This is a genomic window from Cecembia rubra, from assembly GCF_003014575.1.
Taxonomy (GTDB): Bacteria; Bacteroidota; Bacteroidia; order Cytophagales; family Cyclobacteriaceae; genus Cecembia_A; species Cecembia_A rubra.
Window position 1 is genome coordinate 223,137 of record NZ_PYGF01000006.1, and the last position, 54,081, is coordinate 277,217.

Below are 54,081 nucleotides of genomic sequence, written 5' to 3' on the forward strand. Positions count from 1 at the left end.
TAGAATTAGGAATGAGTGGTAGTCTTGAAGGGTTGAGGATGTCGTTTCTGAATTGGAAAAGAATTTTCTAACCACGCCTGCCTGCTGCAGGAAGGAGTTTAATTAATTAACTATTTTTGATGTTTTCTGGCACCTTGAAGGTTAGGATGAATTCCAAATCCATTGTATAGTGGATCGGGATTGCAAATCCCGATCAGCACTGTTGCAAATCCCGATCAGCACTGATCAGCACCGTAATAAATTTACCATCAGGCTCTCAAATGCCGCAATTAGGGTTAAATTTATAATTATTTTCCTAGCTATAAATTGAGTGTTTTCATAAAGACAAATTCATAAATTTACTATGAATCAAGTCTTGTTTATTATATCTTGGCTACTTAAATAGGACTGCTAATTACATGAATTTCACTATTAAATTTTAATCGAAAAAAAGCAACATATTACACTTATTAGCTTCATTTTGAACTCAACACTTATAAACTTTCAATGCCTATCAAATTCTCTAGACTTTTAATTTCCTCCATTGTTTTATTGCTCTTGTATACCACAGGCTGTGTACCCAATAAGCGCATTATTTATTTGCAGGAAAAGAATACTTCAGAGGGTCCGGTTAAATATGCATCAGAATTGATGCCTTACGGCCATGAAGATTACAGACTGCAATACAATGATATAGTGGACATCAGTATCCGTACTTCCAGTAAGGAACTCAATGAACTTTTTGCCCAATTCAATATGGGAGCCATACAAGGCAACATGATGATGCAGGGAGCCATGGCCGGCGGGGATGCTTTCTTTATGACAGGATTTACACTGGATGAGAGAGGTATAGTAGAGATTCCTTTGCTTGGAGAACTCACTTTAGCTGGTCTTAGTACCCAAGAAGCCAAAAAAATGATCGAAGAACGCATGACGGATTTTGTGAACAAGGAAGATCTTTATGTCCGGGTCAGGCTGGGAGGTATCAGATACTCTGCACTTGGTGAATTCAGAAGACCGGGTAAGCACAATATCCTTCAGAACAGGGTCACCATCCTTGAGGCAATTGCCAATGCAGGGGACCTCACTGAAGTAGCCAAAAGAGATGATCTGGTATTGGTCCGCCAATACCCCGAAGGAACTCGCATGTTCAGGATTGACCTCAATAATAAAAACCTATTGACTTCAGAATATTTCTTTATCCAACCCAATGACATGCTTTATGCAGAACCGATGAAAATTAGAGAGCTGGGAACAGGAGTCACTTTTGTACAGACTTTTACCCTTGGGGTTACTACGCTCTCTGCGGTACTTTTGGTTTTAAATGCCATCAACAGATAATATGAATCCACAACAGATTTATCCACAAAATCAATTAGAGGAAGAGGAGGACGGACTATATCAGCTCAAAAGTATCCTCCGAAGGCTTTGGAGAATTTGGTACTGGGTTTTATTTTCATTAATGGTATTTGTTTTTGGAGCCTTTTTTCTCAACAGGTACTCTCCAAGGGTTTACAGATCGAGCGCCCAGTTTTTTGTCAAACAGGAAGGATCTGGATTCAACCTTTTTGATGTCAGGTCTTTTGGCAATAATTCCGAACTGGATATTACCAATCAAATGATTATCATGCGGTCCAGGCCAGTAGCAGCCCTTGCATTGGAAAAACTCCATTTTGAGGTAGAATATCATGTAGAGGGAATTTTCAGAAAAACAGAGCTTTACCCCAATGCTCCCATTACCGCCGAGGTAGATTGGAAGCATCCCCAATTGGTCGGCGGTGATATACTGATCCAATGGAGCGATAAAAAATATTATTCAATCTCTTTCCCTGAGGAAAATTACGGCTTGACCCATGCAAATAACGTAGCTGCCCAAGCCATTAAAAAGCCAGTTCTTGAAGCTAATAACTTTGCTTTTGGGGAATGGGTGCAGACTCCTTTTATACGCATAAAAGTTTCCCTCACATCAGGTGAAAACCAAGGGAGAATCCTTCTCAAATTGAGGAACAGGGAAAGTCTAATCGACCAATATGCTAGTTCTTTGGAACTGAAACCTGTAGAGCGCTCATCTTCTATTCTTGAACTTTCTATCAACTCTAACCTGACCCAAAAGGGAATCGACTACCTCAATGCACTCATGGAAGCCTATTTGGAAAATGAACTCAACCAAAAGAACAGAACGGCTTCCAATACGGTCAATTTTATAGACAAGCAATTGAGTGGCCTGGCCGATACCTTAAATTTTATAGAGAACAGATTGGAAGCTTTCCGTTCAGCTAACCGTATATATAATATCAGCTCAGAAGGAAGTACTGTTTTTGACAGGTTGGCAGAATTGGATAGAGAGCTAGCGCAGGAAAAATTGAAACGGGAATATTACCGCAACCTGCAGAATTACCTGGTCAAAGAACATTACAGTGAAATCATCGTTCCTTCCGGTCTAGGGATAGAAGATCCTATTCTAAACAACCTGATCGCTAACCTTTTGGAGCTACAAAACCAAAAGGCTTCCCTTATGACCACTCAGAAGGAAGCTTCCCCGGCTGTGAGAGAAGTAAACCGCAAACTGGAAGATCTGAACAATTCCATCCGTGAACTCCTGGTCAACGTAGATGAAAATTCAGCCTTCCTGATCCGTGATCTGGAAAACAGGATTGGACAGATTGACCTGGAATTCAGCAAGCTTCCATCAAAAGAACAAAACCTGTTGAGAATACAAAGGGAATTCAGTTTTTCTGAAAACATTTACAGTTTTCTGGCACAAAAAAGAGCAGAGGCCGCCATCACCAAAGCTTCCAATACGCCTTCCAATAAAATTATTGAATATGCGAGGGGTACAGGCATGATATCTCCTCAGGTCAAAAAAAATTATGTGATTGCGTTGGTATTGGGATTGGGAATTCCATTACTTATTGTTCTGGCCAATCTTTACCTGAGTGACAAAGTCAAAGATGTCAAGGAACTTGAAAGGAAATTGAAAATACCCATTTTGGCTTCAATCGCTTTCAAAAAACTTTACTCTGACCTGATAGTGTTTAATGAAAAGAACTCTGGAATTACTGAGTCCTTCCGTTCAATGCGTGCCAATCTGAATTTTGTCCTTCCCAAGGACAAATCGGCAGTGATATTGATCACTTCCAATGCCTCTGGGGAAGGAAAAACATTTTGTTCAATCAATCTGGCCTCTGTTTATTCTCTATCCGGGAAAAAGACCATATTGATAGGTTCTGATCTAAGGATACCTAAAATCGCCAAAGATTTTAAACTGAAAAATGAGAAGGGGCTTTCCAATTATCTTAGTGGACAGGAAACAAATGTAGAAGCCTTGATTCAGGCCACAGGTTTTGATAATCTGGATATCCTTCTTTCAGGTCCTATTCCACCAAATCCTTCTGAATTGATCGGTAATGGAATGATGGAATCCTTGATTCACGGACTCAAGCAACAATACGATGTTATCATCCTGGATACCCCACCCATCGGCATGGTGTCCGAGACCTTGGAAATGTTTCCTTTGGCCGATGCGATTTTCTTTGTGGTGCGGTATGATTATACCCTAAAGGCAGGTATAGAACACATCAACCAACTCAAAACCTCCCAAAAACTCCAAAATGCATACATTATTTTCAATGCCGTGGATGAGAAGGAAATGTATTACAATTATGGCTATGGATACGGTTATGGGAATGGTGGCTATTATGGGGAAGGCGAGAAGGCTGGGATGCTGAGAAAATTAAGGAAGTTTTTCAAAGCCTGATGTCGAAGGTAGGAGAAGGTCGGCCCTGGCTTTAGATCCTTCATCCTTCACCTCCGCTGGCAAGGCCTTTCAAAGGCAGTTTACAGGAAGCGTCATCCTGAGCAAAGCGAAGGTTCTCCTAAAGCATAGGAAATCAATTTCTGCCTGTGGCAGATCAGGATGATGAATAAAACCTTGAGTACAAAATGATTTTATTAATGCCGAAATTTTTCTTTTAGTATTTCATTAAGCACATTTAATTATCAAAAAAGTGCTGTTGTGTTTGTGATAGTATTTAATTTTCAGGCAATTAAATATTAATGTGATAAAAGTCACAAACAATCTATCTGCCTTTTATCCTTCTGAATCATTAAAATCGCGGTTGAATTCTGTTAAGTCATTAAAAAATAATGTGACTGAAAGGGCGAAGCTTTGGGTGTGGAAGAGGCGAGAGGTTTGGTAAGAACCAAGTTAAGGTCTTTAAGGATTTCACTAAGCAAAAGCCCTAGAAAAGTTCAAGAGGCTAAATTTAAAAATCGCTTTAATGTAACTGAAAAACTGCGGTCTTTTGGTGGGAATAAAAAAAGTCTTTTGCAAAGAACTTAAAAAGCACTTTGAACTTAAAATCCCAATCTCAGATTATTTTATATCCTCAAAGTTTTTGAAGAATAATTTATAGAACCTAGATAAACACATCATCAGCAGATTCACTTTGGTTTGGTCTGGACCAAATCCGTGACCATTCCGAGGCACTGGACAAAATCAAAATGCTATCTTATCCTTTATGAAAACCCTTATCATCGCAGAAATCGCTCAAGCCCATGAAGGTTCTCTAGGAATCGCATACTCATACATCGATGCTTTAGCAGCATGTGGGGTAGATGCGGTGAAGTTTCAAACGCATGTCGCAGAAGCGGAAAGCAGTCTTGCTGAACCTTTCCGGGTAAAATTCAGCTATGTGGACCAAACACGTATGGATTACTGGAAGCGGATGGAGTTTACCTTGGAGCAGTGGAAAGGGCTGAAATCACATTGCGATGAAGTAGGAGTGGAGTTTATGTCTTCGCCTTTTTCCTGTGCAGCGGTGGATATACTGGAAGAAGTAGGAGTAAAGCGATATAAAATCGGTTCGGGAGAAGTCAGTAATTTTCTGTTGCTGGAAAAAATAGCCCGAACAGGGAAACCCATCATCCTTTCCTCCGGTATGAGTGATTACAGGGAACTGGTGGAAACGATAGATTTTTTGAGACCCTTTGGGAATGAACTTTCCATCTTGCAATGTACTACGGCTTATCCTACTGCTCCCGAACAATGGGGCTTGCAAGAATTAGCAGTACTGAAAGAAAAGTTTGGGTTACCGGTAGGTTACTCAGACCATTCAGCGGATATAACAGCTTGCATTGCTGCTTCTGCTCTTGGCGCGGAGATTCTGGAATTTCATGCAGTATTTGATAGGCGAATGTTTGGGCCGGATGCCAAGGCTTCCTTGGAAATCAATGAAATCAAGCAATTGGTGGCTTCGGTAAGGAGGCTCGAACAATCCTTTGCTGCTGATGCTTCAAAATTGGATGTTTCAAAATACAGTGAGTTGAAAACCATGTTTGGGAAGTCCTTGGCTGTCAATAAAGCTTTGAAAGCTGGTCATGTCCTTCGCCGAGAAGATCTTGAAAGCAAAAAACCAAGCGATCAAGGGATTCCCGCGAAGTTTTTTCAACAAGTAATTGGTAAAGTTTTGAATAAAAATTTAAATCAATGGGATTTTTTAAGAGAAGAGGATTTAAAATAAAATGCTAACCACTAAGGTCACAAAGAACACCAAGAATCTTAATGATTTGTTTTAGATTTTTCTTAAAAATTGTCTTTGTGAACTTCGTGTGCTTTGTGGTAAAATCATGAATAAGAAAAGAAAAATAGCCGTCGTCATCACCGCCCGTCCAAGCTATAGTAGGGTCAAGACCGCTTTGCAGGCCATTCAGGAACATCCTGACTTGGAACTGCAACTTGTCGTAGCTTCTTCTGCTCTCTTAGAAAGGTATGGCTCGGCTGTCAACTACATTGAAAAAGACGGCTTTCAGATAGCAGCCAAGGTCTTTAACGTCCTTGAGGGAGAAAACCTTGCCGCAGCTGCCAAGACAACAGGGATCGGTATCTTAGAACTGTCAACGGTCTTTGATAACCTCAAACCCGATATGGTTGTCACCATCGCCGACCGCTTTGAGACTATGGCCACAGCGATTTCCGCTACTTACATGAATATCCCCTTGGTCCATATCCAAGGTGGAGAAATCACAGGCAATATTGATGAAAAAGTCAGACACAGCATCACCAAGCTCGCAGACTATCACTTTGTGGCTTCCCAAGATGCCTATGAGCGCGTCATTAAATTAGGAGAAGATCCAGTCACTGTTTTCAATACGGGATGTCCTTCCATAGACCTCGCGGATAAAGTAAAACAAAACCCAGTCTTAGATTTCGACCCTTATAAAAAGTACGGAGGCGTTGGCGCCTGCCCAGACCTTTCCAAGGGTTATGTAGTAGTGATGCAACACCCGGTTACCAACGAATACCAAGATTCCCGTAAGCATATCAACGAAACGTTATACGCCATCAAAGATATTGGTTTCCCCGTTCTATGGTTTTGGCCCAATGTGGATGCAGGTGCAGATGGAACTTCTGCCGGAATTCGTGCTTTTCGTGAGAAGTATCAAACTTCGCATATACACTTTTTCAAAAATATGGAAGGGGAAGATTTCTTAAAACTCCTTTATAACAGCAAATGCCTCGTTGGAAATTCAAGTGTGGGGATTAGGGAATGTGCATATTTGGGAGTTCCGGTAGTGAATATTGGCAGCCGTCAAAATAAGCGGGCAAGAGGAGAGAATGTTATGGATGTAGGCTATGAAGGAGAAGCCATTGCCGCAGCGGTACAGCATTTTTTCCATAAAGGAAGGCCTGAACCTTCCCATGTATATGGTGGAGGAGATGCGGGGATTCAAATCGCTAGATTATTGGCTCAACTGCCATTGAGGTTCCATAAGACATTAAATTACTAATTATGGTTTATAATAAAATTTTTAAAAAATTTTCTTTTCTGGAAGGTTCGCAACACATCGCCTCAGAAAATGCTTTAAAAGGAATAGAAAAATTAATTAAGAAAAATAAAATCAAGTCGGTTTTTGAGTTTGGAATTGGCATAGGAACTATTCCTTATTTGGTCAAAACTATTGATAGGAATATATCCTATGTAGGTACCGAGGATAATGATTTTTGTATAAAAGCTTTTAATGAAAATCTTGGTTTACTTAAAGATGAAAATTTTCATCATCTTCTAAATTTTAAAGACATTGGACAAAAGTTTGATTTGGTTATTGTGGATGGAACATTTAAAGACGAAAGATTTTTAAAATCTATAGTTCATTCAAATTCAATAATATTCATAGAAGGTGATAGGAAAGATCAGCGAACCTTACTAAATAAGATTTTTCCAGAGGCTTTGGTGAGTCATGTAATTTCATTAAAAAGGAATTATACATGGTCTCCATTTAAAGAAGGTTACCAAGGTGGGTACACCATTTACAGGTTAAATAACAAGAAATCATCGAATATTATTTATTATTTTCGAGAAAAGGTATCAACTTCTCTAAAATATAGGTTAAGAAGATTAATTAATTGAAAATCCTAGGCTTAATCACTGCCCGCGGGGGCTCTAAAGGTATTCCCGGCAAGAATATCAAGGTATTAGGCAATCAGCCCTTGATTGCTTATGTAATTCAAGATGGGCTTCAAGCTAAATTGGTTGATAAAGTAATCGTCAGTGCCGATGCTGAAGAAATTGCGGAAGTGGCAAAGCAGTATGGAGCAGAAATTCCATTTATCCGACCTGCTGAATTGGCACTCGATACAACTCCTACCATAGATGTAGTGATTCACGCTATTCAATTTTTAGAAGAAAAAGGAGAGTTTTTTGACGCGGTTTGTTTGCTGCAACCAACGAGTCCATTTAAACCCAAAGGCTTTATAGATGCCTGCATTCAAAAATTTATAGAGACCCATGCGGATTCTTTGGTATCCGTCTTAGAGGTTCCTCACGAATACAATCCCCATTGGACTTTTGAAATGGATACTACCGGGCATCTTTCCATCGCTACAGGTGAAGCTACCTTAATACCCCGAAGGCAGGAATTACCAAAGGCTTACCATCGGGATGGATCGGTGTATATTTCGAAAGTATCTCTCATCAAAGAAAGAAATGTATTGGTAGGAGGTAATACGGTGGGAATGATTTCTGATTCTAGATACTATGCCAATCTCGATACCTTGGAGGATTGGGCTGAGGCAGAACAAACCTATAAACAACTCTATCCATGTGCGGAATAGCCGGTATCGTAGGGAAGCATCTGGACAATAAGATGCTTGTCCAACGCATGTTGGATAAGCAAACGCACAGAGGTCCTGATGCACAAGGAATTTGGTCAGAGGAAGGGATTTGTTTGGGGCACAACCGCTTATCTATTTTGGACCTTTCGGAGGCTGCTAATCAGCCCATGATCAGCACCTGCGGTCGGTATGTGTTGGTATTTAACGGAGAGATTTACAATTACCTCGAAATCAAGCGAGGACTGGATTATAAGTTCCGGACCAATTCCGATTCCGAAGTAATACTTGCCATGTATATTCAGTATGGCACGAAGATGCTGGATTACCTGAATGGGATGTTTGCCTTTGCGATTTGGGATAGGGAGGAACAGCTACTGTTTACAGCTAGGGATAGATTCGGTGTCAAGCCATTCTTTTATGCCCTTCATCAAGGCCAATTCCTGTTTGGCAGTGAAATCAAAAGCCTTTTGGCAGCAGGTGTAGATCCATCTGCCAATGAAGTGGTATGGGCGGATTACTTGGTGCACGGTTCGTATGGATATCCTAACGAAACATTTTACAAACATGTACAGCAAGTCCCCGCTGGGCATCATTTGCAAATAAATTCTGGAAATCTACAACCACGTATCTCAGTCTATCATGACTTTGTATCGCATGTTAAGCAGCAAAAGGTTTATGAAGAAGCGAAAAAGCTCCAAACAGATTATTTGGAGCTGCTTTTAGATTCCATAGCGCTACGCTTCCGCTCGGATGTACCGGTAGGCTTTAATGTAAGCGGGGGCTTGGATTCTTCTACTTTATTATCCCTGATTTCTCAGGTCAAAAAAGGACAGACAGAAAATATTGAAGCCTTTACCTTCTATACGGGTGATGAGCGCTACGATGAACTTCCCTGGGTTCAGGATTTGATTGCTAAAACAAAAAGCCCCTTGAATCCTGTTCTTTTAGAGGTAGAAGAAATTCCTGACTTGATTGAAAAAGTCTCTTATTATCAGGATGAACCCTATGGTGGTTTTCCTACCTTGGCCTATTCCAAAATTTTTAAGGCGGCAAGAGCCAAGGGAATTCTAGTCCTACTCGATGGACAAGGGATGGACGAGGCCTGGGCAGGGTATGATTATTACCAAACAAATTCTCAAGCGGTAGTGCAAGGGATAAATACTTCTCCTACACGGGCGGAAGTGTTGAATCCCGATTTTGCTGCTTTGGCTAGGCAAATAGAATATCCACAACCTTTCGACAATGCTCTTCAAAACAAACAGTATCGTGATATTTTTTACACCAAAATCCCAAGGGCCTTGCGCTTCAATGACCGCATCAGTATGATGCACAGTACGGAGCTTCGGGAGCCATTTCTGGATTATCGCTTGGTGGAAATGGGCTTTGCCCAAAAGCCCGAGATGAAAATCAAAGGGGAGCAAGGAAAATGGGTGCTTCGTCAACTGGTGCAACAAAGTCTGGGAGATATTGCTTTAGCGCCTAAGCGACCCCTTCAAACCCCACAGCGGGAGTGGATAGGTGGTCCACTTGCAGATTTTGTGGAGGATCGCATACAAGCCCTTCAATCGAATCCTAGGTTTGATAAAAATAGGCTCGACCAAGGATGGAATAGTTATAAGAAAGGACAAAGCGATAATAGTTTTTTTGTTTGGCAGTGGGTGAATTTGAATTTAATCCTTAAATAAGTTTTGTCAAAAGTCATATCTGCAGGAAAAGCCGTAATGATCGGCAGTTTTGTTTCCAAAGGGATTTCCATTGTTAGTTCTGTTATTTTGGCACGACTTCTTTTTGAGGAAGATTATGGTGCTTTAGTTCTATCTGCAATCTTTGCTGGCCTGATCACACAAATAGGAGGAATGGGCTATGAGCTTTTTTATTTACAGCATAAAGGAAATGAAGAAGAAAGACGAAAAGTTTTAGAACAGGTATTTAATCTCCGATTGCTGACAAATTTTTTGATGTTTGTAGTTCAGACAGTAATTGGGTTTTATTTTTTCATTTTCACCGAAAATAGAACCACTGGTGGAATCCTGATGATGATGGCAGTTTCCTTAATGCTGGAGGGCTTTAATGCTCCTCAAGAAACGCTCTTGAAGGATAATATGGAATTCAAAAAAATCACTATTGGAAATATTTTTAAAGAATTGTTTGCAACCATTGGAAAGGTGGTTTCTGCCTTTTTGGGTTTTGGAGGATATTCTTTTGGTGTGGGGCCAGTATTAGGCAGTTTGGTGAGGATGTTCTATTTAAGATCTGTTCAGCCTTATAGACATGCCTATTTTTTATGGGATAAAGGCAAAATCAAAGAAATTTTCAATTTTGGCAAACATGTTCTCTTTGGATCTGTAGGCATATATCTTGTACAACAAGTCGATAGGATTTTTTTAACACTTTTTTTCCCACAAAATATTGTGGGAAGGTATGGATTTGCTTGGGGAAATGCTGCAATGCCTTTTAATTATTTTGTTATGCCCCAACAACAATTAATCATGACTTATGTAACTAGATACAATGCAGGCCAAATTGAACTTTTTTATAATTTAAAAATTTTGAAAAGATTGATAAGTTTTTTGAATTTTCCCATTTTAACTATTGCGATTTTATTTACTGAAGAAATTGTAATTTTTTTATTCACTGATAAATGGTTAAATACTGTTGATTTAATAAGAGTTATATTACTGTATTACTCAATTTTATCTTTAATTTTTCCATTTACATCAATTTTAACAGGGCTTGGACGTCCAGATATAGTATCTAAATTAACCTTGATGAAAGGTTTGACGCTAATTATATCCTTATTATTTATTGGAATTTACTTTCCAGATCAAATTTTAATTTACATCTTAACTTATAGTACAATTTCAATTTTGTTTGACCTAATTAAAATCTTTGTAGGTATTTCTTTAACAGGAATAAAATTTAATGAAACATTAAAATCCTTTAAAATTGATTTTATCTTAATAGCAATATTAATTATTTCTTGTATCCTAAGAATTGAATACACTGATGTTGGCACGGGATTCTCTTTTTTAATCTTAATATTATCATTCTATATTTTTTTGTTTTTGAAAGTAAACAAAAAAGAAACAATAGAAGCGGTACTAGTACTAAAAAATAAGTTCTTTGGATAAAAACTTGGATTCTTAATCCTTTAAATGGATTTAATTATTGTTGCATAACTTTGTATAGTTGCCTTTTTAATTTAACCCTTACCGAAAAATTGACAAAAATCCTTTTTTTAGTTCCTGAATCAAAACTTATAAACATTTATAATATAATTTCTAAAAAGTGAAAAAGCTTTTGATACTTCTTCCAGATGGAGTGGGACTTAGAAATTTTGCTTATACAAATTTTGTGGATGAAGCAAAAAAATCAGGTTTGGAAGTTGTTTTTTGGAACAATACCAAGTTTGATTTAAATAGTCTCGGGTTACGAAGTATTCCTGTTCCAAGAAATAAATTCCATATTTTGAGTGACTTGGTGAAGCGTGCTAAAATTGATTTATTTTTAGAACATTTTGCAGAAATAAAAAAAGATGAGGTTTATTTGAGCTATAAGTTTAAAAACAAGAATAAACCTTTGAAGTCCTTGATTAAGAATTATTCATCCTTTCTTTTTAAATTTATATTCAGAATTATTGGTCCATTAAGTGCTCAAAAATTTTTGAATTTTTTAGAATCAAATACCGATTTTTATAAAGCTTGCAAAAATCAGTTGATTAAAGAAAAACCAGATTTTATCTTTTCAACTAATCAAAGGGCACTATCATCCTTAGCTCCTATTTTAGCAGCAAAATCTCTGGGAATTCCTACAAGTGCATTTATTTTTTCATGGGATAATTTGCCAAAAGCTACAATGGTCGTCGACACTGATTATTATTTTGTTTGGAGTGAATACATGGAGAATGAACTGATTGATTATTATTCAATAGGTGAAGAAAAAATTAAAGTTACTGGTACCACACAATTTGAACCTTATTATGATTCGAAGAATATTATCCCTAAAGATGAATTTTATAGTCAATTTGGGTTAAATAGTGATACTAAATATATATGTTTCTCTGGCGATGATATTACTACAAGTCCCTTTGATCCAAATTATTTAAGAGATTTAGCTGAATTAATACAAGATTATAATCAATCAAAAGGAAGCAATGAAAAAGTTGGGATCCTTTTTCGCAGGTGCCCCGTAGATAAATCCAATCGATACGATTTGGTTTTAGAACAGTTCAAAGAAATAATCAAACCCATAGACCCAGAATGGAGAGTAGTTGGCGAAGCGTGGAATGAGGTGATGGCAATGCCTAATGATATCAAGTTACTCGTTAGCTCAGTATATTATTCAGAATGTGTGGTTAATGTCGGTTCTTCAATGGTATTTGATTTTGCGAATTTCGATAAACCATGCTTTTACATTAATTACGAAGTTGATGAGAATAAAGACTTGAATTGGTCAATAAATCAAATTTATAATTATATCCATTTCAGAAGTATGCCAGATAAGCAAGCTGTAGGTTGGATTAATTCTAAGGCCGATTTCTTTAAAGCCATCCATGAAACACGCAATTCTCAAAAGTCTATGAATGTCAGTATAACAAAAAAATGGTTTGAAATAATAGTGCAACATCCTGTGGAAAGTTCTTCTAAAAGAATAGCAAAGGCGATTAAATCAATTCTTGAAGAGCAAAATTGAATGCACATATCCTTCTTAACTCCAGAATATCCAAGTCCCAAAACCGGAAGCTCCGGAGGATTAGGCACCAGTATTTTTAACTTGGCCCAATCTTTAACTGCAAAGGGAGTAAACGTGACGATTTTTGTTTATGGGCAAGATAATGATGAGTATTATCATGATTCAGGTATTCATTTTTACAGGATAAAGAATGTAAGGTTTAAAGGTTTAAGCTGGTGGTTGACTAGAAAGAAAATCGAAAAGCTAATCAACCAAGCTATACAAGACCACAAGATTGATATTCTCGAGGTGGCGGATTGGACGGGTATCAGTGCTTGGATGAAAATCAATTGTCCTGTTGTCATGAGGTTACATGGAAGCGATACTTATTTTTGTCATTTGGATAAAAGACCAGTCAAATGGTGGAATAATATCCAGGAAAGAACAGCATTCAAGCAAGCTCGTGCAATTATTGCAGTGAGTGATTTTGTTGGTTCTTTAACCAATCAATTGTTTCATTCCAATCGAAAGTATGAGGTTATTCCTAACAGTGTAGATACCGAGAAATTTATTTCTAAAACTACGCAAGAGGATCCTAATATGATCTTGTATTTTGGTACACTGATCAGGAAAAAAGGTGTATTGGATATCCCTCATTATTTTAATAAAGTACTTGAAAAACATCCAGAAGCTAAATTATTGTTGGTAGGTGGTGATTCTGCAGATATTCAAACAGGTGGGTTTTCTACTTGGGAACTGATGCTGCCTCAATTTTCAGCGCAAGCAAAGCAGCGTGTGGAATATCTTGGTAAGAAACCTTACTCGGAAATTCAGGGATATATTGAAAAAGCAGCTGTTTGTATTTTTCCAAGTTATGCTGAGGCGCTGCCTGTTTCTTGGTTAGAGGCTATGGCAATGGGCAAAGCAATTGTTGCATCAAATATTGGTTGGGCTACCGAAATGCTTACGCATGAGCAGGATGCGTTATTATGCCATCCTTCGCAGCATCAAACATTCGCAACAAATATTGTTCTGCTATTACAAAATGTTGAACTCATGAAAATACTGGGATCAAATGCAAGTAAACGAGTGGAGAACGCTTTTGATAATCGATTAATAGCTAAACAAAATATTAAGTACTATAGAAGTGTTATGAATGAATATACATAAATAAAATCGTTTTTATAGATTGTATTTATGTTATCAAAACAAAAACTTTAATATCATGATAATTAAATGAATTGGAAAAAATCATCCAAAAAAATTCTATCCGCATTTGTACCAAAGGGCCGAATGAAAGAACAAATAAAACTGTGGTTCTATAATTTATTTAATGATTCAAAGTATAAATTTTCCATTAGCAATTCAAACATTTATCAGACCAATGTCCATAGTATAACTATTCAAACTGCGGAAGCATTATATAATATTGCCCCAGACTTCGATTATTATCAGCATTATTATAAGGTAAAGGAAGGTGATTACATTATTGATGCAGGCGCCAACTTTGGCCATTTAACAATATATTTTTCAAAGAAAGTTGGGAAAAGTGGACGTGTATATTCTTTCGAACCTGATTCTATGAATCGAAATTATATTAAGCAAAATCTTGCACTGAATAAAGACTGCCCTAAAAATATCAATATGTTAGACCATTTAATATGGAATAACAATGAAATGGTCGACTTTTGTGAATCAGGAACAGTTGCATCATCAGCTTTGTATATTGAGGATTCAAATAAAATTGTAAAGAAAGAAGCAATCACGCTTGATAAATGGGCGGAAAATAACCATCTGTTAAAACTTGATTTTATTAAAATGGATATTGAAGGAGCTGAAATTCAAGCCATACAAGGTGCTAAACAGATGCTAAGCAAGTTAAAACCTAACTTAGCGATTGCATCTTATCATATTGTAAATGGAATACCAACATACTTGTGGTTAGAAAATTATTTTGAATCTATTAATTATCCATATAAGACAGTAAAATTCAGGCATAATGAAATTATTACATTTGCAGGGCCTACCGTAAAATGAAAATTTCTCTTATCATTTGTACCTACATGCGTCCGCAGGCAGTTGTAAAACTGCTGAAGTCAGTTGATAATCAGACATATATTCCCAATGAGATTTTAATCATTGACGGTTCAACGGATGATGCTACTGAGATGGCAATTAAAGAAGAAGATTTTCGATTCAATGTTAGTTATTTTTTGGTTGATAGCAGTCATCGTGGACTTACCAGGCAAAGAAATTTTGGAGTAAGCAAAGTAAGTTCAGATGCTGATTTCATAGCTTTTTTGGACGATGATCTTGTCTTAGAACCCAATTACTTTGAAGAAGTTGAAAAAACATTCATCCAGTACCCAAATGCTGTTGGTGTAGGTGGGATAGATTTAAAAGATAATTCCTATAAACCTTTAGATGCAGCCAAATCATACCCAAGGTTTGAATATTATATCTTGGATGGCTGGGTGAAAAAGGAACCACTCCGGTATAAAGCCAGAAAATTTTTTGGTTTGATGCCTGAGCTCCAGCCGGATTTAATTCCTGATTATTCCCATGGGAGAAGCGGTTTTCCTCTGAATGGGAAAGTCTATGAGGTGGAGCATTTTATGGGGGGCATTGCTACGTATAAAAAAAATATTTTCGATAAAATATCATTTTCCTCTTACTTTGAGGGGTATGGTCTATATGAGGACTTTGATTTTTGCGTGAGAGCATTGTCCTATGGAAAACTTTATGTGAATACCAATGCGCAGGTTTGGCATTACCATGAACCCGGTGGAAGACCGAATAAGTACAAATACGGAAAAATGGTCGTGCGCAATGGATGGTATGTCTGGAAACAGCGCTTTCCTCAAAATTCCTTGAAAGCAAGGTTTAAATGGCATGCTACTGATTTTTTATTGGCGCAGATACGCTTATTGAACGTCATTACCGGACCTGACCGAAAAGGTGCTTTTCAGGAATATCTAGGCCGCACCATTGGATGGTTTTCTTTGTGGTTTGACCCTCCAAAAATTCAGAAATGAAGTTTTTGATTATTTCCCACGTTCTCCACAAATCTCATCAAAACCAAATTTGGGGATATGGTCCCTATATCCGGGAAATGAATCTGTGGGAAAAGCATATCGATTCATTAATCGTGGTAGCGCCAAAGGAAGTTGCAGTTCCTTCAGCAATTGATCTTGCGTATCAATCCAAACAGATAAAATTTGTCGAGGTACCTCAATTTAATCTGGTAGGTCCTAAAAATCTTTTTAAGGCATTATTAAAAACCCCCGGGATTCTATGGAAGATTTTTTCAGCCATGCGCCATGCAGATCATATCCACCTTCGTTGTCCAGGTAATATGGGTTTGTTGGGGGCGATGGTTCAGGTTTTTTTTTCCAAAAAGAAAAAAACGGCCAAGTATGCAGGCAACTGGGACTGGAACAGTCGACAGCCTTGGTCATACCGTCTCCAGCAGCGGATTTTGCGCAATACTTTTTTGACCAAAAACATGCAGGTTTTGGTCTATGGGGAATGGCCTGATCGAACCGAAAATATCAAACCCTTTTTTACAGCCTCTTATTCGGAAAAAGATAAAGTTGAGGTTTTAAAGCCAGAGATCCGTAAACAAATAAACCTGATTTTTGTAGGGAGTTTGACCGCTAATAAGCGGCCTCTATTGGCTTTGGAGGTTTTGAAGGGAATGCTTGAAAAAGGCTTAAATGCAAGTCTGGTGTTTTGCGGTGAAGGTGTTGAAAAAGAAAAGCTGGTAGCCTATTCAACCCAATATCAATTAGATGAAAGCGTACAATTTCTTGGGAATGTGGATGGGGAACGAGTTAAAAGAGAATTTCAAAAAGCCCATTTTTTGGTCTTTGGATCTCGGTCGGAAGGTTGGCCCAAAGTTGTGCCCGAAGCCATGTGGTGGGGCTGTGTTCCTGTTACCACGGCAGTAAGCTGTGTGTCTCAGATGTTAGGATATGAGACTAGAGGTCTTTTATGTGAACCTGATGCCCAAGACATGGTAGAAAGGATTCAGGAATTAGTCAATTCTCCAGAAAAACAAGCAGCCATGATCAAAGAGGGTATGGAATGGGCAAGAGAGTTTACTACAGAACGTTTTGAAACAGAAATTAAACAACTCATACGTCCTTGAGAATTATCCAATACATAGATACCCTTAATACCGGTGGTTCCGAGCGTATGGCAGTAAATATATCGTATGCGCTCAAAGCTGATGGCCAAGAAGTGATGATGATCGTCAGCAGGTCCTTAGGTGGTCTTCAGAATAAATTGTCAGGAGAAGTTGAGTTGGTGCTGTTGGAGAAAAAAGTATTTTATGATTGGCCTGCTTTTTTGAAACTTCTTCAAACCATCAAGCGGTTTCAACCGGATGTACTGCACGCCCATTCTTCGTCCATCATCTGGGGAATTTTAGCAAAAATGATCAGCAAGCATTCTTTTCAATTGGTTTTTCATGACCATTATGGCATGAGTGAACAATTAACAGATAAAGACAGAGCTCTCTTACGGCTTTTGTCCGGGAAAATTGATAAAGTGATTGCCGTCAATGAAAGATTGAAAAATTGGAATATTCAAAATTTAAATGTTTCTGAAGACCAAATTGCTTACATTCCAAATTTCCCATACTTAAGTATGCAGGGCGAAAGAACCGAAAAAGGATATATTCAGATAGTGTGTTTGGCAAATTTAAGACCACAAAAAGACCATAAAACATTAATCCAAGCATTTTCTATTCTGGTCAAATGTAATTCAGAAAAGGAATTCCGCTTGGTTTTGGCCGGAAATGCTTTGGAAGATGCTTATCAGAAAGAAATTGAACAGGAGATAGCGCATAAGGGATTGACTGGCAGGATAACCATCACAGGAGCAGTAAATGATGTGGAATCTCTTCTTTTGGAATCCGATTTAGGAGTTTTGAGTTCTATATCTGAAGGTCTTCCCGTAAGTTTGTTGGAGTATGGCTTAGCAGGTTTACCTGTTGTAGTGACCAATGTGGGGCAATGCGCCGATGTGGTAGGTCATGGAAAGTTTGGAAAAGTTATTCCTCCCCAGAATGCTGAAGCTATGGCAGAGGCTTTTGGCTACTTGATTCAGCATCCCCAAGATGCAAAAGGAATGGGATTGGCCTTTCAAAAACATGTGGAAGAGAAGTATGGAGCGAAGAAATTTCTTCAATCTTATTATGAACTGATTGCTTCCTGATGGTCAAGTCACTGCTTTATCATAAAAAGCCCTTTTTCTGGTTCCTTTTCCATATTGGATTGGGGGTGGTTTCTGCTTTTTCCCCTTTCCCATTGATTGCATTTTTTTATGCTTTTCTTTTACTTTCATCTCCTTTGCTCTTTAAAAAACAACCAGTGGATGCCCCCTTATCCTACCTGATTGTTTATTTGTCTTCCTTTGAACTGATTGCCCGAATGGCCCAAACTTCTCCTTTTATACCTTATGAATTGGGCAAGTATTTGTTGATGGCGTTATTGATTTTGGGGATACTGAAAGGCAGTAATAAGGGAATAATTGGTTTAGTGCTGCTGCTTTTACTTGTACCAGCATTATTTTATGATTTGTCTGGACAAGTTAGAGAAGTAGATATAAGGTTCAATCTTTTTGGAGCCTTTAATGTGGGATTAGCCATTTGGTATTTTTCCAAACAAAAGTTTACGCCTCAAGGATTCCATCAAATCATCATCTTGTTGACATTACCTTTGGTCAGCGCCTTGGCTTTTACGGTATTTAAAACACCTGATTTGGATAGCATAGAATTTACCTTAGGGGCGAATTTTGATACCACAGGGGGCTTTGGTTCCAATCAGGTTGCTACTGCTTTTGGTTTGGGAATGTTGTTGAGTTTTTATCTTTGGTTGAATCAAGTATCCATTGCGGGAAAGCGGTGGATAGACCTCTTTCTGGTCATGCTATTTACTTTTCAAGGCTTATTGAGTTTTTCCAGAGGAGGCATGATAGGAGGGGCCATAGGAATTGCTGTCATACTGTTTTTTATGACAAAAGTTTCCAAAAAATCTTTGGCCCATATACAATTTAGAAAGGCTCAAAAATACTTTTTGCCTGCATTACTTTTTCTAGGTCTCAGCGTAGTGATTGCCAACACTGTAACTGGAGGGAATTTATTGTTAAGATATCAAGGAGAAACTGCTGGTACGCTGAGTGGAAATAAGGAAAAAACTCTGAATACTTTAACAACGAACCGTTTTGATATTTTTTTAAGTGATTTGGAGTTAATCGAAGATTTTGGCTTTTTAGGAGTTGGCGCTGGTGCATCCAGGTACTTAAGAAAAGAACATAATGGAGTCGTCGCGCATGTGGAGATAAGCCGTCTGATTGCAGAACATGGAATTTTTGGTATTTTCTTTATTGTTGTTGTGATTGTATTGTTTTTCAAGGTTTATAAAAGCCCTAATGACAATCTATATAAAAGTATTTTATTAGCTTTTTTGGTAGTGGGCTGGTACACTACCTTTCATGCTGCCACCCGAACTTATATTACTCCACTTCTGATGGGTTTAAGCACGATTTATATTGTTTATGGTCAAGGTACTGTATCTAGGAAATAAATTTTTTGCTTACAAGAAAGTGAAAAGTGTACTAGAGACGCTAGAGCCTTTGTTAGGGGAGTTTTGTGAAGTCAAAACAGCCTCTTCTCAAAAAAATCAAGGGCTTAGGTTTGCAGATATGGTTTTCCATTTTTTTAGATATGGTTTGAGCTCGGATAAGATCATTATCGATGTGTATTCCACTTTGGCTTTCCAATACGCATTTATTTTAGGAATCCTGGCTCATATTTTTGGAAAACCTTATGTCCTGTCTTTACATGGTGGAAACTTACCCAATCGGTATCAGGTAAGCTCAAAAAAAGTTAAATGGCTTTTTAATAGAGCCTGTCATATCATCGCCCCCTCCCATTACTTGGCTGATTTTTTTAACCAACAAGGCTTTCAGGTTCAGGTAATCCCAAATATTATTCCACTCTCAGAATATCCCTATTACCAAAGGAAAAGTATCCGTCCAAGGATTTTGGCTATAAGGGGCTTTGGAAATCCGTATAATCCCCTGATGACTTTAAAAGCGGTCCATTTATTGAAAGATCAGGTTCAAGACCTGAAAGTATTGATGCTCGGCAATCCGGAGGAGCCTCATTATCCGGAAGTCATGAACTTTATTTATGGTCATGGCTTAGAAGGCATCGTAGAAGTAAGGCCCAAAATGCCCAAAAATGAATGGATCGCTTTAAGTAAGGATTATGATATCATGGTATCCAATCCTCTGATTGACAATACGCCTATCAGCCTAATTGAAGGGATGGCCTTAGGGATGTGTGTGGTCAGTACCAAGGTGGGAGGAGTGCCTTATTTGGTATCTGAAAAAGAATGTGCTTTGGTAGATTCAGATGATGCAACAGGATTAAGCCAAGCGATTTTGAGCATCCTTCAGGATGCTGGGTATGCACAGCAATTAAGTAGAAATAGTAGGGAAAAGGCTGAGGAGTTTGATTGGGAAAACATAAAGCCTCTTTGGATGAAAATATTGACTGAAAGTTAAGCAATGAACCTGTTTTTTAAAATTTTGGAATGGCAAGGTTACCCTATGGTAAAGGCTATAAATGACCTACTTTCTGTCCAATCCTTGGAAGCACCCTCATTTGACGAATGGGTAAAAGGACAAAGAGAAAAGCAATTTGATTTTTTTAAGAAAAATAATGCTTTCTATCAATCTTTCCTTTCAAGAAATGGAGGAGATAAAGCCTTCTTTAAAGCTCCAATTCTTTCCAAACGCGAGGTTCAGAGACCTTTAATGGAATTGATTTCGACACCTTTTATTGGTAAAAAATTATTTGTCAATAATACCTCAGGTTCTTCTGGTACTCCATTTTTCTTTGCCAAGGACAAATATGCCCATGCCATGACCTGGGCCTTGATCAGGGACCGCTATCGTTGGCATGGAATAGAATATGGAAAATCCCTTCAAGCCCGATTCTATGGGATTCCTTTAAAAGGAAAAAAATATTATATAGAGAAGATAAAAGACTTGATCGCCACTCGGGTCCGCTTCCCTGTGTTTGACTTGTCCGAAGAAAAGCTTTGGGAATTTATTGAACGCTTTAAAAAGCTGCCATTTGAATACCTCAATGGATACACCAGTTCCCTGGTCTATTTTGCGGAATTCTGCATCGAAAATAAGATTGTCTTAAAAGACATATGCCCTACCTTGAAAGTCTGCTTTCCTACCTCTGAAATGTGTTCTCCGCAGGATAGGAAAATTATGGAAAAAGGTTTTGGAGTGAGGGTAGCTGTTGAATATGGGGCTGCTGAAATGGATGTTATCGCTTATGAAGACCAAGACGGTGATTGGATTGTTTCAAATGAAAATGTATTTCTGGAAATCGTTGATGACAATGGGAATCCTGTTCCTAACGGACAAGAGGGAAGGATTATATTAACCTCCCTGTATAACCAAGCCATTCCATTGTACAGATATGAAGTAGGGGATATTGGCATTATCCGACCAGAAAGAAAGGGGAAATATCAAGTATTGGAAAAATTGATCGGTAGAACCAATGAATTTGCAATCCTTCCCAGTGGAAGGAAGGTACCTGCCTTAACATTCTATTACATTACCAAGACTTTGATTCAGGAGCAGTTTAAAATCAAGGAATTTGTGATCAGGCAGACTGGTCAGGATACCTATACCTATGAATATGTGGCGGATAAGGAACTCACATCAGCGGTAAAAGAAAGTATTTTGGAAGCAATGAACACCTATCTAGAAACTGGTTTGAAAGCCAAATTCGAAAAAAGAGATTTTATCGAAAGAGGCAGAACAGGGAAGTTGAAACAGTTTTTTAGGGAGTTTTAAATGAAAATCCTCTATTTCTACCAATATTTTTCTACCCCCAAAGGTTCCTGGGGTACACGCGTATATGAGTTTGCCAAGGAGTGGGTGGCACAGGGTCATGAAGTGACCGTTGTCAGCAGCATCTATTCCAAGTCGGATCTTAGGGCTGAAAAATGGGTGGAGGATCAAGTGTTTGATGGAATTCGGGTTAAGGTTTTGAATGTACGGATAGATAATAAGCAATCTTTTCTCAAAAGAATCTGGTCCTTTGTAGCCTATGCTTTGCTATCTTCCTATTATGCATTGACAATTAAGGCAGATGTTGTGGTCGCTTCTTCAGGTCCGATTACGGCGTGGTTACCGGGTTTGTTAGCGAGATTTCTCAGAGGACGAAAATTAATTTTGGAAGCCAGGGATTTATGGCCGGAAGGGGCTATAGAATTGGGTATCATAAAAAACCCCATAGTTAAAAGGTTAGCTTATGCCTTTGAAAATTTTTCCTATCAAGCAGCAAATGGGATTGTAGGCTTATCTCCAGGCATGCAATCCCATATTGCTGCTAAGGCACCCCAAAGGCCTGTGATTTCAGTAACCAATGCCGCAAATATTAAACTCTTTGCATCCAAACAGAATTTCCAGCATCCCTATTTGATTCCTGAAAAATATGCTATCTACACGGGTAACATTGGAGAAGTCAATAATTCCCGCTGGTTGTTGGAAGCGGCCAAAGTTTTACAATCCAAAGGAAGATCCGATATCAAAATAGTGCTGATTGGTGAAGGACAACAAAGGGAAGTATTGGTGGATGAGGCTAAATCTTTAGGTTTAACCAATTTTATTCATATTGGATTGATGCCCAAGTCTGAATTGGTTTCTTTGGTGCAACATGCCATGGCTTCTTTGGTTCCTCTGAAAGGAACGCCTGTTTTGGATACCTCCTCCCCCAATAAGTTTTTTGAGTCCTTGGCAGCTGGAGTACCGGTAATCCAAAATACCAAAGGCTGGATGAAGGATTTTCTGGAGATAAATCAAGTAGGGTTTACTCTTGACCCGAATAATTCAGAAGCATTAGCAAACCTCCTGATCGAACTGGATGCCAAGAAGTCCCTTAAAGTTTCTCTTGGCGAAAGGGCCAAAAGTCTTGCAGCGGAGCAGTTTGATAAAAAAATCCTAGCAAAGGAAATGTTGGATTTTATTATTGACCCAAAATGTGTGTACTCCTCACCGGTTACTCCGGCTTCCTCGGAAAAATCATCTTTGAACAATTGAAGAGCACTTCTATTCCCGTTCAGACCTTGGGAAAGGGAAAGGAAGTTGATTTTCAGGCCGATTTGAGCGAATCCATTCCTGAATTACCTCCTTTTGATCGGGTGATCCATGTGGCAGGGAAGGCGCATATCTATCCGAAAACAGAAGCGGAGAAGCAGGGGTTTTTTACTGTCAATGAAAAGGGAACCATCCATCTTTGTCAGGCCCTGGAGAAATCGGGGGCTTTGCCAAAACAGTTCGTGTTTATCTCTACGGTCGCGGTGTATGGAAGGGAGTTTGGAATAAGAATAACAGAGGAGGAACCCTTATTGGGAGATACGCCTTATGCCCTGAGCAAGATCCGTGCGGAGGAATTTCTGCAAGCCTGGGGCAAGCAGCATGGGGTGAAAATTCTGATCTTGCGTTTGCCCCTGATCGCAGGGCCCAATCCTCCCGGAAATCTGGGAAAGATGATGCAGGCCATTCCCAAGGGCAGGTACCTGAGTATTGGTGGAGGGAAGGCCAGGAAAAGTATGGTGTTGGCGTCCGATGTGGCGGAATTGATTGTGAAGTCGGAGGAGGCAGAGGGAATTTATAATCTGACGGATGGAATTCATCCATCTTTCCGTGAACTGGAGGAGCTTATTTGTCGCCATTACCAAGTAGCCTTACCGAAAATTTTGCCTTTGGGGGTGGCGAAGGTGCTGGGAAGGGTGGGAGATTTCCTGCCTTTTTCGCCTGTAAATAGCAGCACCATTGATAAAATGACCCTGGATCTGACTTTTGATGACAGCAAGGCGAGGAGGGAGTTAGGATGGAGACCACGGAGCGTCTTGGACCACCTTTTTGAATGATTTTAACCACAAAGCGCAAAGAAGACTCAAGATACAAGAACCAAGAATCAAGACACAAACGAGAAGCGAGAGACGAGACAAGGACACAGGAAGAAAGACTAGTTAACGGAGTATCTTTGAGCCAGTACACAACTTGTCTGGTATATACGGAAATCAAACTTGCTGCTCTTTGTACCTTTCGAGGTAAAATAAAAAAACCACGAATTACACTAATTTCACAAACTATATAGGCTCAACAGCTGTAAATTCTCTTGATGTTTTTTCATTATTTTAGGCAGCTGTGGGAAAAAGATTTGGCGCGGAGCTTTCGAATTTTCACGAACCCCAAATAGAAGAGAGAGGCAAGACTCAAGAGGCATAAATAGTTTCCGTAACAATCTTTTACGTTTTCCTTTCCACTAATAAAAAAACAAGAAGCTATTACCGAGTCTTCAATTAAACTATTGGAACGATAAATATCTAAGAAGGCAGGGGGGAATGACGACGGACCGGGCCGGCTCCGGCCTTGCGCGCTGATAGGATTCCGTCGTCTTGACTTTTTTGGTTACTTTTTGTGTCAAGACAAAAAGTGACTGAAGGGAAAAAGAAAAAATTACCTCTGACGAGTTAAAATTTATTATCTGTTGAAAAATAAATAGTTGTTCTTTGAGAAAAATTTTTAGTGTTCTTAGTGCCCTTCGTGGTTAATAAATAATACATGAATTATATACAGATCTTCCGGCGTACCACCAATTCCAAAAATTTCGTCGCGGAAATTGACGGGCTACGGTTTTTTGCCATTATCACGGTGATACTTTTCCACCTGAACACTGCCTATGTGAAGGAACTGGGCATGAGCATGGGGGAATGGTCAGCCATGGTAGGTACCAAATCCATTACCGATCTGGGTTGGTGGATGATACGTCTGGACCTGGGGGTGAAGGTGTTCTTCTCCATCTCTGGCTTTATCCTTGCCATCCCTTTTATTAATCAATACTATTTCCAGGGCAGGAAAGTGGATATTGGGGATTACCTTTACCGCCGATTGACCAGACTGGAACCTCCATTCATTGTATCCTTAGTGATTTTCTTTATTGCCCAGTTAATCCTCTGGCAACAGGATTTGTTGGAAATGCTGCCGCATTTTCTCTCTGGATTGCTTTACCTGCATGTCTTCAGTTACGGTTACCCCAATCTCATTAATCCTGTTACCTGGAGCTTGGAGACAGAAGCACAGTTTTATTTGATCCTTCCCTTATTGGTTTTGCTGATTTTTAGGTTGAAAAGTCAAGTCGGAAGGACATTGTTGTTTATGAGCTTTATGGCGGTATCCATATTCTTTAGGGGATACACCTTATCTGCCGGGTTGAGCCATATCGGCAGTTCCATTTTGGTGTATTTTGTGAATTTTGGAACAGGGATCATTTTTGCCTTGATCTACATGCATTACAGGGACTTTTTTTCGAAGCAAAGGCATTTGTTGTATGACCTAGTGACGGTCTTAGCCATTTTGGGTGTATTCTGGTTCTACAAGCCGCAGGCTTATTGGTTGAACAACCTGGTTTTTAACCTGTCTGTATTGGCTTTGTTTGTGGGGGTGTTTAAGGGCACGGTGTCGAATTGGCTCTTTACAAGGCCCATAATTTACCTGATTGGTGGGATGTGTTATACCATTTACCTGCTACACTATGCCTTTTTTCATGTATTGGTTAAGTTTTCTGTAGGAATCAGTACGGGTGTGGGCTATTGGGCGGATTTTGGGGTACAGTTTCTGTTTTTGTTTCCGGTGATGTTGTTAGTGTCGGCTGTTTTTTACCTCCTAATCGAAAAGCCCTGTATGGATAAGTCCTGGCCTTCGAGGTTGTATGCTTATTTGAACCACAAAGCGCACGAAGGAACACGAAGAAGCGAGAGATGAGAAGCTGGAGATGAGCTGCGGGAAGCGAGAGACAAGAGAAAGATACAAGACTAGTTCACAGAATATCCTTGAGTCTCTCCACAATTTGCCTGGTAAATACAGGGATCAAACTTGGTATTCTTGGTGGCCTTAGTGGTAATAAACCTCTCAATTAATGAATATGGTAGATCAGGAAATCATTTTTAAGAAAGTCTTAGATGCTGGCTATAAGGTTGACATTTTGGTAGAGGAGTCAATTATTCTCGAACTTAAAGTAGTGGATGAATTTAATCCTGTCCACATGGCTCAAATTTTAACATACCTCAAACTTTCAGGTAACAGATTAGGCTTGTTGGTCAATTTTAATGTCAAATTACTTAAATACGGCCTTAAAAGAGTTGTTCTATGAAAAAGATCTTCGTGCTCTTGGTGCACTTTGTGGTAGAAATTTTTTAAACCACAAAGCACACGAAGGAACACGAAGAAGCGAGAGACGAGAAGCTGGAGATGAGCTGCGGGAAGCGAGAGACGAGAAGCGAGAGACAAGAGAAAGATACAAGACTAGTTCACAGAATATCCTTGAGTCTCTCCACAATTTGCCTGGTAAATACAGGGATCAAACTTGGTATTCTTGGTGGCCTTAGTGGTAATAAACCTCTCAATTAATGAATATGGTAGATCAGGAAATCATTTTTAAGAAAGTCTTAGATGCTGGCTATAAGGTTGACATTTTGGTAGAGGAGTCAATTATTCTCGAACTTAAAGTAGTGGATGAATTTAATCCTGTCCACATGGCTCAAATTTTAACATACCTCAAACTTTCAGGTAACAGATTAGGCTTGTTGGTCAATTTTAATGTCAAATTACTTAAATACGGCCTTAAAAGAGTTGTTCTATGAAAAAGATCTTCGTGCTCTTGGTGCACTTTGTGGTAGAAATTTTTTAAACCACAAAGCACACGAAGGAACACGAAGAAGCGAGAGACAAGAGAAAGATACAAGACTTAAGACACAAGAAGCAAAACTAGTCACGGAACATCCTTGAGCCTGTATGCAAATACTGAAATCAAACTTGGTGGCCTTGTTGGTAAAATTAAAAAACCTCGAATTTCACAAATTATCTTTATTCGAAGCTGTTTATAACCCATGATGTTTTTTTGTTGATTTTGTGCAGCTGAATTGAGAAAATTTTAGCTCGAAGCTTTCGGATTTTCACGAATCCCTAGTACTAGAGAGCAGGAAGTGTGAACCACTATGGAGTTAAGATTTTTAAGGATTTAATTAAAAAGATAAGAGAAGCAAGACGCAAAAGAGGTCTCGTAACCACCTTTTCCCTCATAATCCCTGAACATATCTTGTTTAATTTTTCAAAGTTCAAACGTTCACAATCTTGAACATTGAACGCTTAACCCTGAACAAATTAACATTGAACATTTAAAGATTAACCATTTCGATTCCCCAATGATCAACCTTGCCCTAGTATTACTCCCTCTTTACTTTTTGCTTTTCGAGCTCTACCTGCGTGTGGCTAAGCGCTGTGACATCACCGATGTGCCCAATCAGCGCAGTTCCCATACCAAGGTGACCGTCCGGGGCGGAGGGATAATTTTTGTGGTGGGGGCATTTACAGCATTTGTCTTGGGTTATATCGGTATTTGGCCATTATTGGGGCTGATCATCAGTGCCCTGGCTGGTTTTGTGGATGATTTACACCCTCTGCCTACCTGGCCCAGGTTACTGGCACACTTTTCCGCTTTGTTACTATTACTCTGGGGAGGAGGGCTTTTTATATTGCCCTGGTGGCTGATCATTATCATTATGATCATTTTCACCGGTTGGGTCAATGTGTTTAATTTTATGGATGGAATCAATGGAATTACGGTACTATATTCTTTAGTGGCATTAGGCACTTTTTATTTTCTCCCAGAAGTAAAAGAGTACAAGGATCTCATTGTCGTAATGGGATTGGCACTCATCGTTTTTGCATTTTATAATTTCAGGAAAAAAGCAATTGCCTTTGCAGGGGATGTAGGTTCCATCAGTCTTGCATTTTTGATTGGTTTTTTATGGATGGATCTGATTTTTTTATCTGATAGATTTTATTATATCCTCTTTTTGTCTGTGTATCTTCTGGATGCACTATTTACCATTTTGATCCGATTGCTAAACAGAGAAAATATTCTCAAGCCCCATAGAAAACACCTCTATCAATACCTCGCCAATGAGTTGGGTCAGCCTCATTTAAAAATCTCACTTTTTTATGTGCTTATCCAACTTTTTATTAATACCTCTCTAATTTATTGGTCCAAAAAGCAGGAAATCAGCATTTCTCAAACTTTGATGGTGCTGTTATTTTTAGCCCTCTCTTATCTTGCTGTCCGTTATATGGTTTGGCAAAAAATCCTCAAAATGCAGCATCGCGAGATGCAGAAATAGAGCGCGGATAGTTCCGTACTAGCCCTGAATTGACGTTCCTTTAGACCTCCGAGAGCAGCTGGGATAGCTTTGGTCCGGGTGATAGTACTTTAAAAATCAGTGCCCTGGACTAATTTGGAGAAGAGCCTGAATGCAGGGTGGTGAATAAAATCCAAAGTAAAATATTACCCCAAAGAACTTCCTGAAGCAAAGGCAAAAAAGAGTCTCCCCGCCAACACCGCTTTACCTGTACTGAGCAAAACCGAAGCATCTGCGGTCACTTCAAAACTTTCATTTATACCTGAATTTGTCAAAAACCAATACAAACGAAAAATATAATCTATTTCCCTACTGAGAACCAAGGTCTTATCTGCAATAAAAAGTAAGCCAAAAGTCTATTTTTAGGTATTAAAAAATACTTTTCCTATATTTTGACTCCTAGGAAAAAAATAACTTAATTTCATTTTTTTTAATGACCCTTAAAAATGAACAATAACAAAATTTGGCTTTCTTCTCCACATATGGGGGGAAATGAGAAGAAGTATATCAATGAGGCTTTTGAATTGAATTGGATTGCACCGGTTGGACATAACTTGAATCAATTTGAAAAGGCATTGGAAGATTATACCCAATGCGGTCATGCCCTGGCTCTCAATTCCGGAACAGCAGCTTTACATCTTAGTATGATCTTGTTGGGCGTTCAGCCAGGTGATTATGTGATCTGTCAGTCTCTTACTTTTTGTGCTTCTGCCAATCCGGTAAAGTATTTGGGGGGGATTCCTGTTTTTGTGGATTCTGAAAAAGACACTTGGAACATGTGTCCTGAGGCTATGGAAAAGGCTATACAGGCCTGTTTGGATGGAAGTATCGCAGATAGTTTTCCTTCTGTCAAAGAGTTAACCAAGACTTTTGCTAGAAAGCCTAAAGCCATTATTCCTGTTCATCTGTATGGAATGCCGGCTAAGATGAAAGAGATCAAGGCGATTGCTGATAAGTATGGCATTCCGGTGCTGGAAGATGCAGCGGAAGCGGTCGGCTCGGAACTGTATGGAGAGAAGTGTGGCACTTTTGGGGAAATAGGTGTGCTTTCATTTAATGGCAATAAAATCATTACCACTTCAGGTGGAGGTGCGATATTGTCCCAAAATAAGGCCTATATAGAGCGTGCCAAGTTTCTGGCCACCCAGGCTAAGGAAAACACCCCGCACTATGAGCATAAGGAGATCGGATTCAATTACAGATTGAGCAATGTACTGGCGGGAATAGGCAGGGGACAGTTGGAGGTCTTACCGGAACGCATCCAGAGAAGAAGGAAAGTCCATGATTTTTATTTGGATGCTTTGGGCGGAATGGAAGGCATTACTTTTTTGAAGGAACCCTATGGCTACTTGAGTAACCGCTGGCTGACCTGTGTCTTAGTGGATCGAGAAAAAACCGGAGGCGTTGGACCCCAGGAAATCATACAGTATTTAGCTGCTGACCAGATAGAGGCCAGGCCATTATGGAAGCCTATGCATCTACAGGAGTCATTTGAAGGTGCTCCCTTTTTTGGTGGGTATATTGCTGAACAACTTTTTGATCAGGGTTTATGTCTGCCCAGCGGGTCGAATATGACAGATGAGGATTTGGAAAGGGTGGTTTTCAGGGTAAAGGAATGTTTGGATGTGAAATTGAAGAAGGCAGTCTAGCTTACAAATTGAGGAATTTTAAATGTATGATTGTTTATTGACATAGGAAAGAAGCTAATGTCAATAGCTTATTCTTTTCATGTTCTTGACTATGGTAGGTACAAAGGAGAGATCAATAAAAATCAGTGTATAAAACCATTCTCCGGAAAATTTGCAAATTCATAAATAGATTAAGGTGATTTCCTTCCCCAGACCTTGAAACAGGGAGCAACAGATATAAAAGCTTTGCTTTTGGATTTTAACCAAGGATCAGCATAGCCAAAATCGGATTTTTTATGGGCAATTATTTTTTTGGACACTTCTGAATGATCCCAGCCTGAACTTAATGCGTTATTCCAGCCATAAAAAAATGGGAAAATGGTCTAATCTGGCTTTCCAACCCCCACAATCAGAGAATTTTACAACAAATACTTAATCAGCTAACCTTTCCCCTTTAGAAAGATTAAGGTTGAACAATTAACAATTCACACTCCCCAGCCTCTTCTCTCCCTCCTTCCATTTTCACCTAACTTCCAAACCCACCTGGTTCATTAGCCCTCCTTAACTATTAAAAAGCCCCACTTACCTTTAATTTACAAATAAATACATATAAAAATCTTTCATATACACGAAAACGGATTTAAAAATTAGAATTTTTAAATTTAATTAAAATTTTAATTGACATCACATGTTTAAGTGTTTTAGAAATTTTCTGCCAATCGCAGTTCTATTTTTGGTATCTGTAGTTTTTCAATGTACAATCAAGGTTGAGGAAGACTTTCTTCCCCAAGATTTCATTTCTAAAAAATTTGAAGGCTTGGAGAAGTTGCCAGAAGTGCCCTTTAGCGATTTCAATCCTCTATCCCCCGAAATGCCTCTTATTATGCGTGAGTCTTCTCCTTTTGAAGTGTTTGAAAAGGATGTTGCAGGTGTTGAACCTGGTGAAAGTGGAATTTCAAGCTCCTCTTTTGGCTTGAAAAATTTTATTTCAAAGTATTTTCCTGAATTGGAAATGGAAGTTTTAGTAGCTTCTCAGCAATTGGATATGGAGATGTTGGAAATGATTTTGCAGGGAAAGGGAAGTACTGGGAAATCAATGGAAGAGGTCTTGTTGGAAGTTAACAAGCAAGAGCGATATAGAGAATTTTTTCCAAGGGTAATGGTTCCCGATACAAGTGCAGCTGTCTTTTTCCAAAGTAGGGTAAATGGAATGTCTCCTAAGGATAATACGGCTAATGCGAATTCTGGGAATGGGAATAATGGTAAAGCTAATTCCGGACAAGGAAAATGTGCGGATGAGGCCAAAATTGCCCTTGATACTGCCATAAAAAAATTGAAGGAAAATAAAGAGATGCAATTGGCTGCCATAAATGAGACTTATGATTCCTGGCTCTTAGAAGCTGAAAAAGAATTTGAATTGAGAAACAGGAATGCAGAGGGTGCTTTGGCCGAAAGGTTGAAGGATGCGAAATCCGAAGGAGAAAATTTCCTCAAATTGGCAGCGGAGATAGCGGAAAGTTTCCCTCAACTGGCTCAAGAGGTACGTATTTTTGCCCTTTTGAATGCACATGCATGGCAGCGATCTGCCCAAAACGCACACAATCTTTCCAAAAGTATCAACCAGCTCGCGAAGCGATCAGATATGGCGAAAGCCGTTTCCCAAAAGGAAGATTTGAATGAAACGGTAATGCGCAATTATCATCAAGCTTTGGATAATGCTATTCAGGTATTGAAAAGTGTGCTTGCCAAATGCCATAATCAAGGATCTGGTAACTAAGAGTTGCACGTTACTGTAATTAAATAGTTTCACGAGGGGATTAAGGTAAATGGAATGTTGGTTTTGAGGCATAATGAGGAATTTTTCAGGGGCAGGTTCCTCATTTTGTTCTTTAGCTTTATGTTATATTTTTTGGTTCAGGAAGTAAGCGCCCAAGTCAATGTCCTGGGGAAGCAGGGTTACCTGATGACTCCGGCGAGCAGATGGGATAATCAAAAAAGAGATGTAGTACTGGGTATGGCTTATATTCCGGAACATTTTGCTATCAATTATTTCATGAAAAAGCCCTATCGAGAACTTATGGTTCATGGGGACATAGAAGTTTTTGATTTTCTCCGGGTAGGTATCAACCTTACTTATCTTCCTGAAATTCCTCAAAGGGTTGGAGTAGGGGACCGTCATATTGATTTTAGCCTTCGTGTTTGGAAAGAAAAAAAGTGGAGGCCTTCCTTGATGTTGATCCTGACACCGCCTGCGGGACTCTCTGATTATTTGAACCATAATGCAGTGGTGATGAGCAAAACCATCTCATGGAATTCCATGGATCGATTTGAATTTTCAATAGGCTTTGGTATGGATAAGTCTTTATACCAAAGGAAACTTAATTCACAGGGCCGGAGATTTGATTTGATTTCGCGAAGGAAATTGGGCAACCGCTATCTGAACGGTTTTTTTTCAGGAATGAAATATAATCCAAGTAATTGGCTGAGTCTGATGCTAGAGTATGACAGCAGCGATTTTCATGCTGGGGCCAATGTAATAATTTGGAAAAGATTATCCATGCAGGTTGCCTTTTATGGTTTTGAAAAATGGGGAGGCATGCTGCATTACCGATTTCCCTTGGAAATAAAGCCCCGAGAATTAAGGCGATATGAGAAAAAGTTATAGCTTTTTGCTTCTGACCTTGTTTTTTTCGATGAATTTATTGGCCCAGTCTGCCATTCAAAATGCATTGAGTTCACATGGGTTTGAAAAGGTGCTGATTGAAGAAGAAGCAGAACTTATCTGGGTTTTTTTTGAGCACAGAAACTTCAGAAATCCAGCGGAGAGTATGGCTTTTGCTTCAAAAATCATTAGAGCCCATACTGACAAATTTTTGGTGTTTATTCCGGTTTTTCATAACCGGCCTATGGGTAAATATTTTGGAAAAGAGTTCTTATTTAAGGAAATAGATAAAAGTGACCGTCAGTTATTTTTCCAAGGAACAGCAACACCCTACCGCTTCAATTTGAGGTTGATGCCTGATATTACAGCTCAATTTGGGTTTTTGGAAAACCCATTGGCCACCAGGACTAATTTGATTGTGGATACGAGAATCTATTTGGCCAGAGGATTGGCACTGCATACAGGAATGACAGTTCCTTTGGTTAATAGTTTGGATAAAAGAGATGTAAGACCCCATCTTTCCCCAACACACTTTTCTTACTTTTTGTCATTTAATTCCCGGCACTTTTTTTTACTTCAGGCGGGAACTTTCTTCTCAGACCGGTATGGAGGAGATTTTCAGTACAGGTATAGTCCATTGTCTTCTGCTTTCAGTATGGGAGTTTCCACATCTCTTACTGGGTATTATCTACAATCATGGAATGCCCTGAGGATCGGTGGTATCAAACTCCCGACTTGGAATTTTGATATTTCCTATGCCATTGGGCGATTAGGTTTGGATATTCAATTGCGAGTTGGGCAGTTTTTATATGGGGACAAGGGGGGGCGGCTGGACTTAATCAGGCAATATGGTAATGTGGATTTTGGATTACATTATTCTTATACCACATTAGATCAAGGCATAGGTGCTCAAGTTGCCTTTCCATTGTTTCCGGGAAAGCTATTTCGCTCAAAACATGTTGAACTCCGCGCCACAGAAGAATTCAGATGGGAGTACCAATATAGACCAAATTATCCTAAAGCTGCCAAAGACTTTAGGACAGGGACTCCTCGGTTGGATAATGTCTTGAGGCAGTATAGGTCAGCCTTTATTCAAGGGATAAGATGATAAGGTCAAATTTGTTGTTTATCTATATTCCTAAAAAATTAAGACTTGCTATTTGACTGTTTTTACAAAAATTAATGCAATGAAATGAATAAAAAAAGAAATAAAATGAAGTGCGGAATCTATACAAAATTTCACTGTTTGTGTCTAATATTTTGTTTAAATAGTAATGATGGGTGATTGATTGCATAATATTCTGCAAAAAATAAATTATTCAGAATTTTATTATTAATTATTTTTTTTCATATTTGATATGAAAATCCTTTATGTTTTATTTATTTAGAACCCGAATTAATATTTTGTTATGTACATATATGGAGCTTCCGGACATGGGCGGGTGATTATAGATCTAATAGAATCCTACGAAAAAATCCATGGTATTTTTGATGACAATCCGGAAAAAAAAGAAATTTTAGGTTATCCTGTATTAGGGGCTATTCCGGATCATTTTATCTTTAACAGCAGTCTTTTTATTGCCATTGGAGATAATTTGACAAGAAGTCGATTAGCTCAGAAACTTTCTTCAAGGGTTAGTTTTACCAACATCATTCATGACTCAGCCATTTTTTCTAAACGGGCGTATTTGGGTTCTGGTTGCGTCGTTATGGAAGGAGCGATCATTAAAGTGAACTGTATACTGGGAGATCAGGTGATAGTCAATACAGGAGCTTCAATTGACCATGATTGTCTTATAGGTGATTATGTCCATATTGCTCCCCAGGCCACCCTTTGTGGAGGGATTCAGATAGGAGAAGGAAGCCTGATCGGTGCCAATGCCACGATTTTGCCCGGTGTGCAGATTGGGAAATGGTGTACAGTAGGAGCGGGGAGCATTGTACACCAAGATGTCCCAGATGGACATAAGTGGATCGGGAATAAAATCTTTGCTCAGCCTGTTCCGATGGTTGTAGAGAAATAAAATCTCTGCAGTTGGTATACAAAAAAATACTTGCCGGTTGGGTTTCTGGGTTGGGGGTTGTACATTGTTTTTCAGAATAGTAAATTTCTTGGTTTTGCCCTAGTAAACCATAGGTTTGATTGATTTGAAATGGAGTTTTTTAAAAATTTGAAAGTAGTACCTCGATGGTTGATTATGCTTATTGACAGCGTGATCATCTTTCAGGCTACCTTCTTCGCATTTTTTATAAGGTTCAATTTCAATTTTGAACAGGTTGATCGATTTGAGGTACTTCCAGCAGTTTTTGTTTTTTCTGGTTTGACACTTTTGGCAATGGCATTGACAGGCTCATATGTGGGCATTGTCAGGCATACCAATCTGAATGACCTGATGAATATGATGAAGATGTTGGGTTTAACCCACATTTTTCTCTTTTCAATAAAACAGGTCAATTTGATCTATGGCATTGTTGATGATTTGCTTTTGTTGCCATTTTCTGTCGGGTTAATAGGCTCATTATTGGCTTTTCCAATTTTAATGATTTACCGATTGATAATCAAGCAGATATATTCCTATACCCAATATTTGAGCAACAAAGAGCGTATCAAGAAAGTCGCCATTTATGGGGCGGGTGAAGCCGGAATTTTAACATTCCAAACCCTTTCTGGCAACAGAGGGTCTCGTTGGATGCCTGTGGCTTTTGTTGACGATGATCCAAATAAAGAAGGAAAACTGTTACAGGGTAAAAAGATTTATCTTGGAATCGAAGGATTGAAGAAGGTAGTGGAAAAACTGGAGGTGCAGGAGGTGGTGATTGCTGTCAATTCCATCAGCCCTGCAAGAAAGCGGATTATTGTGGATGCCTGTTTGGAAATGGATGTTCCAGTCAAAATCATACCTCCTGCGAAGGAATGGTTTGATACGGGGCTGAAATCTAAAGATATCCGGGATATCAAAATCGAAGACCTATTGAGCAGAGAGGAGATCGTACTGGATAAGGAATTAATCTGTGAGTCTATTTTTGGAAAAGTAGTTTTGGTTACTGGTGCGGCGGGATCCATCGGCGCAGAATTGTGCAGGCAATTGCTGTACTGCAAACCGGCTAAATTATTGATGCTGGACCAGGCCGAATCCCCACTTTTTGAAATTGAACAGGAGCTTACTTCTGTTTACAAAGAAGTTAAAAGGAAGGCAATTCTAGCTGATATCAGAAACAAGAGCAGGATGATGGAAATTTTTGCCACTTACCAGCCGCAAATTGTATTTCATGCAGCAGCTTACAAGCATGTGCCACTTATTGAAACATATCCAGAAGAGGCCATTAGAACAAACCTTTTTGGTACAAAAATTTTGGCTGATGTCGCCTGCTTTTTTAAGGTAGATAAATTTGTCATGATCAGTACAGACAAAGCCGTCAATCCAACCAATGTCATGGGTGCAAGCAAAAGAGCGGCAGAGATGTATGTACAGGCTCTTGATAAGCATGAGAGACAGAGAAAATACAAAAAACATACAAAGTTCATTACCACACGTTTTGGGAATGTTTTGGGATCCAATGGGTCTGTAATTCCTATATTCAAAAAACAAATACTAAATGGTGGACCTGTAAAAGTAACCCATCCGGATGTTACCAGGTATTTTATGACCATTCCTGAAGCTTGCCAGCTTGTATTGGAGGCTGGAGCTATGGGAAATGGAGGAGAGATTTTTGTGTTTGATATGGGGCAACCTGTAAGGATTGTTGATCTTGCCCAAAAAATGATACAACTGAGTGGGAAGAAACTTAGTCAGGATATCCAAATTGAATTTTCAGGTTTAAGGCCGGGAGAAAAGTTATTTGAGGAATTGCTTAACCATTTTGAACTGGTTAAAGAGACCTATCATCCAAAAATTAAAGTAGCCCAAGTTAATCCTTCCGATTTTGAAAGGGTCAATTCTGAAGTGAGAATTTTTAAAAATCTTTTGGAAAATGGCTCGGAAATGGAAGTAGTAAAACATCTTAAAAACATGGTACCTGAGTTTATTAGTAATTTTTCAAGATTTGAAAAATTAGACGGGCAAGGAAAATTCCTTAATTAATTTGCTAATTAACTCGATATATGCTTGCTTTGTTTTAAAATTTACTTTTATGGTTATTTTGTTGACTTTAATCACAGCCTTTTTAATCGGCTTTTTGGCAATGCCTGTACTCATATCGGCATTTAAGAAAATGCAAGTAGTCGATAAGCCAGGAGGAAGAAAAATCCACAAAAATGAGACGCCTTCCATGGGAGGAGTAGTTATCGTATTGTCCGTATTATTAACTGCCTTCCTTTGGCTGGATGTATATAATCTTGTGACTATAAGGTATTTGATTGCCGCTTTTGCTCTAATGTTTTTTGTAGGTTTGAGGGATGATTTAGTCGAACTTTCTCCTTTTCAAAAACTGGGAGGTCAGTCTGTTGCGGCCTTTATGGTTGTATTTATGTCTGATATAAGGATTTCTGGTTTTTATGGCTTTTTGGGAATTTATGAATTGCCGCTCATCCTAAGTTATGCTATTACATTTATTACAATTATAGGCCTCACCAACGCATTTAATTTGATTGACGGTTTAGATGGTTTGGCAGGTACTATCAGTATTTTGACATTTGGTTTTTTAGCCTGGTGGTTCAATGTGGTAGGAATGCCGGCTTTTGGTATGTTTTCCCTTATTCTTGCAGGTTCTGTGCTGGGATTTTTGGTATTCAATTGGCATCCTGCCAAAATATTCATGGGAGATACAGGGTCCTTGAGTTTGGGCTTCGCGCTCTCAGTATTGACAATTTTATTTATTGATACAAATGGTACCATGGCTTCTGTTACACCATGGAAATTTAATGCACCCATTGCCTCTGGAATGGCTTTGATGATTGTTCCTTTGTATGATACGACAAGGATTTTTTCAAGAAGACTCAGAAGAGGAAGATCTCCATTTATGCCCGACAAGAACCATGTTCACCATTTTTTGATGAGAATGGGTTTGACCCATGATAAAGTGGCATTGACACTTGGTCTGATTAAGCTCTTATTTATTACCCTTATTTTTATAGGTGCTGCTTATTCCGATTACGTGATGCTTCCGGTTATTTTACTTACTGCCCTGCTATTAGGAGCTCGGCTTGATGCGTTGACTTTAAAAAGAGTCAAAGAAAAAGTTCGGAATTCACCACCGATATTGCAGAAAAAGTATAACGTTGCGAAGAATAAGCCCATGCTTGAAGAACAATTTACAAGTCATTATCATATCTCCGATAATTAAAATATTTAACCACGGTCCTTCGCCCGTGGTTTTTTGATTTTTTGGCCAGTTCCTTCATCCCCGGAAATTCCTAAACTTCAATCCTCGCTTCTGAATCCTATTTTCCCTACCTTTGCAGCCAAATCCGGAAGAGAGTGAAAGCGAGAACATTAAAAAAAGACAAAGTCAATATCATTACCATGGGTTGCTCCAAAAACCTGGTAGACTCAGAGGTTTTATTGACCCAATTAAAAGGGAATGGCATTGATGCAAGCCACGAATCCAATACCAAGGATAATAATATTATCATCATCAATACCTGTGGCTTTATAGACAATGCCAAGCAGGAATCTATAGACACCATCCTCCAATATGTGGATGCAAAAGAAAAAGGATTGGTGGATAAGGTATATGTGACAGGATGCCTTTCCCAGCGTTACAAAGATGACCTGGAGAAAGAAATTCCTCAGGTTGATGCTTATTTTGGCACCCGGGATTTGCCTGCACTTTTAAAGAAATTCAAAGCTGACTATAAGCATGAACTGGTAGGGGAGCGCTTACTTACCCACAATGCCCATTATGCCTACATGAAAATTTCTGAAGGCTGTGACCGTCCCTGTTCATTTTGTGCCATTCCTTTAATGCGTGGAGGCCATATTTCCAGGTCCATTGAGGAACTTGTAAAGGAAGCCCAACATAAGGCAGCCAATGGGACCAAAGAATTGCTTTTGATTGCACAGGATTCCACCTATTATGGTTTGGATCTTTACAAAAAAAGGAGATTGGCTGACCTGATGCGTGCGCTTTCGGATGTGGATGGAATAGAATGGATCCGCTTGCATTATGCGTACCCAACAGGATTTCCCATGGATGTCATTGAAGTTATGAAAGAACGGCCTAATATCTGTAAGTACCTGGATATCCCTTTACAACATGGTTCGACTTCCGTTTTGAAAACCATGAGGAGAGGGACTACCAGAGAGAAACAGGAAGAATTGATCCATTCAATCCGTGATTTGATCCCTGGAATAGCCATTAGAACTACTTTGATTACTGGCCATCCAGGAGAGGGTGAAGCAGAATTCCAAGAAATGGTGGATTTTGTAGATAGAATGAAGTTTGAAAGATTGGGGGTTTTTACATACTCCCACGAGGAAAATACCCATGCTTTTACCATGGAGGACAATACTCCAGATGAGGTGAAGCAGGAAAGAGCCAATCATTTGATGGAAATCCAGGAGCAGATATCCTTTGACCTTAACCAGCAAAAGATAGGTAAGGAATTCAAAGTGCTTATTGACAAAAAAGAAAACGGATACTTTGTTGGACGGACAGAGTATGATTCAGTAGAGGTAGATAATGAAGTGCTCATCGATGCTTCCAAGCATTATTGCAGGGTTGGGGATTTTGTTCAGGCAAAAATTACCGATGCAACGGAGTTTGACCTGTATGCTGAAGTGCTTTGATCTAGGGGATTGAGAATTAGGGGTTGGAAGTAATGGACAAGGTGTGATTAACGGCAAGTGACAAGGGTTGTGTAATCAATTAGTAACCAGGGCAATAACCTGGTTTTATGAATTTTAAAATCATAAAGTTTGCCTAGTTGGAATTTCCCTCCTACAAAATGATTGGATTTTAGGTTCACCATGCGAAATCCTTTCCTTCCATTGTGATTAAAAAAAAGAGCCTTAATTTCACAGAACATACAAAGTTTTACGTAGCATGAAACCTAGACTCTCAATCATCTTTTTTTTGTTTTTTTCCATGAATATTCAAGCCCAATTTAATTATGACCTACAGGGTCATAGAGGAGCCAGAGGTATAATGCCTGAAAATACCATTCCGGCTATGATCAAGGCACTGGATCTTGGGGTGACTACATTAGAATTGGATTTGGCAATTACCAAGGATGGGGTACTGGTTGTGTCCCATGAACCTTGGATGAATCCTGTGATCTGTTTGGATCCTGATGGTAAAGAAATCGGCAACAATGACAAAAGCCACAATATTTTTCAGATGAATTATGAGGATGTACTACAATATGATTGTGGATCCAAATTCCATGCTGGTTTTCCAAACCAAGTAAAATTTCATGTTTCCAAGCCCAAGTTGGAGGATCTGATAGTTATGGTAGAAAAATATGTGGAAGATTATGGTCTACCTTTGCCTAACTATAATGTAGAAATCAAAAGTTCTCCAGATGGTGATGGGACTTATCACCCCGGTCCGGCAGAATTTTCGGAAAGGGTAGTGTCCTTGTTGCTGGAAAAATTACCCATTGAGAGGTTCAATATCCAATCTTTTGATTTCCGGATATTACAATATATCCATAAAAAGTATCCTCAGATTACTTTAGCCATGCTGGTGGAGGATGCAGCCAAATCAGAGGATCAGTTGAACATGCTTGGATTTCGTCCTGCAATCTATTCACCTTATTTTATAGCCCTTTCCAAAGAAATAGTGGATTCAATCCATGATAAAGGCATGAAAATAATCCCTTGGACAGTGAACAACAAGGAGCAGATGGAAAGACTTCTGGAAATGGGGGTAGATGGCATCATCACGGATTACCCAAATCTGGCTCCTGTTCGATGAGTAATTTGAGGGGATTTCAATTTTGATTCAGGGCTATCCATATTGAATATAGATCTATATGGGAATATTGATGAAATTTGATATTGATAAACCATCCTTCCCCATTCTTCATCCAATTCACCCTACCTTCCCTTTCACCCTTCATTTCCAAAATAAAATTTCTATTTTTACCCGCCGAAAAAATTGGATCAGATGACAATAGTGGAAGTTACTACTCCTGCCTTGGAAAAGGAATTTTTGGAAATGGCCGTAAGGCTTTACAGAAAGGAAAAAAACTGGATCAGGCCCTTAGATCAGGATATTCAGGGGATATTTAACCCCAAGAGCAATAAGCTGTTCAAGCTTGGAGGTAAAGCCAAACGCTGGTTGCTATTAGACGGAAAAAATGAAATTATTGGAAGGATTGCGGCATTTCTTCATCCCAAATGGAAGGAAAAACTACCCACTGGAGGGGTAGGATTTTTTGAATGTATAAGTGATCAGGAGGCTGCGTTTATGCTTTTTGATACTGCAAAAGATTGGCTTCAGAAAGAAGGTATGGAAGCCATGGATGGACCTGTAAATTTTGGGGAACGTGATAAGTGGTGGGGACTTTTGGTAGAGGGCTTTTCTCCTCCCAACTATAACATGCCCTGGAATTTCCCCTACTACAAAGATTTCTTTGAGGCTTATGGCTTTCAGGTGTATTTTAAACAATTCACTTACATGAGACCCGTGCAGGGAGTGGGCTTTGATCCTAAAATGATTGCCAGAGCCAAAGAGTTACTTAAAAATCCCGATTTTGAATTTAGGCATATCCAGGGAAAAGAACTGAGAGACAAAGCCCCACAATATTTTATGGAGGTGTACAATAAAGCATGGTCCCGCCATATGGGGAAAACCCTGACGCTGAAAGAAACCCAATTGATGTTCGGAAAGATGAAACCCATCATGGATGCCCGCTTGATTTATTTTGGGTTTTACAAAGGGGAACCTGTTTCTTTTTTTATCAATATCCCGGAAATCAACCAATTGTTCAAATACGTAGATGGTAGATTAGATTTATGGGGAAAGATGAAATTTTTGTACAATAAGATTTTCAATCCTCCCAACAAAATGCTGGGATTGGTTTTTGGTGTAATCCCTGATTTTCAGGGTAAAGGAGTGGATTCTGCAATGATTATGGCTTATAATGAGAAATTTGCAAGACACGATTCCTTCCCTTATAAGACCATCGAGATGAACTGGATTGGGGATTTCAATCCCAAAATGATGCGTGTTTGTGAGCAATTGAACGCTACAATTTATAAAACCCATCATACTTATAGATACCTCTTTGATAGGGAAAAGCCATTTGAAAGACATCCGATTTTTGATTGAAAGTGCTCTAGACAATGGACCAAGTTCAAAGTACGATGTATAAAGAATATTGTACCATGTGCCAAGTTTAAGAGAGTAGGGGATGGAATAGAAAATTGATTGTTAAGAAAGTTTTTCTGATCAATTTCAAACCCTTTAAAGGGAAAAAATTAAACCAACTTGTAACAAAAACAAAGAATAATACATGAAAAAATACGATGTGACGGGTATAGGCAATGCTCTGGTGGACATAGAATTTAAAGTGACAGATCAGTTTTTTTGGGACAATAAAGTAGAAAAAGGACTGATGACCTTGGTGGATGAGCAGCGGCAAGATGCTCTGATGAAAGTAATCAATACGGAGGAGGCTAAGAAACAGTGTGGTGGATCTGCTGCAAATACGGTCATTGCCGTGAGTCAGTTTGGGGGGAGTTCTTATTACTGCTGTAAGGTAGCCAATGATGAACTTGGATATTTTTATTTGGAGGACCTCAAGAATTCAGGTGTGGACAATAGCCTGGAAGGCAAAATCCCTGAAGAAGGAATTACCGGTAAATGCCTCGTAATGGTAACAGAAGATTCCGAAAGGACCATGAATACCTTTTTGGGCATTACCCAGAATTTCTCTGTGAAGGATATCAATGAATGGGCCATCAAAGATTCTAAGTATCTTTTTATCGAAGGTTACCTGGTCACTTCTCCGAATGGAAAAGAAGCCATGTTACATGCCAAAAAAATTGCTGAAAATGCGGGCACCAAGGTTGCATTAACCTTTTCCGACCCTTCTATGGTCAAGTATTTCAAGTCAGGATTTGAGGATGTAATCGGTCCAAGTGTAGATCTTCTTTTCGCCAATGAGGAAGAGGCCATGCTGTTTACCGGAAAAGATAACCTCGCTGAAGCAAGAGAGGAAATGAAAAAGGCCGCCAAACATTTTGTGATCACTCAAGGTAAAAACGGAGCCATGATTTTTGATGGAGATACCTTCATTGATATAGAGCCTTACAAAACAGTTGCCATTGACAGCAATGGGGCAGGAGATATGTTTGCCGGGGCTTTTATGTATGGTATCACCAACGGTCACAGCTATGCATCAAGTGGAAAATTGGCCTCTATGGCAAGTTCAAAAATCGTAAGCCAATTTGGTCCAAGACTGAAGTGGCATGAGGCTAAGGAAATCCTGGCAAAGCTAAATCCATAAATAAATCTGAAATTATCCAGCAGTATTTTGGGGACTCCCAAGCAATTGGGAGCCCCACTGATCTCGATGCCTACTTGGAAGGGACAGATTATCACCTTCTCAGGCTCGGATTACCAATGACAAATAGCAATTTCTCACGGCGATCACAGGGACTTCGATGCGCCCGCTGCGTGAATCCTTTTGTGATTTTATGATCTGTAAATGCCAAATTTTAAGACTAAGGAAGAGTCTTCCAATTTAGAGGAGATGCTTCACTGGGTTCAGCATGACGCGTTATCTTGTCATTACCCCTTCCGTAATTTATCCAAAATGTTAAAATCTTAGAATGACAACGGAGTATTTGGAGTTCTAATTTCTGACCGTCTCACCAATATTGAAGATTCAGGCTGCCAGTCTTGCGTTCTATCAAAAGCACAAAGTGCATTTGGATAAACTTATCCGATTAATTTCAAGTGGAAATTTGATTTTTAAAGAATCCTGTTTTTTATTGTGGTGTTGTTTAGTTTTTGTTCAATTTAAACCTTTTAGGATATGGGGCTATTGAAAAATAAATTTACACTGGGTTTATTAATCATCTTTTTTTGTATTGGGATTTACTTAGGGCTGAACTGGTCAGAATTTGTTGAAGGGTTTATGGATGGCTGGAACAACGGTAGATGTAACTGTCCTTGATGAATAATAGATAGATTCTTTAAAAATTTCCAATGAAATATAGCACGCTATTTTTCCACGGTCAGAAAATTGAGGTTTTCAATTCCTGGCTGGGAAAGGAAATCATCAAAATCAATGGAGAAGTTAAGTCAAGCAAATACTCCGTGTTTGGGACAACGCATCATTTCCAATTTGAAGATGCAAAAGGGGATTCCCATGAGTTTCAATTAAGTTTCAGGATAAATTTTACTGGAATAGTTTTGGATGTCTATTTGGATAAGCAGCCTGTAATTGTATCTCCGAACAATTCAAATTGGGCGACACTCTTTCTTTTCGCGGTCTCAGCCGGGGTGGTCATGTTCCTCTTTGGGTTTTTCAAGAATACATGTTAAGATAATTTGGAATTTGCACCTATCTTCAGGCTGAATTTTCCAAAGAGGGATTCCGCTTATATCAAAGTACAGGACAAAAGCTTGTGTTTATTTTGGGAATAAGGATTGAAAACAAAAACATTTTAAGTCAATTTGAGTAGAATATTTAAAACTAATTTAATCTGGATTATGAGAAAGTTTACCTTTTCGCTGATGCTGGGTCTCTTCCTGGCCATTTCAGTTTCAGCTCAAAACAAAATTGAATTCAGGGAATTCACTCTGGACAATGGCCTCCATGTAATTATGCATCAGGACAACAGTACTCCTATCGTGGCAGTTTCGGTACTGTATCATGTAGGATCCAAAAATGAAAGGCCAGACAGAACAGGATTTGCCCACTTTTTTGAGCACCTTCTTTTTGAAGGGACAGAAAATATTCCTAGAGGGGAATATATGAATAAAATTCAGGCTATTGGAGGGACACTCAATGCATTTACCTCAAATGATATTACTTACTACTATGAAATTGTGCCTTCCAATCAATTGGAGACAGCATTGTACATGGAGTCCGAAAGGATGTTGCACCCTAAAATAGATCAGGTAGGTGTTGATACCCAAAGGGAAGTAATTAAGGAGGAAAAAAGGCAGTCATATGATAACCGACCTTATGGTACCATTTTGTTGGAAACAATGAAACGCTCTTATTCAAAGCATCCCTATATGTGGCCTGTCATCGGCTCTATGGAGCACTTGGATGCGGCGCAATTGCAGGAATTTATGGATTTCCATAAGTCTTACTATGTGCCAAACAATGCTACTTTAACAATTGCAGGTGATATTGATTATGAACAAGCAGAAAAATGGGCTAGGGCTTATTTTGAAGAAATCCCAAAAGGACCTTCAGATTTTTATAGACCCAATATAACAGAACCAAAGAAGACTGCTGAAATCAGAGATATCGTTTATGACAACATTCAGATACCTGCAATCATCCAGGCCTACAATCTTCCTCCCAAAACCCATTCGGATTCTTATGCTATGTCTATGCTTTCGACTTATCTGACAGGTGGCAATTCCTCTCTGATGACAAAAGAATTGGTTGACAGGCAGCAAAAAGCCTTGGGAGTTGCGGCAATTCCATTGGATCTGGAAGACGGGGGGATTTTCCTGATGTATGGTATTGCCAATATGGGTGTTGAACCCAAAGATCTTGAAAGTGAAATGGATGTTCTTTTAAAGAGAGTACAACAGGAAGGTATATCTGAGCGTGATTTCCAAAAATTGCAGAACATTATCGAAAATAATCTGGTAAGCAAAAACAGCTCCATGGCAGGAATCGCCCAAAATCTGTCACAAGCAAAGGTTTTCTATGGTGATACCAATTATATTAATCAAGAACTTGGTTATTATAGAAAAGTTACAAGAGAAGACCTTCAGCGTGTTGCCAATGAATACTTAAATTTAGACGGAAGGGTGGTCTTGTATTATCTTCCAAAATCTGCCCAAGCTTCAGAGTAATTTTTCAACACAAAAAGATATTTATATGAAAAAGATATTCATTTATATACTTACGGTATTTATTGTTCAGGCTGGATTTGCTCAAGTGGACAGATCCAAATACCCTGACCCTTCACCGGCAAGAGAGATTAAATTAGGAAACGCCGATTCTTTTGTTTTACCCAATGGACTTAAAGTTTTTGTGGTTGAAAACAGAAAACTCCCACGTGTTGCTTTTTCCTTGGTATTAGAAAGGGATCCGATATTGGAAGGAGAAAAAGCCGGGATGTTGGGAATGGTTGGAGAGATGTTGACTGGAGGAACTACCAACAGGACCAAAGATCAGCTGGATGAGGAAGTGGATTTTATAGGAGCTTCCTTGAGCGCAAGCTCAACTTCGGTGTTTGCTTCATCATTAAAAAAACACCAGGAAACTATCCTACAGTTGATGACAGATGTGCTTTACAATCCTGTTTTTCCCCAGGAAGAATTGGATAAGCTGAAAAAGCAAGCCGTTTCAGGTTTAGCAGCAAGTAAGGATGATCCAAATGCCATTTCTTCCAGATTGGCTTCAGCCATGAACTTTGGTAAAAACCATCCCTATGGGGAAATGCAGTCTGAAGCCAGTATAAACAATATCAGTGTGGAGGACATTAAAGGGTATTATCAGACCTATTTCAAGCCGAATATCGCCTATCTTGCCATAGTAGGAGATATTACTAAAGCTGAGGCCCAGGCATTGGCGAATAAATATTTTGCTTCTTGGAAAAGGGGAGATGTACCTACCAAAACATTCCCTTTACCTCAGGCACCATCCCAAAACAAAGTAGCATTGGTAGATCGCTCAGCTTCTGTTCAATCGGTGGTGAATATTACTTACCCAATGGAAATGAGCCTTTCACATCCGGATTATCTAGCTACACGTGTGCTGAATTATATTTTGGGTGGAGGCTCTTCTTCGAGATTATTTATGAACCTTAGAGAAGACAAAGGTTATACCTATGGGGCATATTCGTCTATTGGTTCAGATAAATTGGTAACTACTTTTAGGGCATCAGCAAGTGTCAAGCAAACCGCTACTGATTCCGCTATCAATGAGATGATTTACGAAATCAGGAACTTAAGGGACAATGGAGTTACTGCCAAAGAGCTTGAAGATGCAAAAGCAAATTTGAGTGGTTCCTTTGGGAGGTCATTGGAGAGTCCATCCACCATTGCCAACTTTGCGATCAATATGGAAAGATATAATCTGCCCGCAGATTTCTATGCCACTTACCTGCAGCGCTTGAATGCCCTGACTGTTGAGGATATCAATGCTTCTGCCAAAAAGTTTTTGAAACCTGATAATATGTACATCACTGTAGTCGGCAATGGATCGGTAATCCAAGAGAGTCTTATGGCATTTGGGGAAGTACAAAGATTCACCAATATGGCTGACGAAGAGCGTCAGATTGCGATTAGCTCAGACATTACTGCCGCAGGTGTAATTTCAAGGTATATCAATAGTATTGGTGGTGAGGATAAAGTGAAAGCAATAAAAACCTCTAAATTGGATGCAGTAGCTGAAATTCAGGGTATGAAGCTGAACATGTTGTATGTGTATGATGAAAATCAGGAAGCTTTTTCCAACAAAATTATGATGATGGGCAATGTGGCCAGCAATACAGTAATCAAAAATGGAAAAGCAACCATTACAGCAATGGGGCAGAAACAAGAATTGACAGATGAACAGTATGAGTCCTTAAAAATGAGTATGTTCATTTTTCCAGAGCTGCATTTTGAAGATTTAGGTTATTCTGTGGAATTGGACGGTGTCAAGGATGTTGATGGGAAAAATGCTTACAAAGTGGTAATTTCTAATCCGACCGGATCTACTCAGGCTTATTACTATAGCGTAGATTCTGGATTGAAAATAAAGAGTGAAAGTGCAGAAGCCGGTGAAACTTTTTATAATGATTATCAAGATGTGGACGGGGTACTTTATCCTATGTCAATGTTGGTAAAATCACCTGCTATTCCTATGCCACTTGAATCAAAAGTAGAAAAAATCAAATTTAATGTAGAAATTTCCGAAGAGGATTTTAGATAATTATAGTTAAAAGGGAGAATTTCTCCCTTTTCTTTTTACATTTAAGGAATTTAAATCAAAGCATATGAAAAAATTTTTCTCATTTATGGTTTCTCTATTGTTAGGGATAGTGATTTCTGTCCAGGCCAATTATGGCCTGACTAATACTCCAACTGAAGACAACGACCCTCAGGAAGTAATTGCAAGGTATATCGAAGCGATTGGTGGCAGAGAAAATGTAGCTAAAATTAAAAACTCAGTGATGGTAATGGAAGCTGAAGTGCAGGGAATGAAGATTGAGATTAAGGGAATTGCAGATCAGGAAAATGGACGATTTGTCCAGGAGACTTCCGTAATGGGAAATGTGGCATCCAGGACTGTCTTGGCCAATGGCAAAGGTAAAATGGTAGCTATGGGCCAGGAACAACAAATTCCAGAGGAAATGATTACACTGATGAAAACCCAGACTTATGTTTTTCCTGAGGAGCATTACAGTGCTTTGGGATTTAATTTGGAATTGCAGGGTACGGAAGACATAGACGGAGAGCAGGCCCATAAATTGATCATTACTGCTCCCAATGGAATCAAAACTGTAGAATACTACTCTGTGAAATCAAACCTCAAGTTAAGAACAAGTTCTGAGGCTACAGGTGACATCACCTATAGCGACTATCAGGTAGTGGACGGTGTAAAGGTTCCTAAAAGGATGACCATTAAAAATCCAATGATGCCTATGGCTTTGGAAGCGAATGTTATTTCCATAAGTTTCAATCAATCACTAACTGATGAACAATTTAAATGATTCTATTAGTTGGATAGCCGCAATGATTCCAGTAATCATTATAAAGACGGTTTTTATCCAGACTGATAATTATTGATATTGGATATGCCTCGTCAGACAAGTTTTACATGGATATTGATCCTAATTTAAAGGTAAATTCCATGAAATTCAGTTAGTGGTATGATGGCAAAAAATCATATTCAATTCTTAAATATTTGCAAAGGAGTCCAAGGTCTTTCAAATCTTGGACTCTTACTTTTTGGGTATAATCCCAGTTAAATGTTTTGATTCCCCATCCATTTTTCTCTTAAAAAAGTTGATGTTGTAATTAGCAGATTTACTATTGGATAAAATGGGGCTGATGGGTCTTTCTGAAGATTAATGATAAGTTCTCTGCCAAAACGGTCAACTCTTATAATTAAGCATTCTTCAACTTGAAGCGCTTCTGGGGAAAATGGTTTTTGGTTTATGCTCAGAATTTTATCGCCTATCATCATTGAAAAATATGCCATGGACTCAGGATGGATATGTGTGACTTTCCCCTCCTGTTCACACCTTATGCCCCAATGATGCAATAATGGCCCGGAGGTATAATCAAATGTAAGCGCTATGCCCATCCATGCCAATTGTTTCTGCAGTTCTGGAAGGAGATCCTTGCCGGGGCTGGAAAACAATTCAATAAAATCTTTCATTTCTTGGGAATGGCCGCTTTCAGTTTTCAAAAGTCCATAAAAATCTGTCATGGAATACCCTGAACCGGATTTCCCAAACCTTTCCCACATGAATTTCATTACTCGGGATAGGGAAGATCCATTTTTATGTAAAATCAGATCAAGGCATAGAGAAATCAGTACACCTCGATTGTAGATATTCACTTTTTTATCCGGTATGCCAGCTTTATACCCATCCAGCCAAAGATCCAAACTTGAGTCAAGAATGGATTGATTTCTCCAGCCAAATTGATCTATTTCTTTTTGTGTCTGCTTTTGAAGTATTTTCAGGTAATCTTCCAATGCAAAATATCCTGATTTTAACAGAAACAAATCTCCCATGTAGGTGGTAACTCCTTCTAGGACCAAACCTGAATCCAAATATGTTTCCTTGGAAAGATCATAAGGCCTCATTTCCTTTGGGCGAATCCTGCAGACATTCCAAAAGTGATACAATTCATGAGAACTTACTCCAATTAGTTCGTCCAATTCTTTTTTCTCCTTCAAAGACTTGGCCGGACCAAAAGTAATGACGGTAGAGAATGCATGCTCCACACCATGATAATGCTTATATGGCAATAGTTGGAAAATAAAGTGATAATTTTCTGCTGGAAATTCTCCAAATGCCTGGATTTGTTTTTCGGTAAATTTTCTGAACACGTTAATAAAATAATCCACCTCAAAATGGATCTCTCCATTAAACCAAAGGTGGAAAGTGCTGTTCTTTACCTGGTAGGAATGATGCTTTAGATCGATAGATGCCAATAATGGACTATCCATTAAAGACTGGTAGTTTTGGGCATTCCAGGAATTTTTCCCTGTTTTTTCCATGGAAGTTGCTACTTGGTAAGTTTCAGGGATTTTGATTTCTATGTTTATTTTTTCATCTTGAATCTCCAAAACATCAAAAGCAAAATTGCTGAAATTAAGGTACAGCTGGGTGTCATCTGACCATGATCCACCGGCATCCATCTGATTGCAATAAAATTGATATTTGATTTGGTATGTACCTGCTTCAATAGCCTGAAAGAGCCATAAGTCTTTAGATTTCTTGGACCAACCGATTGGTTTGCCTTCAAAACTCACATTAAAACCTCTTATTTTCTGGGCATAATTGGCCAATTCATATCTTCCCGGTCTCCAAGCCGCCAGTTGAAGATGAACAACCTGATCGGCATAACAGTTGATTTCAAGGCAGATGTCAATATATTGGGAGCAATTTGATTGACGGGAGATTTGATAATGCATTTTCTTTTCTCTTGATCCAAAACAAAAGTAATTGTCCCGTTTGTAAATAAAAAAAAGGTGTCTATCTTTGCAGTCCTTTTGTAGGAAATCCTCTGGGGAATGAATTAGGAAAGCATCAAGATTTAAAAGCATAGCGTCATGAAAAGAACATTTCAGCCTTCTCGTAGAAAAAGAAGAAACAAACACGGTTTCAGACTTAGAATGTCTACTGCCAATGGTAGAAGAGTATTGAAATCCAGAAGAGCAAAAGGAAGACATAAGCTTACTGTTTCTTCTGAGAAAACATTGAAGAAGTAATCCTTGCAGGTTCGCTTTCGTATTGTTAATATACGTCAAAGAAAATGCAATGAATTTCAGACTTCCAAAGAATGAAAGATTACATTCTAAAAAGTTAATAAAGGAACTTTTTGACAAAGGTTCCTCTTTTTTTTTATATCCTATCAAGGTTCTGATATTGGATGCCCCTCAAGATGTTCAGGAAACCCATCAGGTACTTTTTTCCGTTTCAAAGAAAAAGATCAAAAAAGCTATTGACCGGAATCTAGTCAAAAGGAGGTTGAAAGAAGCCTACCGGCTCAATAAGTCTGAAATTTTGGCAAATATCGAGACAAAGAAATTAATTGGTCTGATTTATGTATCCCCTGAAATTGCTACATTTCAGGTGATAGAACAAAAAATGAAAAAAGTTCTCTACAAAATTGCAGAGACCCAGCAATCCTCAAATACCGATTCATGAAATTTAACCAAAGAAAACCGCTTCTGATTGTGCTTGCTGTGCTGATTTCAGCAGGCCTGCTCTTTTCTTTTGTCAACAAGAATGACAGGCTTTTTGCTATAGCTAAAAATCTGGACATTTTTGCTTCTCTAATAAGGGAATTGGATTCTTATTATGTCGATGAAATTGACCCAGATCATCTGGTAAGCATTGGAATCAATGCCATGCTTGAGGAGTTGGATCCGTATACAGAATTTATACCTGAGGAAAATTCTGATGATTTTAGGTTGCTTACAACTGGGGAATACGGTGGAGTAGGTGCATTGATTGGCAACAGGACTGGGGTAAATATGATCCTTATGCCATATAAAGGATTTCCTGCCCAGGCAGGTGGTCTTAGGATTGGTGATGAATTTTTGAAAGTAGATACTGTTGATGTAAGGAAAAAGGAAACTTCTGAAATTTCAAGGCTATTGAAAGGCCCGGCCAATACACCTGTATTTGTACAGGTTAAAAGAGGTGAAGATACCATATCGGTGAATCTTACCAGAAGGAAAATTGTCATCAGCAATGTTCCTTATTATGGAAAAATTAATAACCATACCGGTTATATCAAACTTACCGATTTTACTACCAATGCTGCCGCCGATGTCAGAAGGGCTTTTCTGGATTTAAAATCTCAGGGTATTACCAGTTTGGTACTAGATGTGAGAGACAATCCAGGGGGAATTCTTAAAGAAGCAGTTGAGATCGTCAACCTTTTTATTCCCAAAGGGAAAGAGGTAGTAAGAACAATCGGAAAAATCGAGAATGTGAATGTGGTTTATAAAACCACCAAATCTCCTGTAGATAAGGATATCCCTATTGTAGTTTTGATCAATGAAAGGAGTGCATCAGCAGCTGAAATTGTGGCAGGTGCACTTCAGGATTATGACAGAGCAGTATTGATAGGTAGAAAGACTTTTGGAAAAGGGCTGGTACAGACTACAGTTCCGCTTTCTTACAATTCCCAGGTGAAAGTCACTACCGCAAAATATTACATTCCTAGCGGAAGGTGTATACAGGCTATAGACTATAGCAAAAAAGACGAGAATGGTAATTCCAATTCAGTACCGGATTCTTTGAGAAATGAATTCAAGACAAAAAACGGAAGGATAGTCCTTGATGGGGCAGGTATAGAACCGGATTTGAAGGTGGATTCGAAATCATTTGCCCCGATTACCTTTAGCTTGGTGGCAAGAAATCTGATTTTTAGCTTTGGCAACGAGTACTTTCGGAAAAATGATCAAATACCATCTCCGAGGGAATTTGATGTAGATGATAACCTATATAAGGAATTTGTGACCTGGCTCGAGGGTAAAGAATACGATTATACTACTTATACAGAGAAAAGTTTAGAGGATTTGGTAAAATATGCCAAAAGAGAGCCGTATTACGAAGATGTCAAAAGTCTAATAGAAGAACTGGAGAAGAAGGTCAACCATAGTAAGGAGAAGGATCTGATTACCCATCAATCTGAGATTAAGGAGGCATTGAGAGAAGAATTGATATCTAGGTATTACTATCAGGAGGGGATCGTGGAGGCATCTCTTAAGAATGATGAGGAAATTAAGAAAGCCATTGGTGTTTTATCCAATCAACAAGAGATTCAGAAAATTTTGACTGCCTCTGTAAAGAAGTAATTTCATATGGCTTTGATTTTATCCATAGAAACCTCGACATCGGTTTGCTCTGTAGCCTTACATGATTCAGGGAATTTAGTTGGTGTTGTTGAACTTCATCAGGATAATGTTCATTCACAAAAGCTCATGTTACTGATAGAGGATTTGATGAATAGATCAGGATTTAAGTCTGAGAACTTAAAAGCTGTGGCAGTATCATCAGGTCCTGGTTCCTACACTGGATTAAGAATCGGTGTTTCTGTGGCAAAAGGTTTCGCTTTTGCCCATGATATACCTTTGATCGCGGTGGATACGCTGTTGGCCCTGGCCAAAAGAGTTGTCCCATTGGTAAATAGTTCTGGAAAAATTGTACCTATGCTGGATGCCAGAAGGATGGAGGTTTACACTGCAGTTTATGATTATCAATTGAATACAATAGAAAAACTTTCTCCACGGGTAATTGAGGAGGGAAATCCTTTCTTAGATTACTTAAATCAGGGGCAAGTTTATTTTTTGGGAGACGGAGTTGAAAAATTAAGGTCACTATTGGAACATCCCTCTTCAGTACTTTTAAAATGGGGACCCTCAGCCCTTACTTTGGGTGAATTGGCATTTGACAAATATCAAAGGGAGGAATTTGAAGATTTGGCCTATTTCGAGCCGAACTACTTGAAGGATTTTAGAGTTATTAGCTCAAAGAAAAACCTTTTATTGTCATGAGTGAAATCATCAATCGGGTGGCAAACAGTCCGATTATAACTTTGAACTTGGAAGATTATTACAGGGAAGAAGAACGTATAGTGTTTGATTTAAAGGATTTTTTGTTTCAGGGTTTGATTCTGAAAGAGAAAGATTTTAGAGAGGCACTCAAGGATTTGGACTGGGGTAGGTATGAAGGCAAGCTAGTAGCAGTCACCTGTACTGCTGATGCCATTGTGCCCAATTGGGCTTTTTTGCTTGTTGGAACATATTTGGGAAAATTCGGAGTGGAATATGTTATCGGTGATTTGAATGTATTGGAGCAATATCTTTTTGAGCAAGCTTTGTCAAAAATCCAGTTAGAAGATTTCAAGAATAGGCCCGTAGTGATCAAAGGATGCAGTAAATTTCCTGTCCCTTTGTTTGCATATGGTAGGGTAATGGCGTTATTACAATGTCATGCTAAGTCTATTATGTACGGGGAACCTTGCAGTACTGTTCCTTTGTATAAAGCCCCTAAGTAAAATATTTTTCTTGTTTACAGCTACTTATCATTTAATGGTATAATATTTTATGTTTCCTGTTTGGTAAATATGATGAAGACAGCTAAGTTTGCATTCCCGTTTGAGAGGAACACTCCTGAAAAAGTCAGGAAAGACAACTTGAAACAATGAGCAAATCGAATCAAGAAAATTAAATTTAAAAAAAATTAAGCTTGGTTTTGGAAGTTAAATATTAACTCCGATATTTGCACTCGCTTTTAGGGGAACGGCCCTAAACAATCCCTAAATGAGGGGAAAAGTTCATTGAAAGATTGGAATACGAAACGACACAATAACAGGTAAAGACGAATGTTTTTACTCCCTGAAGTCCGGAAATAATGGATCTGCCGTAAAGGCGGATCCGGAAAAAACTTTACAATGGAGAGTTTG

44 protein-coding genes are annotated in these 54,081 nt (G+C 38.8%); 43 read left to right on the plus strand and 1 reads right to left on the minus strand.

Going from position 1 to position 54,081, the window contains the following annotated elements; genetic code table 11:
* Window positions 1-579 precede the first annotated feature (579 nt).
* From CLV48_RS12485 to CLV48_RS12685, 38 genes are all read left to right on the plus strand, one after another.
* Window positions 580-1,320 carry a polysaccharide biosynthesis/export family protein gene (locus tag CLV48_RS12485; RefSeq protein WP_106567672.1) on the plus strand — a complete coding sequence of 247 codons (741 nt, stop codon included), beginning with the start codon at window positions 580-582 and terminating at the stop codon, window positions 1,318-1,320.
* A 1-nt stretch (window position 1,321) separates the two neighbouring features.
* On the plus strand, window positions 1,322-3,736 hold the full coding sequence (locus CLV48_RS12490; RefSeq protein ID WP_245889547.1) for a GumC family protein: 2,415 nt from the start codon (window positions 1,322-1,324) through the stop codon (window positions 3,734-3,736).
* Window positions 3,737-4,499: 763 nt separating this feature from the next.
* Window positions 4,500-5,501 (plus strand): N-acetylneuraminate synthase family protein, encoded by a 1,002-nt coding sequence (locus CLV48_RS12495; RefSeq protein ID WP_106567619.1) that lies wholly within the window; start codon window positions 4,500-4,502, stop codon window positions 5,499-5,501.
* Between the two features lie 106 nt (window positions 5,502-5,607).
* Window positions 5,608-6,768, plus strand: coding sequence for a UDP-N-acetylglucosamine 2-epimerase (neuC, locus tag CLV48_RS12500; RefSeq protein WP_106567620.1), 1,161 nt, complete (start codon window positions 5,608-5,610; stop codon window positions 6,766-6,768).
* A gap of 2 nt (window positions 6,769-6,770) precedes the next feature.
* On the plus strand, window positions 6,771-7,388 hold the full coding sequence (locus tag CLV48_RS12505) for a hypothetical protein (RefSeq protein WP_106567621.1): 618 nt from the start codon (window positions 6,771-6,773) through the stop codon (window positions 7,386-7,388).
* Entirely contained in the window at window positions 7,385-8,092 is a 708-nt protein-coding gene (locus CLV48_RS12510; RefSeq protein ID WP_106567622.1) for an acylneuraminate cytidylyltransferase family protein, read from the plus strand. Before CLV48_RS12505 ends, CLV48_RS12510 begins: the two co-directional genes overlap by 4 nt.
* Entirely contained in the window at window positions 8,080-9,777 is a 1,698-nt protein-coding gene (gene asnB / locus CLV48_RS12515; protein WP_106567623.1) for an asparagine synthase (glutamine-hydrolyzing), read from the plus strand. The genes CLV48_RS12510 and asnB overlap by 13 nt, the downstream gene beginning before the upstream one ends.
* Window positions 9,778-9,780: 3 nt before the next feature.
* Window positions 9,781-11,223: an oligosaccharide flippase family protein gene (locus CLV48_RS12520; protein ID WP_106567624.1), complete on the plus strand. Its 1,443-nt coding sequence runs from the start codon at window positions 9,781-9,783 to the stop codon at window positions 11,221-11,223.
* A 157-nt stretch (window positions 11,224-11,380) separates the two neighbouring features.
* A complete protein-coding gene (locus tag CLV48_RS12525; protein WP_106567625.1) occupies window positions 11,381-12,784 on the plus strand; it encodes a glycosyltransferase family 28 protein in 1,404 nt (467 codons plus the stop codon).
* Entirely contained in the window at window positions 12,785-13,933 is a 1,149-nt protein-coding gene (locus tag CLV48_RS12530) for a glycosyltransferase family 4 protein (RefSeq protein ID WP_106567626.1), read from the plus strand.
* Window positions 13,934-14,056: 123 nt separating this feature from the next.
* A complete protein-coding gene (locus CLV48_RS12535) occupies window positions 14,057-14,800 on the plus strand; it encodes an FkbM family methyltransferase (RefSeq protein WP_106567673.1) in 744 nt (247 codons plus the stop codon).
* Window positions 14,797-15,798 (plus strand): glycosyltransferase family 2 protein, encoded by a 1,002-nt coding sequence (locus tag CLV48_RS12540; protein WP_106567627.1) that lies wholly within the window; start codon window positions 14,797-14,799, stop codon window positions 15,796-15,798. Before CLV48_RS12535 ends, CLV48_RS12540 begins: the two co-directional genes overlap by 4 nt.
* The gene (locus tag CLV48_RS12545) at window positions 15,795-16,913 is read left to right on the plus strand and encodes a glycosyltransferase family 4 protein (protein WP_106567628.1); all 1,119 of its coding nucleotides are present in this window, start codon (window positions 15,795-15,797) and stop codon (window positions 16,911-16,913) included. Before CLV48_RS12540 ends, CLV48_RS12545 begins: the two co-directional genes overlap by 4 nt.
* Complete coding sequence (locus tag CLV48_RS12550; protein WP_106567629.1) at window positions 16,910-17,983, plus strand: glycosyltransferase; 1,074 nt, start codon at window positions 16,910-16,912, stop codon at window positions 17,981-17,983. Before CLV48_RS12545 ends, CLV48_RS12550 begins: the two co-directional genes overlap by 4 nt.
* Complete coding sequence (locus tag CLV48_RS12555) at window positions 17,983-19,353, plus strand: hypothetical protein (protein ID WP_106567630.1); 1,371 nt, start codon at window positions 17,983-17,985, stop codon at window positions 19,351-19,353. The genes CLV48_RS12550 and CLV48_RS12555 overlap by 1 nt, the downstream gene beginning before the upstream one ends.
* Before the next feature lie 19 nt (window positions 19,354-19,372).
* Window positions 19,373-20,338, plus strand: a complete 966-nt coding sequence (locus CLV48_RS12560; RefSeq protein WP_170069023.1) for a glycosyltransferase family 4 protein — start codon at window positions 19,373-19,375, stop codon at window positions 20,336-20,338.
* A gap of 3 nt (window positions 20,339-20,341) precedes the next feature.
* Window positions 20,342-21,652: a phenylacetate--CoA ligase family protein gene (locus tag CLV48_RS12565; RefSeq protein ID WP_106567632.1), complete on the plus strand. Its 1,311-nt coding sequence runs from the start codon at window positions 20,342-20,344 to the stop codon at window positions 21,650-21,652.
* Window positions 21,653-22,900 carry a glycosyltransferase family 4 protein gene (locus CLV48_RS12570; protein ID WP_106567633.1) on the plus strand — a complete coding sequence of 416 codons (1,248 nt, stop codon included), beginning with the start codon at window positions 21,653-21,655 and terminating at the stop codon, window positions 22,898-22,900.
* Window positions 22,897-23,733, plus strand: coding sequence for an NAD-dependent epimerase/dehydratase family protein (locus CLV48_RS12575; RefSeq protein WP_245889548.1), 837 nt, complete (start codon window positions 22,897-22,899; stop codon window positions 23,731-23,733). Before CLV48_RS12570 ends, CLV48_RS12575 begins: the two co-directional genes overlap by 4 nt.
* A gap of 697 nt (window positions 23,734-24,430) precedes the next feature.
* Complete coding sequence (locus tag CLV48_RS12585) at window positions 24,431-25,630, plus strand: acyltransferase family protein (RefSeq protein WP_106567636.1); 1,200 nt, start codon at window positions 24,431-24,433, stop codon at window positions 25,628-25,630.
* A gap of 154 nt (window positions 25,631-25,784) precedes the next feature.
* Window positions 25,785-26,018, plus strand: a complete 234-nt coding sequence (locus tag CLV48_RS12590; RefSeq protein WP_106567637.1) for a GxxExxY protein — start codon at window positions 25,785-25,787, stop codon at window positions 26,016-26,018.
* Window positions 26,019-26,274: 256 nt separating this feature from the next.
* On the plus strand, window positions 26,275-26,508 hold the full coding sequence (locus CLV48_RS12600; RefSeq protein ID WP_106567637.1) for a GxxExxY protein: 234 nt from the start codon (window positions 26,275-26,277) through the stop codon (window positions 26,506-26,508).
* Between the two features lie 561 nt (window positions 26,509-27,069).
* Window positions 27,070-28,044 (plus strand): MraY family glycosyltransferase, encoded by a 975-nt coding sequence (locus tag CLV48_RS12605; RefSeq protein WP_106567639.1) that lies wholly within the window; start codon window positions 27,070-27,072, stop codon window positions 28,042-28,044.
* A gap of 464 nt (window positions 28,045-28,508) precedes the next feature.
* Window positions 28,509-29,711: a DegT/DnrJ/EryC1/StrS family aminotransferase gene (locus tag CLV48_RS12610; RefSeq protein ID WP_106567640.1), complete on the plus strand. Its 1,203-nt coding sequence runs from the start codon at window positions 28,509-28,511 to the stop codon at window positions 29,709-29,711.
* 667 nt (window positions 29,712-30,378) lie between these two features.
* On the plus strand, window positions 30,379-31,467 hold the full coding sequence (locus tag CLV48_RS12615) for a hypothetical protein (RefSeq protein WP_106567641.1): 1,089 nt from the start codon (window positions 30,379-30,381) through the stop codon (window positions 31,465-31,467).
* 120 nt (window positions 31,468-31,587) lie between these two features.
* Entirely contained in the window at window positions 31,588-32,355 is a 768-nt protein-coding gene (locus CLV48_RS12620; protein ID WP_170069024.1) for a YjbH domain-containing protein, read from the plus strand.
* On the plus strand, window positions 32,339-33,460 hold the full coding sequence (locus CLV48_RS12625; protein ID WP_106567643.1) for a YjbH domain-containing protein: 1,122 nt from the start codon (window positions 32,339-32,341) through the stop codon (window positions 33,458-33,460). Before CLV48_RS12620 ends, CLV48_RS12625 begins: the two co-directional genes overlap by 17 nt.
* A 301-nt stretch (window positions 33,461-33,761) precedes the next feature.
* Entirely contained in the window at window positions 33,762-34,376 is a 615-nt protein-coding gene (locus CLV48_RS12630; RefSeq protein WP_106567644.1) for an acetyltransferase, read from the plus strand.
* Between the two features lie 147 nt (window positions 34,377-34,523).
* A complete protein-coding gene (locus tag CLV48_RS12635; RefSeq protein WP_342748304.1) occupies window positions 34,524-36,434 on the plus strand; it encodes a polysaccharide biosynthesis protein in 1,911 nt (636 codons plus the stop codon).
* A gap of 49 nt (window positions 36,435-36,483) precedes the next feature.
* Window positions 36,484-37,635, plus strand: coding sequence for a glycosyltransferase family 4 protein (locus CLV48_RS12640; RefSeq protein ID WP_106567646.1), 1,152 nt, complete (start codon window positions 36,484-36,486; stop codon window positions 37,633-37,635).
* A 134-nt stretch (window positions 37,636-37,769) separates the two neighbouring features.
* Window positions 37,770-39,080, plus strand: a complete 1,311-nt coding sequence (gene rimO, locus CLV48_RS12645; RefSeq protein WP_106567647.1) for a 30S ribosomal protein S12 methylthiotransferase RimO — start codon at window positions 37,770-37,772, stop codon at window positions 39,078-39,080.
* A 256-nt stretch (window positions 39,081-39,336) separates the two neighbouring features.
* Entirely contained in the window at window positions 39,337-40,209 is an 873-nt protein-coding gene (locus CLV48_RS12655) for a glycerophosphodiester phosphodiesterase (protein ID WP_106567649.1), read from the plus strand.
* Window positions 40,210-40,401: 192 nt separating this feature from the next.
* The gene (locus CLV48_RS12660) at window positions 40,402-41,568 is read left to right on the plus strand and encodes a hypothetical protein (RefSeq protein WP_106567650.1); all 1,167 of its coding nucleotides are present in this window, start codon (window positions 40,402-40,404) and stop codon (window positions 41,566-41,568) included.
* A gap of 184 nt (window positions 41,569-41,752) precedes the next feature.
* Window positions 41,753-42,748 carry an adenosine kinase gene (locus CLV48_RS12665; RefSeq protein ID WP_106567651.1) on the plus strand — a complete coding sequence of 332 codons (996 nt, stop codon included), beginning with the start codon at window positions 41,753-41,755 and terminating at the stop codon, window positions 42,746-42,748.
* A gap of 704 nt (window positions 42,749-43,452) precedes the next feature.
* Window positions 43,453-43,791, plus strand: a complete 339-nt coding sequence (locus tag CLV48_RS12670) for a hypothetical protein (protein ID WP_106567652.1) — start codon at window positions 43,453-43,455, stop codon at window positions 43,789-43,791.
* A 168-nt stretch (window positions 43,792-43,959) separates the two neighbouring features.
* Window positions 43,960-45,288 (plus strand): M16 family metallopeptidase, encoded by a 1,329-nt coding sequence (locus CLV48_RS12675; protein ID WP_106567653.1) that lies wholly within the window; start codon window positions 43,960-43,962, stop codon window positions 45,286-45,288.
* Window positions 45,289-45,313: 25 nt separating this feature from the next.
* Window positions 45,314-47,356, plus strand: coding sequence for an insulinase family protein (locus CLV48_RS12680; RefSeq protein WP_106567654.1), 2,043 nt, complete (start codon window positions 45,314-45,316; stop codon window positions 47,354-47,356).
* A gap of 64 nt (window positions 47,357-47,420) precedes the next feature.
* Window positions 47,421-48,137 carry a LolA-like protein gene (locus tag CLV48_RS12685; protein WP_106567655.1) on the plus strand — a complete coding sequence of 239 codons (717 nt, stop codon included), beginning with the start codon at window positions 47,421-47,423 and terminating at the stop codon, window positions 48,135-48,137.
* Window positions 48,138-48,391: 254 nt separating this feature from the next.
* On the opposite strand, the gene CLV48_RS12690 is transcribed toward CLV48_RS12685, so the two are convergent.
* Window positions 48,392-50,074 carry a M61 family metallopeptidase gene (locus CLV48_RS12690; protein WP_106567674.1) on the minus strand — a complete coding sequence of 561 codons (1,683 nt, stop codon included), beginning with the start codon at window positions 50,072-50,074 and terminating at the stop codon, window positions 48,392-48,394.
* 138 nt (window positions 50,075-50,212) lie between these two features.
* On the opposite strand from CLV48_RS12690, the gene rpmH reads away from it, so the two are divergent.
* From rpmH to CLV48_RS12715, 5 genes are read left to right on the plus strand one after another with little or no spacing between them, the layout of a single operon-like run.
* Entirely contained in the window at window positions 50,213-50,371 is a 159-nt protein-coding gene (gene rpmH / locus CLV48_RS12695; protein ID WP_009032742.1) for a 50S ribosomal protein L34, read from the plus strand.
* Between the two features lie 49 nt (window positions 50,372-50,420).
* Window positions 50,421-50,810: a ribonuclease P protein component gene (gene rnpA / locus CLV48_RS12700; RefSeq protein ID WP_106567656.1), complete on the plus strand. Its 390-nt coding sequence runs from the start codon at window positions 50,421-50,423 to the stop codon at window positions 50,808-50,810.
* Complete coding sequence (locus CLV48_RS12705; RefSeq protein ID WP_106567657.1) at window positions 50,807-52,471, plus strand: S41 family peptidase; 1,665 nt, start codon at window positions 50,807-50,809, stop codon at window positions 52,469-52,471. The genes rnpA and CLV48_RS12705 overlap by 4 nt, the downstream gene beginning before the upstream one ends.
* A 6-nt stretch (window positions 52,472-52,477) precedes the next feature.
* Complete coding sequence (gene tsaB, locus CLV48_RS12710) at window positions 52,478-53,170, plus strand: tRNA (adenosine(37)-N6)-threonylcarbamoyltransferase complex dimerization subunit type 1 TsaB (RefSeq protein WP_106567658.1); 693 nt, start codon at window positions 52,478-52,480, stop codon at window positions 53,168-53,170.
* Window positions 53,167-53,673 (plus strand): DUF2480 family protein, encoded by a 507-nt coding sequence (locus tag CLV48_RS12715; protein ID WP_106567659.1) that lies wholly within the window; start codon window positions 53,167-53,169, stop codon window positions 53,671-53,673. The genes tsaB and CLV48_RS12715 overlap by 4 nt, the downstream gene beginning before the upstream one ends.
* Window positions 53,674-54,081 lie beyond the last annotated feature (408 nt).

Coding starts and splice junctions, on each gene's coding strand:
- CLV48_RS12490 (WP_245889547.1), top strand. CDS start 1,322: ATGAATCCACAACAGATTTATCCACAAAATCAATTAGAGGAAGAGGAG.
- CLV48_RS12495 (WP_106567619.1), top strand. CDS start 4,500: ATGAAAACCCTTATCATCGCAGAAATCGCTCAAGCCCATGAAGGTTCT.
- neuC (WP_106567620.1), top strand. CDS start 5,608: ATGAATAAGAAAAGAAAAATAGCCGTCGTCATCACCGCCCGTCCAAGC.
- CLV48_RS12505 (WP_106567621.1), top strand. CDS start 6,771: ATGGTTTATAATAAAATTTTTAAAAAATTTTCTTTTCTGGAAGGTTCG.
- asnB (WP_106567623.1), top strand. CDS start 8,080: ATGTGCGGAATAGCCGGTATCGTAGGGAAGCATCTGGACAATAAGATG.
- CLV48_RS12530 (WP_106567626.1), top strand. CDS start 12,785: ATGCACATATCCTTCTTAACTCCAGAATATCCAAGTCCCAAAACCGGA.
- CLV48_RS12535 (WP_106567673.1), top strand. CDS start 14,057: ATGAAAGAACAAATAAAACTGTGGTTCTATAATTTATTTAATGATTCA.
- CLV48_RS12540 (WP_106567627.1), top strand. CDS start 14,797: ATGAAAATTTCTCTTATCATTTGTACCTACATGCGTCCGCAGGCAGTT.
- CLV48_RS12545 (WP_106567628.1), top strand. CDS start 15,795: ATGAAGTTTTTGATTATTTCCCACGTTCTCCACAAATCTCATCAAAAC.
- CLV48_RS12555 (WP_106567630.1), top strand. CDS start 17,983: ATGGTCAAGTCACTGCTTTATCATAAAAAGCCCTTTTTCTGGTTCCTT.
- CLV48_RS12565 (WP_106567632.1), top strand. CDS start 20,342: ATGAACCTGTTTTTTAAAATTTTGGAATGGCAAGGTTACCCTATGGTA.
- CLV48_RS12570 (WP_106567633.1), top strand. CDS start 21,653: ATGAAAATCCTCTATTTCTACCAATATTTTTCTACCCCCAAAGGTTCC.
- CLV48_RS12585 (WP_106567636.1), top strand. CDS start 24,431: ATGAATTATATACAGATCTTCCGGCGTACCACCAATTCCAAAAATTTC.
- CLV48_RS12590 (WP_106567637.1), top strand. CDS start 25,785: ATGAATATGGTAGATCAGGAAATCATTTTTAAGAAAGTCTTAGATGCT.
- CLV48_RS12600 (WP_106567637.1), top strand. CDS start 26,275: ATGAATATGGTAGATCAGGAAATCATTTTTAAGAAAGTCTTAGATGCT.
- CLV48_RS12605 (WP_106567639.1), top strand. CDS start 27,070: ATGATCAACCTTGCCCTAGTATTACTCCCTCTTTACTTTTTGCTTTTC.
- CLV48_RS12610 (WP_106567640.1), top strand. CDS start 28,509: ATGAACAATAACAAAATTTGGCTTTCTTCTCCACATATGGGGGGAAAT.
- CLV48_RS12615 (WP_106567641.1), top strand. CDS start 30,379: ATGTTTAAGTGTTTTAGAAATTTTCTGCCAATCGCAGTTCTATTTTTG.
- CLV48_RS12620 (WP_170069024.1), top strand. CDS start 31,588: ATGTTATATTTTTTGGTTCAGGAAGTAAGCGCCCAAGTCAATGTCCTG.
- CLV48_RS12625 (WP_106567643.1), top strand. CDS start 32,339: ATGAGAAAAAGTTATAGCTTTTTGCTTCTGACCTTGTTTTTTTCGATG.
- CLV48_RS12630 (WP_106567644.1), top strand. CDS start 33,762: ATGTACATATATGGAGCTTCCGGACATGGGCGGGTGATTATAGATCTA.
- CLV48_RS12640 (WP_106567646.1), top strand. CDS start 36,484: ATGGTTATTTTGTTGACTTTAATCACAGCCTTTTTAATCGGCTTTTTG.
- CLV48_RS12655 (WP_106567649.1), top strand. CDS start 39,337: ATGAAACCTAGACTCTCAATCATCTTTTTTTTGTTTTTTTCCATGAAT.
- CLV48_RS12660 (WP_106567650.1), top strand. CDS start 40,402: ATGACAATAGTGGAAGTTACTACTCCTGCCTTGGAAAAGGAATTTTTG.
- CLV48_RS12665 (WP_106567651.1), top strand. CDS start 41,753: ATGAAAAAATACGATGTGACGGGTATAGGCAATGCTCTGGTGGACATA.
- CLV48_RS12670 (WP_106567652.1), top strand. CDS start 43,453: ATGAAATATAGCACGCTATTTTTCCACGGTCAGAAAATTGAGGTTTTC.
- CLV48_RS12675 (WP_106567653.1), top strand. CDS start 43,960: ATGAGAAAGTTTACCTTTTCGCTGATGCTGGGTCTCTTCCTGGCCATT.
- CLV48_RS12680 (WP_106567654.1), top strand. CDS start 45,314: ATGAAAAAGATATTCATTTATATACTTACGGTATTTATTGTTCAGGCT.
- CLV48_RS12685 (WP_106567655.1), top strand. CDS start 47,421: ATGAAAAAATTTTTCTCATTTATGGTTTCTCTATTGTTAGGGATAGTG.
- CLV48_RS12690 (WP_106567674.1), bottom strand. CDS start 50,074: ATGCATTATCAAATCTCCCGTCAATCAAATTGCTCCCAATATATTGAC.
- rpmH (WP_009032742.1), top strand. CDS start 50,213: ATGAAAAGAACATTTCAGCCTTCTCGTAGAAAAAGAAGAAACAAACAC.
- rnpA (WP_106567656.1), top strand. CDS start 50,421: ATGAATTTCAGACTTCCAAAGAATGAAAGATTACATTCTAAAAAGTTA.
- CLV48_RS12705 (WP_106567657.1), top strand. CDS start 50,807: ATGAAATTTAACCAAAGAAAACCGCTTCTGATTGTGCTTGCTGTGCTG.
- tsaB (WP_106567658.1), top strand. CDS start 52,478: ATGGCTTTGATTTTATCCATAGAAACCTCGACATCGGTTTGCTCTGTA.
- CLV48_RS12715 (WP_106567659.1), top strand. CDS start 53,167: ATGAGTGAAATCATCAATCGGGTGGCAAACAGTCCGATTATAACTTTG.